This window comes from Gloeobacter violaceus PCC 7421 (genome assembly GCF_000011385.1).
In the GTDB taxonomy this organism is placed as follows: Bacteria; Cyanobacteriota; Cyanobacteriia; order Gloeobacterales; family Gloeobacteraceae; genus Gloeobacter; species Gloeobacter violaceus.
In genome coordinates this window covers 736320-792326 of sequence record NC_005125.1, presented here as the reverse complement: position 1 = coordinate 792326, position 56007 = coordinate 736320, and the positions used below count along the sequence as shown (strand labels likewise).

Genomic DNA, 56007 nt, shown 5'->3' with positions numbered 1-56007 from the left:
ATCCGACCACAGCAGCACCACGGCGGCGGTGAGCACCGGTACTCCCAACAGCGTGATCACCGAAGTGACCAGGGTATTCCAGATAAAGATCGGCATGCGGAAGAGGGTCATTCCCTCGGTGCGCATCGCCAGGATCGTGGCGATAAAGTTGACCGCCGCCAAAATCGAGGAGATCCCAAGGATGCCGACGCCGATACACCACAGCGACTGGCCGTAGTTGAAGAACGTCTGCTCACCCACCTGAATCGCCTGCAGGCTCAGGGGCGGATAGGACCACCAACCTGCCTGGGGCGGGCCGCTCGGGACCAGATAGCACGAGAGCAGCACCAGTCCCGCCGGGGGAATGAGCCAGAAGCTCGCAGCATTCAACCGCGGAAAAGCCATATCCCGTGCGCCGATCATCAGTGGCACCAAGTAGTTGCCGAGCCCGGCCGACATCGGGATGATCCACAAAAAAATCATGATCGTGGCGTGCAGGGTGAACAGGCCGTTGTAGGCGTCCTGGCTGACGACGTTCGACTCAGGTGTAGCCAGTTCCGCCCGGATAATCATCGCCTGCAACCCGCCTATCAGGTAGAAGGTAAAGGCGGTGACCAGATACTGGATGCCGATCACCTTGTGGTCGGTGTTGAAGGTGAAATAGCGCCGCCAATCGCCGGTCGCCCGGTTGGAAGCGGTCTGGGAAGCAGAAACATCGACCATGACTATTACGATCCTCTGTTGGGTTGCTGGAGGTGTTCGAGAAGCCGGGCCGTCTGGGGCGAGCGCACAGGCGTCAGCAAAGGCACAGGGTCAACGACGGTCGCCACAGCAGCGTCACGCTCCCCGGCGGCCACCTGGGTAGTGCGCCACTTCTCAAATTCGGCAGCCGTCTGCACATAGACGGTGGCCCGCATCGCCCCGTGGTAAGTGCCGCACAGTTGTGTACAATGCAGCACGTACTCGCCCACCCGGTCGGGCAAAAGCCGGATCTCCGTAGTCCGGCCCGGGATAATGTCCTGCTTGAGGCGAAATTCGGGCACCCAGAAGCCGTGAATGACGTCCTTGGCGGTCATCTTCAGCACCACGGGCCGGTTGACCGGCAGGTGCAACTCGGCGGTGGTGAGCCCGCCGCTCTGGGGGTAGGTAAATACCCAGGCCCACTGCACCGATTCAACCGCGACGGTGAGTTCGGTCTGCCCTTCCCGTTTGGGACCCAACTCGGGGGAGTCGGTCACCTGAGCCACTTCGCGCAACTGCGACTTCGGCCCCAGATGATGGCTTGCGCCGGTCTGGGGATTGCTGCGTATCAGTTTCAGGTACACGTCGTAACTGTAGACCCCCAGAAACGTCACCAGCACGATGGGCAGGATCGTCCAAAGAATCTCCAATTGCAGGCTGCCCTCGATGGGCGGGCCGTCGGAGTAGTCGTCCGGGGCGCGCTTAAAGGCGAAACCCGAATAAACCAGAAGTGCCACGATGGCCAGGGTGATCATCGTGCCGACGATCGCCATGAACCGAAAAAGCTGGTCTACCGACTTCGCCTCCGCCGAACCGGCCAGGGGCAGCAGCCAGTCGATGTTGCCGCCAATTAAAAAAGAGGCCAGGGTGATCACGACAACAGCGACGACGAGCAGCACCACTTTGAAGATCGTGGAGGCCCGTGGGAGCCGATCGAACCGGTTCATTCGCACACCCCCGTAACGCGACAACGCTCCGACGGATCGGCGGCCGGATTGCGCAGCAGTTGCACCGCCGTGTTGTGTACACCAAAGTCATTGGCCATCTGGGCACCCAGTTCTCCCTGCACGTACAAAAGACCGACGGCAATCACCCCGGTAAATACATATCCCCATTGCACTTGGCGCTCCTCGTGCTTGCGCCAAAAATAGCGCTGAAATCCACGCCAGACGCTCATCAGCACAATCACCGCCAGCATGGTCACCCCACCGACCGCGTGCAGCAATCGGGTCTGTTCAAGGGAGAAACCCCAGCGGCTCAGAATATTTGCTTCCGCCGGCGAAATTTCAATCAGCAAAGTCTCGAACATTCCAAAAGCCACGGTCACGAACGAAATCACCGCTGCCGCCACCAGGTTCCACCAGCCGATGTCGAACAAACTCGACCGGCCAATGGGCAAGGTCAGACCGAGGCGCTTGCGAAAATCGTAGAATGCCCCGGCCGCGTCGAAGAAAACGGCAATGATAAACAGTCCAATCGTAAAGTGCACAAAGGTCGGATGGAGAGGAACCAGATAAGGCAAATTGTTGAAATCCATTCCGGCATTCCGCGGGTTGTAGTTGTGGAATTACGGCTGGGTGCGGGCCGTCGTGGCTTCGACCACCGGTTTGACGTGGATACCGTAAGTCCACACCAGTTGTGTCCCAAGGAAAACTTGATAGAACACGGTGCCGACCACCAGCAGCGAGAGACCGAGGTAAGCAGGGTTGAGCCGATTGGGATCACGATAACGCGCCACACCCCTCCAGGCAGCCATGATCAAGATCAAGGCTCCCAGGGACCATCCGATAATTGTGTGCCAGGCTAGCACCGGTTGCATTGCATTGGATTGGTGCGCGAGTCCGGCTTCAATCTGACCGAAAATAATGGCGCCGATGACGGCGGCACAGGCGACTACCAGGTTGTACCACCCAACGTTGTGAAAGCTGGGTTTGCGACCAAAATAACCGATAAAGTCAAACAGCACCGAAGCGATTACCGTGGCTATCACAAAGTGCACAATGATAGGATGTATTGCGCTTCCGATGATCTCTGGGTAGGGTAGACCGTATTCGTTGAGCTTGATGTCAAACACAGGATTCTCCGACGATAAGTGCGCAGAGTGCTTGGAACAGTTGTTTCAACAAAACGAGACTCAAAGCTTTACTCCATCCATTGAGCCAATCTATTGAAATGAAAGCTTTATATTGACATTGTTTGTATTTGCCAACAATTGTTCTAAAAGCAGGAACCCATTAATGCGACTTGACCCTAGCAGGGGCTGAGAAACTTTGAAATCTATCTTTTGGTAGATCGCTCTGCAAAATTAAATCCAGTTGCTACTTCACGTTGTTGCAGAGCCCGTTGGCAAATTCCCGATTGTGTGGTGGAAAAGCCACACAAGATTTGATGATTTATTCCGACATTACTTACATTACTTATTTCCTTTGGCAGCGTTCAATCTTCGGGTATAGCGCTAAACGCCCGAAGTTACACCTTGCGAACTATGGGAGCCTTCACAAACAGGATCTACCGTTGGACAGTGAGCTATTTCGGGATCGTTCGCGTTCAATGTGAATCGACACCTACAGGCAGACCAGGATTGATCATAGGCGTCAGCGAGCGGTGTGTACGCAAATCGATGGAGACAAGCCGATGGCAACAAGCGATTCAGTGGGGTCTCGGGCAGGTTTGAGCGGTCCCGGCACCGAAGAGATGAACGTAGGCAGCACAGAAAGGCTGATTTCGATGATCAGCGGCAGTTTGGTGGCCTTCTACGGTCTATCGCGCAACAATCTGGGCGGCTTTGCCCTGGCGCTGCTGGGGGGAGGCCTGGTTTTGCGGGGCGTCACGGGCAAATCCATCGTCTACAAAGCGCTCGATATCGACACCGCGCACTCCGGGCGGGGCGACGGGCGCAACCTGCCGGACGAGCGCAACGTCCAAATCGCAAAGGCCGTGACTGTCAACCGCTCGCCGGAGGATCTTTACCGCTTTTGGCGCGACTTTGAGAATCTGCCTCGCTTTATGGGCCATTTGCAGTCGGTGCAGATCGTCGATGAGCGGCGTTCGCGGTGGGCTGTAAAGTCTCCGGGCGGTGGCACTGCTGAGTGGTTGGCAGAGATTGTCGAAGAAAAAGAAAACGAGCGGATAGCCTGGCGCTCGCTCGAAGGATCGGATGTTGCAAACGCCGGTTTGGTGCGGTTCAGCCCGGCTCCGGACGGTGGCACGCAGGTGCAGGTGACGATCACCTACGATCCACCTGCCGGAAAATTGGGAACGGTCCTAGCCTGGTTCGCCGGTGAGGAAACTTCGCAGCAGCTTTACGACGATCTGCGCCGCTTCAAACAACTTATGGAAGCGGGCGAGCTTATTTCCACCGACGGCCAACCCACCGGTCAGCGCTAATCCACCCATAGGAGCGATTATGAAAGCGGTTTGCTGGCACGGTGCGGGCGATGTGCGGGTTGAGACCGTCCCGGATCCGGCCATTCTTTATCCTCGCGACGCCATTATCAAAGTAACCTCCACGGCCATCTGCGGCTCGGATTTGCACCTCTATGACGGGGTGATCCCGACGATGCAAAAAGGCGACATTCTTGGCCACGAATTCATGGGCGAAGTGGTCGAAGTCGGGGCGGCCGTCAAGAACCTGCGCAAGGGCGATCGCGTGGTGGTGCCCTTCACCATCGCCTGCGGCCACTGCCACTTCTGCGAGCGGACGCTGTGGTCGCTGTGCGACAACTCCAACCCCAATGCCTGGATGGCCGAGAAAGTCTACGGATCTACCTCCGGTTCCGGGCTTTTTGGGTATTCGCACCTGTTCGGAGGCTACGCGGGCGGACAGGCGGAGTACGTGCGGGTTCCCTTCGCGGATACCGGACCGATGAAGGTACCCGAAAGCCTGACGGACGAGCAAGTGTTGTTCTTGACCGACATCTTTCCGACCGGTTATATGGCGGCGGAGAACTGCAACATCCAGCCGGGGGACACGGTGGCGGTCTGGGGTTGCGGGCCGGTTGGGCAGTTTGCGATTAAAAGTGCCTACATGCTCGGGGCGGACCGGGTGATCGGTATCGACCGCCATCCCAAGCGCCTCAAAATGGCCAAGGAGCAGGGGGGTGCCGAGGTGCTCAACCTCGACGAGGTAGAGGTGGGTGAGGCCCTTAAAGAAATGACCGGCGGTTGGGGGCCGAGCCACTGCATCGACGCGGTGGGTCTGGAAGCCCACGGCAGCGGCATCGAAGGGATTTACGACAACGTCATGAACGCCTTGAAGCTGGAGACCGACAAGCCCGCCGCCCTGCGCCAGGCAATCGTCGCCTGCCGCAAAGGCGGCACAGTCTCGATCCCCGGCGTCTACGGCGGCCTACTCGACAAGATGCCCATGGGGGCGGCGTTTGCCAAGGGGCTTACCTTCAAGATGGGCCAGACCCATGTCCACCGCTACTTGCAACCACTGTTGGAACGCATCGTGCAGGGCGAACTCGATCCGACTTTCGTGATCACCCACCGCCTCAAACTCGACGACGCACCGGAAGGCTACCGGACCTTCCGCGATCAAAAAGACGACTGTATCAAGGTTGTGCTCAAGCCTTGACTTGTGGCATCAAACCAGCAACTCGGCGCGGACGGCCGGCTTACACCGTCTAGCGCCGGCCGCCTCGTGTAGGCCGGTAAGCAATTGCTCTGTCTGTTCCCAGCCGATGCACGCATCGGTGATGCTCTGACCGTGGCGCAAGTTGCAGCCGTCGCCTAACTCCTGCCGCCCTTCGACTAGGTGACTTTCGATCATCAGGCCCATCATCCGCATATCCCCCTCGGCAATCCGTGCCGCCAACTGTTTGCAGACTTCCCCCTGGCGGCGGTGATCTTTGGAGCTGTTGGCGTGGCTGCAGTCGACCATCACCCGCTCCGGCAAGCCCGCCTCGCGCAACAACCGCCCTGCCTGCGCGAGATGTTCAGCCGAGTGGTTGGGGCCGTTTTTGCCGCCGCGCAACACGACATGGCAATCGGGATTGCCGCTGGTCAGCACGATAGCCGTGCGACCCTCGCGGGTGTGCGAAAGGAACTGATGGGCGTTGCGCGCCGAGAGCACCGCTTCGACGGCAACGGCGATGTCGCCGGAGGAGCCGTTTTTAAAACCCACCGGACAGGAAAGCGCCGAAGCCACTTGCCTGTGCACCTGACTTTCGACCGTGCGCGCCCCAATCGCCCCCCAACTGATCAGATCGACGATGTACTCGGGGGTGATCGGGTCGAGAAATTCGGTGGCCGCCGGCAGTCCGAGCCGGGCAATGTCGAGCAGCAACGCGCGGGCGGTGGTCAGTCCCTCACCGATACGACAGCTGCCGTCGAGGCCGGGATCGTTGATGAGTCCTTTCCAGCCGACCGTGGTGCGCGGTTTCTCGAAGTAAACGCGCATGGCGATGAGCAGTTCGTCCGCATAGCGGCGGGCGCACTCGGCCAGCCTCTGGGCGTACTCGCGCGCCGCATCGGCGTCGTGCACCGAACAGGGGCCGACCACCACCAACAGGCGTGAATCAAAGCCGCCCAATACAGCGCGAATCTGCGAGCGGCCCCGGCGCACTGTATTCTGGGCAGCCGCATCCAGAGGCAATTGCTCGCGCAGTTGCACTGGAGGAGGAATCTCACTCACCGAGACGATCCGCAAATCGTCGAGCGGCTCAAAGGCGAACTCGCCGACATCGCGAGAGCCGCCGGGCACTATCGTCCGCTGGTCCAAATCGGGCATGGCCGTGTGCTACCTGCTCTGGTTGACAACCTCCCAGATTGTGGCACCTCAAGCGGTAAATCGCGACGCTTTCTCGCCCGGATCTAGTTGTCGAACGGAGGAAACAACCCGTTGTAATCCACCTCAGCGACAAACCCATCCGATCGGAAGTGCATAGTCACATCCATACCCGCATCCGCCAGCCGCAACAGCGTTGCCCGCAGTTGCTGGACCAGCTCTTCTACAGTTGTCTGCTGCTGAATCAGTTCTTCTAAGGTCATAGATAGTACTCACATTTCACTAGAGCGTAGCTTAGCGTCGGTGGCCGGGGGTTCCGCGCTGCACCTCCGTCAAGCATTGACATCGTGGAAAGGAATGGAGGATCCTCAGTCAAGGTCGGGCCAAAGGCCGCGCAATGCAACCCAATTATGGAGGGGCTTTCAGCGATTGCTACCCAGTTTGGAGTAATCTTGAGCAGCCGATCCCGAGGTGGGCCGGGATAATTATACAGCAGCCCGAAATCCTGGCTAGCCCCCCAACCATTCCGCCGGTGTCCATCGTCTGGTGCCTACTGATCTCAGAAGCGGTCAATTTCCAGAATTAGCGTTCGCCACTTCTAAGGCGGGGTATCAGGCGCAATCTATAGAGAGACCGTTGTGGTTCAAGGGCATCGCAATTTTCTCACAGCCGGGTACTTCTCAGTCGACTTCGCCGACAAAGTCGGTGCAGCCGATCGCCTGTTCGGTGAGGGCAGCCTTGGGATTGACCGGGCATTTGAGTACCGTTTCCCCAGTAAAGTAGCGGCAGCGGGTACAGGGGATCGCATGGAAGCGTTGAACGCGCCGCAGGCCGCGGTTGGTGCCGCGCACCAGCTGCAACAGTCCATAAACGAGCGCCAGCCACAGCAGCACAGCGATCACGCCGCTGGGCGGCGGTCCGAACACAATGGGCATCGGCCACCGCAGAATAGTGTGTACCGCCGGTGGGATCGCCGACCGGGGTTTGTTCAGTGTAGGCCCTCGGCGCGTCGATCGATTGTGCCGGAGGGCGGATGAGCTGTTGGGTCTACCTGGTGCGCTGCCGCAACGGTGCGCTCTACTGCGGCCAGACGGCCGATCTCGAAGCGCGCCTGCGCCTGCACGCGAGCGGCAAAGGGGCACGCTCTGTACGCATGGCGGGTTTCGACCGCCTCGCCGCCAGCTGGCCGGTGGCCGATCGCAGCGCCGCTTTGCGCCTGGAGGCGGCTATCAAACGCCTTGACAAGGCGACCAAAGAAGCCCTCGTCCGCCAGCCCGAAAGGTTGGTCACCCTCGCCCCGCCCACCGGCCCAGGGCTCCAGCAATCAAACGAAATATTTCATCTGAATGGGGTAGGCGATGTAGCTGATTCTGGCTGTGCTAGTCTTTAGCACAAAGCTGCGAGCGCTGCGGTTGTCTGGAAGTTTACCGGATATCTCCCATCCATCCGATGTAAAAACGCAAATGCAATCTCACCTGTGTATTCTGGCTGTTCTTGGCCATTTCCTGCTGCTTGCTGTACCTGCCGCCGCCCAGACGCCTGCTTTGAGCGCTTCCGGGGGTGGGTTGCTTGCTGCGGCCGTCCGGGAGGACGAAAAATCCTTCGACGAGGTGGTGCGCGGCTACCGCGCCAGCCAGGGACTGTTCACGGTCTACACCAACCTCGAAGAGAACCGGGTGCTCATTGAAATCGCCCCGGAGCAGTTTGAGCGGTTGTTCTTGTGCAATGTCACTTTGGAAGCGGGCGACGGGTTGTACTTCGACTCGGGGGCAATGCTCGACAACTTTCCATTTATTTTCAAGCGCGTCGGCAAACGGATTCAACTGATTCACAAAAACGTCTACTACCGCGCCGAGACCGGCACCCCGATTGGCCGCGCCGTCGAGCGGGCGGTCTCCAGTTCGATTGTCGGTTCAGCCAAGATCGAGAGTCGACCGCACCCCGAGCGCAAAAGCGTTCTGGTGGATCTGTCGAGTTTTTTTGTGCAGGACTATGCGGGGGTGGCCAACGCCCTAGGCCGCCACAAGATCGACTTTGCATTCGATCGGAACGAGAGCTATCTGGGGCCGGTGAGCGCCTTCCCGCTCAACGTCGAGATCGAGGCGGTGCTGCACTTCAAGAACAATCGCCCGCGCGGGACCGACGGGCGGATCGCCGATGGGCGCAGCATGCAGCACCGCTACCGCTACAGCCTCTCGACATTGAATGAAAGCGGCGGGAGCTACCGGCCGAGGCCGGCCGACGACCGGGTGGGTCACTTTTTGACGCTGCACCAGGACTACACCGACCCGACCGCCGAGACCCCTTACGTTCGCTATATCAACCGCTGGCACCTCGAAAAGGCCGACCCGAGCGCGGCCCTCTCGCCCCCCAAACAGCCCATCGTCTTCTGGCTGGAGCGCACCGTGCCGCTGGAGTACCGCGAGGCGGTGCGCGAGGGGGTGCTCCTCTGGAACCGCGCCTTCGAGGGCATCGGCATCCAGGGCGCCCTCGAAGTGCGTCAGCAACCCGACGATGCCGAGTGGGATCCAGCCGACGTGCGCTACAACACCGTGCGCTGGATTGTCAATCCGGGGGGCGCCTACGCCGTCGGTCCCGCCCGCGCCAACCCTTTCACCGGCCAGATCTACGACGCCGATATCCGCATCAGCGCCGATCTGGTGCGCTACCTGGTGCGCGAGCGGGAGGATTATGTCGCCCCGCTGGCCGGTCCCGCCGCCCTCACGCCCCTGCTCACCCGCTTACCCGTTTCGCAGCTGTGCCAGTTTCAGGCGGGGCTTGCCTCGGAGGCGGCCTTCGGCTGGAGCGTGCTTGCGGCGCGCTTAGGAGGGCTCGATCCCAGCGCACGGGAAGCCAAAGCGTACATCCACGATGCCATTCGCGCCCTGGTCGCCCACGAAGTCGGTCACACCCTGGGTCTCAGGCACAATTTCCGCGCCAGCGCCGCCCACACCCACACCCACCTGCACGATCGCTCCCGCACCCAAAAAACTGGGGTATCCGCCTCAGTCATGGACTACAACCCGGTCAACCTTGCCCCGCGGGGCAAACCCCAGGGCGAATTCTGGAACAGCGGCCTGGGCGAGTACGACTACTGGGCGATCGCCTACGCCTATAAGCCCTTCGAAGCGACCGAAGAATCCGTGGGGCTCGCGCGCATCGCCGAGCGCAACCTACCCTACGGCACCGACGAGGACGCCTTCGGCTTCGACGCACGGGGCATCGACCCGGTGACCAGTCCCTTCGATCTCGGTTCCGACCCGATTCGCTTTTATCGCGAGCGCATCGAGATGGCGGGCGAGTTGCTCGCCACCGCCGAGCGCGGCTACCTGCGCAAGGGCGAGCGCTACCAGAAGATGCGCCGGCTCTTTTCCCAGGCGTTGCGCGCCCACGCCACCGCCGCCGCCTCGGTGCCCAAGTTCGTGGGCGGCCTCTACCACCGCCGCCACCACCGGGGCGACGCGGGCGACCAGTTGCCCTTCGAGCCGGTGAGTGCTGCCCGCCAGCACGAGGCACTCGCCTTTTTAGGCCGCTATATCTTTGGCGCCCGGGCTTTCGCCTTTTCGCCCAGCCTGCTCAATCAGCTGCCGCCGGAGCGCTTCGAGGACTTCAGCAACACGCCTTTTTACATCGCCCGCATCGACTATCCGGTGCACGATCAGGTGCTCGACATCCAAAAGCGCGCCCTGGGGCGGCTCTACCATCCGATCGCCCTGCAGCGGCTGGCGGATCTGCCGCTGCACTACCCAAAAGGCCAGCCGCGCTTCACCCTGGCCGATATGTTCAGCAACGTGCGCTCGGTCATCTGGGAAGAAGTCGCCCGCCACCAAAGCATCAGCAGCTTCCGGCGCAATCTTCAGCGTGCCCACCTCGCCCAACTGCTCGCCCTGGTCGGGCCGAATCCCCAGGCAGCGCTCTGGTCCGCCCTCGGGATTGCCGCGGCGAGCGGAGCGTCAGCCCCTCCCGAGGATGCCGCGAGCCTGGCGCGCGCCGATCTGACGGCCCTGCGCACCCAGATCCGCAGAGCGCTCGCAGCGGGCAAGCTCGACGCGCTCACCCGCGCCCATCTCGACGCATCCCTGGCCCGCATCACAGCACTGATTGAGCCCGGTTCAGGACGTTCGGGCGATTGATTCGGGTCATGGGGAACCAAATTGCCCTGCCGCTCGACTGCATACTGACTTTGGGCGCGGTCGGTCGGCCGTGCGAGTATTCCGTGAAAAGGTGCAGGTATCCATGTTTCGCCAACTGACGGGTCTTACGGGGCTGGCCATCATCGCTGTGCTGGCAGTGCCGGCACAGGCCGAGCCAAAATTTTCGTTTGCGACCACCCCCGGGCAGCTGCCGCGCGATGTGATTCCGACACGCTACGCGGTCGAGATCACCCCGGACCCCAAAAGTTTGACCACGATCGGCACCGAAGTGATCGACATCGAGGTGCGCAAGCCCACCCGCACCGTGGTGCTCAACGCCCTCAACCTCAAAGTCGACAAAGCCCGCCTCGACGGCCAACTACCCGGCACCGTCAAAATCGATCCGGCGAAGCAGACCGCCACCATCACCTTTGCCCGGCCGATTGCGACCGGTCCCCACAAACTTTCCCTGGCCTTTGTGGGCCAGGTGAACGCCCAGGCCGAGGGGCTCTACTACGTGCGCTACAAAACCGACAAAGGCGAGAAGCTGATGTTCGGCACCCAAATGGAGCCCACCGACGCGCGGCGGATGTTTCCGCTGTGGGACGAGCCGGTCTTCCGCACGCCCTTTGCCCTCACGGTCAATCTGCCCGAGAACTTCAAGGCGGTCTCCAACATGCCCGTGGCGAGCGAGAAGCGCCTGGGGGGCGGCCTCAAATCGATTGCCTTCGCCCCTACCCCGAAGATGCCCAGTTATCTGCTGGTGCTGTGCGCGGGTGAATTGGAATCCCTCGATGACCAGGCGTCGGGGGTCAAAATCGGCGTGGTCACCACCGAAGGCAAAAGCCAGAACGGCCGCTACGCCCAGGAGGCGCTTAAAAAGCTTCTGCCCTACTACAACGACTACTTCGGCGTGGGTTACGCCCTGCCCAAGCTCGACCAGATAGCCGTCCCCGGCGGATTTGGCGGCGCGATGGAAAACTGGGGCGGCATCACCTACAACGAAGCGATTTTGCTCTACGACCCGGCCCGCTCCTCCCAGAGCACCAAAGAAGCGATCTTCAACGTCGTCGCCCACGAAGTGGCGCACCAGTGGTTCGGCAACCTGGTGACGATGGCCTGGTGGGACAATCTCTGGCTCAACGAAGGCTTCGCCTCCTGGATGGACACCAAGGCCACCGACCACTTCAACCCCGAGTGGGAAGTCTGGCTGCGGGCGAACGCCGCCAAAAATGTCGCCATGCAGTCCGACGCCCGCTCCACCACCCATCCCATCCAGCAGCCGGTCACCGATCCGGCCCAGGCGGCGAGCGCCTTCGACGAGATCACCTATCAAAAGGGCGAAGCGTTCATCCGCATGCTCGAAGCCTACCTGGGCGAAGCCAAATTTCGTGACGGCATCCGCCGCTACATGAAGGCCCACACCCTCTCGAACACCACCACCGCCGATCTGTGGGCGGCGCTCGAAGAGGCTTCCGGCCAGCCGGTGCAGGCGATCGCCGCCGGCTGGACCGAGCAGCCGGGCTTTCCGGTGGTGACGGTGTCCTCGCGCTGCGAGGGGGGCAAGCAACGGCTCGCCCTCAGGCAGGACCGCTTCACCGTCAACGACCCGAACGCCAAGGCGCTGTTGTGGAAGGTGCCCATCACCTACGGCGAAGTGGGCAGCGACAAAGTGGAATCTTTTTTGCTCGCCGATAAGACGGCCACCACCACCGCCGAGGGTTGCGGAGCGCCAGTCAAGCTCAACCGGGGCGACACGGGCTACTACCGGGTGAAGTATGAGGGCGACCTGTTCAATCAGCTCAAGCAAAATTTCTCGCGCCTGCAGACGGCGGACCGGGTGAATTTGCTCAGCGACACCTGGGCATTGGTGCAGGCGAAGCAGGCGGGGGCGCGCGACTACCTGAGCCTGGCGGAGGCGGCCAAAGCGGATACCAACCTGGCGGTCTGGCAGCAGATCCTCGCCACCCTGGGTGAAATCGACCGGCTGCAAATCGGCCAGCCGGGCCGCGAGCCTTTCCAGACCTATGCCCGGGCGCTGTTGCAACCGGTCTACCAGCGCGTCGGTTGGGACGCCCAACCCGGCGAGCTCGAGACGACCGGCCTGCTCAGGAGCAGCGTGCTCGCTTCCCTGGGCAAGTTCAAAGACGAAGCCGTCGTCGCCGAGGCGCGCCGCCGCTTCGAAGCTTTTGTGCGCGCCCCCGAGTCGCTTGCCCCCAACCTGCGTCCGCCGGTGCTGAGCGTCGTGGGTCGTTACGCCGACCAGGCCACCTACGATCAGTTGCTTTCGCTGGCTCGCAAAACCCAGAGCACCGAAGAGAAGCGCAACTACTACGCGGCGCTGGCCGGGGCGCTCGACCCGAAACTCGCTCAGCAGACATTGGCGCTTTCGCTCAAGAGCGAGGAGGAGCCCAACCTGTCCACCAACCTGGTGCTGCAGGTGGCCGGCAGCGGCGAGCACCGGGAGATGGCCTGGGAGTTCGCCAAGCAAAACTATAAAGCCCTGCTCGACAAGCGTGCCTTTTTCAACCGCTACAAGTACCTGCCGGGACTGGTGGCCAACTTCACCGAGCCGGAGCGCGCCCAGGAATTCGAGGCGTTCGCCAAGGCCAACCTCCCGGCGGAGGCGCTGCCGGAGGTGAGCAAGGGTGCCGAGTTCGTCCGCGCTTCCGCCGGGATCAAGGAGCAACAGATGGGCGAAGTCGACAGCTGGGCCTGCAGCAGGACCAAAATCGAAGGCGGCAAAGGCACCCAGTTCTGCCTGGGGGTGAACTGAGGGGTCAGGTTTAAGACCGTAGGGCCGTTGCCTCCACCGCTTCGCTCCCCAATCCATTCGCAGCCCAACGACAAGCCGGCCCCATCGCCGCAGTCGACACGCGTCGTGCACGCACCGGAAAGATAAGCCCATCCCACCCGCCGACCCGCCCGCCCACCTCGCCATTGAGTCCGGGGGGTGTCGGGGGGCCGGCAGCCCCTCGACGCGGGGAGGAGGAGAGCGCGAGAGGGGAACCCGAAGGGGGTTCCGCCTCTCGCTCCACAGACTTTCGTGCCAAGCTAGTTGGCTACCAAAGTTTTCAGTCGGCTTGCCTGTCGCTGTCAGCTGCCAGGGCCATACCCCACAGCAGTTTGTGCAGGGCGATAAGCACGGTTGCGAACGGCCGTCGCACTGCTTTTTCCACAGCCTACGCAGTCCACTCGGCGCCGTCCGGGGTACGCCCCCTGCGCCAGTAGTAAATAAGCGCCAGGCTCACGACCTTGAGCAAGTAGTAAAGCCCCGCCACCACGGCAAAGCTGATCCCCATTACCAGTAGCGGCTCTTTGTCGATGAGATCGTTGAACAGGTCATCCACGATGGCGTCGGGCTGGGTGATGATGTCCCAGCTGTTGAAGCGCTGGAAGCGGCCCAGGTAGATGCCCACTGCACTGAGGGCGTGGATGGCCAGTTCAACCGGCAGAATGAACCGGGCCAAACCCTGCCGCCGCAGGTAGCGGCCCATCAGGACCAGCGACAGTACATAAGCTTCAAATCCCCCCAGGATAAATAACAAGTACTGGGGAATGAGCGCCAAAGTGATCACCCACGCGGAGTAACCTCGGCCGCGGATCTGCTCGATAAGGTGAATGACGTCGGTAAGAACATAGGGGGCGTTGGGCAAAAAGGCGAGCCAGACCGCCGCCACCCCCCACCATAGCGGTGAGCGCCGCCGCTTCGGATCGAACAGCCAGAAACTCAACGCCAGGGGCACCAGCGCCAGAAAGAGGTTCCATCCCATCCAGCGCAGGTTTCTGCTGAGGGCGGCCAGGGCTTCTGCGGCCCAGTAAAGCAATTGCTTCATGTCGATTGTGGAGCCGGAACGGGAGGCACGCTCGGCATCTTCTCAGCATACCGACAGCGGGCGGTTCCCAGACGTCGTCAACTAGGATCACGGCATCTCACGCGTCTCGATGAGCGCCCGCAATTGCTCCTCATCCAGGACGGCCACCTTCAGATCCTGGGCACGGGCGAGTTTGGAGCCGGCTTTTTCACCCGCCACCACGTAGCTGGTACGGCTGCTCACCGAACTGGTCACCTTGCCGCCGTGGCTCTCGATGAGGGCGGTGCACTCCTCGCGCGACAGCGTCGGCAGCGTACCGGTGATCACGAAGGTGAGCCCCGCCAGGGCACTGCTCTGGGCGGCCCGCCCGCCGCCGGCCAGCTGTAGACCGTGGGCTTTGAGCCGTTCGAGCAGTGCGCGGTTTTCTGCTTGCGCGAACCACTCGACCACCGAGCGGGCCAACTCCTCTCCAAAGCCGTAGAGCGAAGCGATAGCAGCCAGGTCGGCTCGGGCGAGAGCATCGGCGCTTGCGAAAGCGCGGGCCAACTCCACCGAGACGCTCGCACCGATGTGGCGCAGCCCCAGGCCATAGAGCACCCGGCTCCAGGGCTGGCGGTGCGAGCGGTCCAGTTGCTCGACAATCTTGGCGGCCGAACGGGCGCCCAGACGCTCCAGGCCCGCCAGTTGCTCTGCGCTCAGTTCGTACAGATCCGCCACCGTATGGACCAGGCCGAGGCTTACCAGCCTGGCGATGAGCTTGTCGCCGATGCCGTCGATTTCGAGGGCCGCGCACCAGTGGCCGAGCTTCCCCCGGATGAGCGCCGGGCACCGGGGGTTTGGACAGCGCACCGCCGCCTCGCCCGGGGCGCGCACTACCGCCGTGCCGCACTCCGGACAGGTCTGGGGAAAAACGTAGGGCACGGCTTCGGGCGGGCGCAATTCGCCGATCACCCGTACCACCTCCGGGATAATCTCGCCCGCCTTGCGAATAATTACGGTGTCTCCGACCCGCACATCGAGAGACTCGATACGATCCTGGTTGTGCAAGGTCGCCCGGCTGACCGTCGTCCCTGCCACCGCCACCGGCTGCAGTTCGGCCACCGGCGTGAGCGCCCCGGTGCGCCCGACCTGGACGGCAATCGCTTCGACGACGGTGCTTTTTTCTTCGGCAGGGTACTTGAAGGCAATCGCCCAGCGCGGAAATTTGCTGGTGAAACCCACCTCCCGCTGATGGTCAAAGGCATTGACTTTGACCACCACGCCGTCGGTGTCGTAGGGCAACTCGTGGCGGTGGTTCTCCCAGTGCTCACAAAACGTCCGCACCTCGGCCAGATCCCGGCACAGACTGCGGTGGGGGTTGACCCGAAAGCCGTGGCTTTCGAGTTCTGCGAGCGCTTCCCACTGGCTTTCGGCGCGGCCGTAGTGGGCGGTGTAGGCAAAAAAGCCCAGGCGGCGCGAGGCCACCACCCGCGAATCGAGTTGTCTGAGGGTGCCGGCGCAGGCGTTTCGCGGGTTGGCGAACAGTTTTTCACCGGCCGCCTGGCGCTCCTGGTTGATGCGCTCAAATTCGTCGCGGGGTATGAACGCCTCGCCGCGCACCTCCAGCACCGCCGGTACCTCGCCCCCCAGCAGCTTGAGAGGAATCGCCCGGATCGTGCGCAGGTTCTGGGTAATTTCTTCACCCTCGACGCCGTCGCCGCGGGTGGCGCCGCGCACCAGCACTCCGTCCTCGTAACTCAAGGCAGTGGCAGATCCGTCGATTTTCAGTTCGCAGATAAACTCCAGACCCGGGCCGATTGCACGCAGCAGCCTTTCGCCCCATTTTTCGAGTTCCGCCTGGCTGAAGGCGTTCTCGAGGGAGAACATCGGCACCCGGTGGGTGACACTCACAAAGGCCGAGGCGGGGCGCTCCCCGACGCGCCGGGTGGGTGAATCGGGGCTGACAAGCTCCGGATAACGGCTTTCGAGGTCGACCAGTTCGCGGTAGTGCTGGTCGTAGATGGCGTCGCTCACCTCGGGAGCATCCAGCACATAATAGGCGTAGCCCCACCGGTGCAAAAGCGCGCGCAACGTCCGGGTGTGCTCCTCGATCTCGGGGGGGACGGTTGTGGACATCAGGTTACCTCGCGCGGGCCTTTCCAGATTTTACGCGCCCGGGGTTGTGGGGAGCCTTCCCCGGATGTCGCGCTTAGAGATATCTTTTCGGTGTGCCTGGGAATGCTTTGGTTGGGAAGCATCGACCCCGAAGCGGGAATCGGTAAGATCAAAAGCATCGAGAGGCGAATTGTTATGCCCGAATTCACCACCACAGATCTTTCTCGTCCTACTGACTTTCCAGCGGAGATCGCCCTTCCTCCCGCCGATTTATGGAGCGACGAGCCTCCCATGGAAAGCGACCGGCACCGCAAGCAGATGGATCTGCTCATTCGCTCGCTCGAATCCGGGTGGCAGTCCCGGCAGGATTTTTATGCCACCGGCAATCTGACGATTTACTTCAGCCCACACCAGAGCAAATCGGAGGATTTTCGCGGTCCCGACTTTTTTGTGGTGCTGGGCACCGAGCGCCGGGACCGCCGAAGCTGGATTGTCTGGCACGAGGACGGCAAATACCCCAATGTGATCGTCGAGTTGCTGTCCGCTTCGACCGCCGCCGTTGATCGCGGTCTCAAAAAGCAGATCTACCAGGACACTTTTCGCACGCCCGATTATTTCTGGTTCGACCCGGAGGGCACTGAATTTCGAGGTTTTCATCTTGTCGACGGCCGGTATGAGGAACTTTCCCCCGACGAGCGCGGCCGGTTGTGGAGTCGGCAATTGGAGTTGTACCTGGGTGTCTATGAAGGTTGGCTACGCTTTTTTACACCGGACGGTCAACTGGTACTGCTGGCCGAGGAGCAAGAAAAACAACGGGCTGATCAAGAAGGGCAGCGGGCTGACGCTGCTCAGCAACGCGCCGAGCAACTTGCCTCCTACCTGCGCAGCCAGGGGGTCGATCCCGACCAGCTCTGATCCGGTCTGTCAATATTTCCTGTCAAAGGCACCGTTTCTTGGTGGAATCGAATATTCTGTCCGCTAAATGCGACTGGCGGAATTGAGGCATGTCCCCCCTTGCCCTGCGTGTCTCGCCCAATGGTGAAGCGTCGCGCTTCTGGATGTTGCTGGTTGGGGTCGACGGTTACCTCGACCCTGGCCTGGCGGATTTGCGTTACTGCGTGGCTGACTGCGAAGCGCTCGCCGGGGCTTTGCAGGCCGTCTGCTGTGAAACGATCTCCCCGATGCTGTTCGTCCACCACGACGGCACCGACGCCGGGGCAAGCCTTGAGCGGGTGCGCGCCAGCCTCCGGCAGATCGTCGATGCGGCCGGGGCCGAGGACACAGTACTGTTCTACTTCTCGGGCCACGGTCTGCTGCACCGTGGACAGGCGGTGCTTTGTCTGGCCAACACGCGCCTTGCGGATCTCGAAGGCACCGGGCTAAGGTTTGCGGAATTGATGGCTGGCTTTGAGCGCTGCCGGGCGGAGCGGCAGCTGGTCTGGCTCGACGCCTGCCACAGCGGCGGGATTGACCTGGGAGTCACCGAGGCACAAAGCGCCGATCCGACCGGCCCGCTGGTCGAGGCGCTGCGTCAGCGCGCTGCGCGCAGCCGCTGCTTTTACGCTTTACTCTCGTGTGATCGTCAGCAGGTCTCCTGGGCTTTCCCGGAGTTGGGCCACGGGGTATTCACCCACTTTTTGCTCAAGGGACTCGAAGGTGCGGCGGCGGACGCCCAGGGCCGCATCGAGGCGGACGCTCTCTACCGCTACGTCTACCACCGGACGCTGCGCTATGTAGACCGCCTCAACCAGCAGCAGCGGCTGATCAGCCAGCAGCGCCGCGGCGGCGCTCCGCTGCCTGAGTACCGCCTGCAGACTCCTCAAAAAATCGTCAATGTCGTCGGGGAACTGCTCATCGGCAGCATTCCCGGCCCAGCTCCAGGTGGGCCGGTGGGCCGGGCGTTGGTGGTGGACGGCTCCGTCGGCAGCGAGGCGGTGCTTGCTTTTGGGCGGTTGCTGCTCGGCGCCTCGGGCTACCGCGACCAGACGCAGTACTGGTCACCGGCGCACCAGGGACTTTCGCTACGCGAAGCGTTGTCCCGTGCCCTGGCCTACGACGCCTCGGTGCCTCCACTCCAGACGGTGCTGATTTATCTGCACGGGCGCATCGAAGCTTCCGCCGACGGCGAATCGTGGCTGGTCTTGCGCGAAGGAGTCCGCCTCAGCCGCTCCGCGCTGCGGTTGGAACTGCGCCGGGCAGCGGCAAGCCGTCAGATCGTGGTGCTCGATTGTCCGGGGGCTTGCGATCTCGACGATTGGGTAGGCGAACTGCGGCTCGAAGGCGACCAAAGCCAGTGTCTCATCGCCGCCGCCGCCCCCCTGTCCGATCCGGATCGCTTCACCCGAGTCCTGGTACACACGCTTGAGTCGAGCGGCGATGCGCGCTCGGGCCTTGCTGTCACCGAGTGGATCAAGCTTATCGATCGCGAGCTTGCCCCTGGAGGCATCCGGCTGCACCTGTGGCTTGCCGGCAGCCAGGGGGTGATCGAAGTCTTACCCGGTACAGCCGGACAGAGCCCCACCGCCGCCACAGTCGATCTGGGCGTTTCGCCCTACAAGGGCCTGCGCCCCTTTCAAGAGGCCGACAGTGCCTTTTTTTGCGGCCGGGACGCGCTAGTCGGCAAACTGGTGGCGGCGGTACGTTCCCAGCCTTTTGTGGCGGTGATCGGCGCTTCCGGCAGCGGCAAGTCCTCATTGGTCCAGGCCGGGCTGGTGGCCCAGTTGCGCCAGGGAAAACAGGTGCTTGGTAGCGAGGGCTGGTGGATCAAGACTCTGCTTCCGGGCAGCTATCCTTTCGCCGCCCTGGCCCGGCTTCTGTTCGAAGGCCGGACCGCAGAGGAAGACGAGATGGCGCTGGGGGTGGAAGACTTTGTGCGCCGACTGCGCGAGCGCCCAGAACCCATCGTCCTGCTGGTGGTCGATCAGTTCGAGGAATTGTTTACCCTGGCTGCCGCCGAGGAGCGCGACCGTTTTGTCGAACTGTTGGAAGGGGCGCTCCGTTACGCCCCGGACCGCTTCAAGCTGGTCATTACGCTTCGGGCCGACAGCATTACCCCCTGCCTGGAGTATCCAATCCTGGCCGCCGCCCTACAGCGTTCGAGCGTGCTGGTCCCTCCACGCCTCAGCCGCGAGGACTATCGCGCCGTCATCCTGGAGCCCGCATCCAAAGTTGGTTTACAGGTGGAAGCGGAACTAGTGGAGATACTACTCGACGAACTGAACCACTCCGCAGGGGAGCTGCCCCTGTTGGAGTTTGTATTAGAGCAGTTGTGGAAACAGCGCTCCGGGCCGTTACTCACCCGCCGGGCTTACGAGGGGGATATCGGCGGGCTAAGAGGAGCACTTGAACGCAAAGCCGATGAAGTTTACGAATCGCTCAAAGAACTGGATGCACGCGAGTGCGCCCGCTGGTTAATGTTGAATCTCGTGCAATTGGGGGAGGGCACCGAGGACAGCCGCCGCCACCTGCCCCGCAATCGTCTAATCAGCCGCCGCTATTCTTCCAAACTGGTGGAGAGGGTGTTGAACGCCTTTCTCAAAGCCAAATTGTTGGTGGTCGATGCGGCCGAAGAAGAGGAGTCCGGTTCCTCGACAGCGACGGTAGAAGTGGCTCATGAAGTGCTCATCCGCAGTTGGGGAAGGCTGCGCGAGTGGCTGGCCGACAACCGTTCCCGCCTGCGCACCCAGCGACAGATTGAACAAGCCGCAGACCACTGGCAGAGTAAAAATCGTGAAACCGATTACTTGCTGCGCGGCAGTGATCTAACTGAAGCTGAGCAACTATTTTTGCGCGATGAGGACATGCTCTCCCCAAAGGAAACGGCCTTTATTGAAATTAGTCTGCAACTTCGAGCTCAACAACTGCAACTCGAGCGCAAGCGCACCCACCAACTGCGTCGCCTTGCAGGTGTTTTGGCCCTGCTTGCCGTCGTCGCCATGGGTTTCGGGATCACAGCCTACTGGCAATCGTTGAAGTCACAAGAGCGCGAAATTGATGCATTAATAAACTCTGCTCAGTTGCGGTTTGCAAATCACCAGCACCTGGAGGCACTCGTTGAGCTCATGAGAGCGCAAAGCTTGGTGCAGCAAACTTGGACTAGTTCTCTGCAGCTTCGAGAGAAAACTCGTATTGCCCTGCAGCAATCCGTGTATAGCAACCGTCAAATAAATCGTTTGGAAGGGCATAGTGACTTTATCAGTCAGGTCAGCTTCAGCTCCAGCAGAAAGCTGATGGCATCTGCAAGTTGGGATAGAACTATCCGATTGTGGCAGCTTGACGGAATGCCAATCAAAATTTTGAAGGGCCATGCGAACAACATCACAAGCATTTGCTTCAGCCCAGATGGAGAGTTTATGGCTTCAGCAGATGATCGGGGAAGCATTTATTTATGGACATCTAAAGGCGAGTTACGCACAGTCATTCGAGGACACAATGCAACTATTTGGAGTCTACGCTTCAGTCCCGACAGTAAACTGCTCGCTTCGGCTTCTCAAGATAAAACCGTTCGTCTATGGAATCGTAACGGGAAGATTCTCAGAACACTTATGGGACATCAGGATGAAGTGATGAGTGTCGATTTTAGCCCGGACGGCCAAACATTGGCATCCGCAAGTTGGGACGGAACGGTCCGCATGTGGGGCATTCAAGGTAACCTGATAAGTATCCTGAAAGAGCATAAAGACGGTATTTGGAGCGTCGCTTTCAGCCCAGATGGCCAACGCCTTGCTTCCGCAGGCCAGGATAAAACCTTGCGCTTATGGAATGTTCATGGGCAGCTACTGCACACTCTTTCGGACAACACCACTCCTTTTCTAAGTGTTCGCTTTAGTCCCGATGGATCCATCCTCGCTTCCGGTAGTGTCGACAAGACCGTTCGTCTCTGGAGTCGGGAGGGAGTTTTGCTCTCCAGTCTGCACGGACATACAGGCCGGGTCAACAGCTTGGACTTTAGCGCGGATGGTAGAATCCTAGCCTCCGCCAGTGACGACAAGACACTGCTGCTTTGGAGACTGTATGGTCCACCCCTTACCGCTTTCCGGGGCCATGGGCAATGGGTGAGCTGTGTAGGTTTCAGCCCTGATAGTCAGGCGTTTGCAACGGCGGGGGGAGACGGCACTCTGGATCTATGGGATCGCCAGGGCAGACTTGAGAATAGAGTCATTCCTCCTGCAACTATCTTTGCACTGGCCTACAGCCCTGACGGCACGATCATCGCCTCAGGAGGCAATGATCGTGCTGTACGTTTATGGACTCGGCACGGATCCTATTTAAGCCAATTCGACAAGCAAGGGGCAGCTGTTACTAGCCTGAGCTTTAGCCCCAATGGAAACCTAATTGCCGCTGGAGGACCTGACGGCTTGGTTTGGTTATGGGGCCACAAAGGTAAATTATTTAAAAAAATTTCTACTGGTCACGCTGAGTTAGCTGTAGTGCGGTTCGGCCCGCGAGGACTATTTCTGGCAACGGCCGGTGGAGTGGATAGAACAATTCGCATCTGGAGCCAGACGGGTACACTGCTCCGCACTTTGCGTGGGCACCCTGATCTGATCACCGACCTTACTTTCAGTCCTGACAACCAGGTATTGGTGAGCGCCAGCCGCGACGGTACACTTCGTTACTGGACAATCGCAGGACAGCTTCTCAAGACTATTAATGCCCACAGTAACCGTGTCACAAGTATCGATTTCAGCGCAGATGGCAAAACTGTTGCTTCCGCCGGCGCTGATGGAACCGTTCGACTTTGGGGTCCGGTAGGTGAATCTGTGGCTGTGCTTTACGGACACAAAGATAGTGTCGGAGCCGTTCGCTTCAGCCCGGACAGCAAAATCCTTCTATCCGGCGCTGCGGATGGTAGTGTCTTTCTGTGGCAAGCCTGGCGAACTGAGGCGAACTGGCTACTGAATGAAAGTTGTAAGCAATTGCAAAGCTATCTTCGCAGCAATATTACAGCTCAAAGCTTCATTCAAGATCTCTGCTCAGTATCTATTCATCGCATTAATTCAGATGCTCAAACTCCATAATCCTCTTTTTCACATCTTCATCGATTCTCCTTATGCCAGAGGAAAGACATCCATACCGAAGACGGTCTCTAGGCATAACTGTCTGACCATATCCTTGTGGGATCACAGCAATGCCGCGGGGAATAGGTTCCTTTTTAAAATAGGTTACAATGGAGGCGAATCCTAAGAGTGACCAACACTCAAAGGGTGGGGGTATTTGAGAAAGAGGGTCGGAACTTCCGGTAACACCGATTGCGGAGCTCTCTTCGATGTAAACCTTATTGCCGTGTATGTCCGAGCAGTCCGGACGCTTAGCGGCAGCAGGGAATACAGCTTTCAACGCTGAGTAAAAAGTATTGATAGGTTCCTTCAATATTAAATTATCGTGCAATCTCTCAATCTCTGGCACAACTAATCTTTTAGAAACTATATCTTCAACAAAATTAAGTAGATCATCGATTGGAATTTCTCGCGAACAATAAGTTTCAATTTTTGAGAGGTCGAAATTTCCTCCTTCCTCCACAAGATAGCACAAACGCTCAGATGTATTTATTTCTTTAGCAATGATTAAAGTGGGATTCGGGTAATCTGTGGGGCGCCCAAAGCACACTACTGCTCCCGGACCAACCTTAATAATAAAAGATGGGTGTTCGGGAAATCTCGTCAACTTAATAAAGCCCTGACGAGTAAAACAAACCGTTTTATCGATTTCAATTGATTGATGAATTTCAGCAGGGTGGCAGTTGCTATTTCCATTTGAACCTGTGCAGTCATTCTTGGGAACAAAGTCTTCATTGAAGCCCTCCGCATTAAAGACCGGAGCTTGCTTGCCAATTGGAGTATATATTTTTGTGATTTTCCATTCGGGTAAAGAGCCAACGGAATTGTCAGCAGTACTAAAGGTAAACCGTGTCATTTCGACTCTCCTTTAAACACTAGTGTTTACAATCCAGCACGGTGTTGACCGGAGGATCTGTAACTAAATACCTGCTGGCAGGCACTTTATGCAGCCCAGGAGAGAATGTCGATTTTTTGACCCAGAGGGCAGTGATTTTGCTAAGTATGGCAAGGCGCTTTCTTTCCGGGATGCCGGCGCAGAGAGCCCTAAAACTGTAGAATCTCCCGTTGGAAATGTTTGGGAGCTGTTTCAATTTCCCAGACAATTCCTTCTCCTTCTTCGAGTGTCAAGTCTATCGCTAGTTCTTCAACTGCGGTATGTGCATGTACTTCGTTATTTTCAAAGCTCTGCAGATTCTCAGTCAAAAGCCGCAACGTCGTGCCAGCCGGCAAGCGGCTGTTCCAGAGTGTAGTGCGCAGGCAGAAGCGCCAGACGCCAGGGGTAATCTGCTCAATACATAGTTCGCAGGTCTTGTCTGCGATCGAGAGGACGCGAGTGAAAAACACCAGATTAGATCCAGCACTCCTAGCTTCGGCGCCAATGGGGTTTGAGACCGACCAACCAGCTTCGCGCGCCAATTCTGATACGCCGTTTTTAATCCACTCTAGAACCGACCATTGAGGCGGTAGGCCCTGGCGGCGGGCGTAGAGTTCCTGGCACCAGCCGTCGTAGGAAACCAGGGCGGCCCACTGCTCAAAGGGGACTTCCAGGCGAGGTTCGGAAATTTCAGGGTTACCCAGCCGTTCGATGAGTGCGCGGGCTTGGGGTACAGTCAGTCCAGGCAACTCGGACTGAGAAGCGCGAGTAGGTTCTGTAAGGAGGAGTTCTCCGGTAGTGATTGCCCAGAGGCCACCGAGCCCAGTCTGAATGAACGTTTCGTCCAGGTAATAGGTGCGATCGCGCGGGTCGAAGCGGCCCAGGGTTTTGATTTGCCGGTGGGTCGTCCAACCCGATACCCGCAGCCACTGGCCTGCGAGGTCGAAATGGACCAGCAGGTAATAGTCTGCCGCCCAGGCCGGGATGTCGAGCCATTCCTGAGGGATGTGCACAGGAGCAGTCCCGTCGGCCTCGTCGAGACAGATCACCCAACGCTTGCCGTTCGCTGTCAAGGCCGTACCGCCGACGAGATCCCAGAAGGCCGACAGGGCCATGGGCGCGGGCCAGACCGCCGCGTGGGGATCGATATCCTCGCGGATCCAGGGCAGCAGTACCGCGAGGGCCAGGCGATTGCGAAATGCCCGCCAGTGGGAAACCGGATGGGTAACATTGGCGCACTCGCGCCAGGCCCGCTCCTGGTCCGCTTCGGAAATTTCCAGACACAGGGCAGTCGGATCGTCGAACAGCAGAGGGCTGTTTTCTTGGGTCATTCGGAGGCACTCTCCTGTTGCCAGCAGCGGGTTTGACCGTAGTGCTCGCACAACCACTCGTCCACTACCGCTTCTAATCTTTTTAATACCTCACAGGTGAGGGAAATATTCAATTTTTCCTGACTCCATTTTGCAAGGGCGACCACCAACTCCCCCCGGCAGCGCGTGAGTTGTCTGGACACTGTTCCTTGATCTTTGCCGATTTGCTGGGCGATTTGCTTCTGGCCCAGCTCCTCCCCATGGTAAAGGTCGAGCAGGCGACGCTTGGGAGGGTCGAGCCCGTCGAGGGCAAGGCACAGCACCCGGTTGATCGCTTCTGCATACTCGCGCTCCTCCTGGCGCTGCACCGCGTCGAAGGCCGATTCGGTGGGAATGGCGAGCGGCTCGGCGGTTCCCTCCAGATCCGTCCGAGGAGCGTCGATGGACACAAAGCGCGGACGGTAGGCGCGCAGCGCCTCGGCACACAGGCGCATCCATCGGGCGATATCGGCCGCTTCGGCAGCCGGGCTCGACGGCGGCAGGTGCAGCGGGCGTTGGCGGTTAAAATCCTGGGCAATCAAATCCCAGGTGGCGGCGTCCGGGCCGCTCAGGCGGCGGGTGCGCGACGCATCGGCAGGAACATACAGGCGCTGGTAACTCAGCCAGGCCAGCACGTAGCGATCAATTTCCGCATCCGGGTGGTTGGCGTGGCGCAGGGCGGTGCCGAGCGACTCGCGTCCGGTGTGGCGCAAAAGTGACCAATCGCTGCTGCAGTTGGCCGAACTCAACTCGCGCCGGTTCAATTCGTGACGGATCGTGTTTTTGAAACTGTTGAATGCGTAGCTGTCGAGCCCAAAGCCCAGTTCGACGTTGAACTTGGTGAGGATGACATCGACTTTGACAATTCCCGCCTGAAACAAATCCGTCAGCTGCGAGCGGGTTGCCGGCCGACTTTCGCAGACTTTCCAGGCCGCCCAGTAGCACGATTCTTGCAGGTAGGCGATTAGATGCAGGCGCGTCAGTCCCGGGCAAGGCTGCCGCTGCCACTGGGAAAGCAAAGCGCGCGCGAGGCCGTCGGCACCCGCGCGCTTCGTCAAGTCCTCGGCCAGCAGTATTTGGGCACTGCGGCGCAACCGGTGGTCCGGCACCCACAAAGCGGCGGTTTCCGGAGAAATGTCTAAAAAAGTTGAAAATACGCTCAGAACGTCTTGCCTTTTCGGGGGATGCGATGGCGGCATGGACCTTCGACTGCGAGGTAAGGGCTTGAGTGACACTTTACTGGAAAATGGTTGATCCATTTCACAAATTCAAGCTCTGTCAAATTCGCCGACAGGGGATCGCTTTGTATCGAGGATCTCTCCACCGCAGTGTGTTGTTCCCCTGACAAATGGGGCGAAAAGCAGCGCGCTCAACTGCTTGCACGCGGACGCCCCGATGGCCTGCGGTAGCGTTTTGGTGTATTGATAGTACTATTGCAGTGAAATGCCTTTGGATTGGTCCCGATGGTCAACATCAGCCTGCGCGACATACCCGACGATGTCTACGAGCAGATCAAACAGATGGCCGGTCGCGAGCGCCGCTCGATCAACCAACAAATCCTGGTGTTGCTGGAGCAAGCCACCCGCCGGCATCGTCGACCAGCCGCCGGTGTGCTGGAACAAATCGATCGTCAGCGCGAAGCGATTTTCGCCCGCGTTGGCTTGTTGCCTGATTCCACTGAAGATATCGCTGAAGATCGAGAGCGCTGATGTGGCTGGTCGTCGACAGCAGCACCGTGGTGAAGTGGTTTTTCCCGGAGGTTCTGACCGAGCAGGCTCTGGCCATTCGCCGGGCCTGGGAAAGCTCGGATGTAGAACTGATCGCACCGACACTCCTGCTGACTGAAGTCGGCAACGTCATCTGGAAGAAGCAACGCAACGCATTTGTGACCTATGAAGAAGGAGCACAGATTGTCTGCGATCTGCTGGTGCTTGAGCTGCCTCTGGTGGAGGCGCAGAACTTGTTGCCAAGAGCCTATCAACTGGCTGCCATTTTTCAGCGGACAGTGTACGATGCGCTCTACCTGGCTCTGGCAGAACAGTTGGAAGCGGAGTTTGTGACCGCCGATCTGCGCCTGTACAATGCGGTCTATCCAATTTTGAAGTTCGTGCGGTATCTGGGTAACTATTCGTAGCGCTGAAGCTTGCTTCAGAATGGGGATTACCTAAGAGGTCCAGGAAACCCATGGATTACAAATCGGCGGGGGTGGATGTCGAGGCGGGGTACGAATTTGTCGCCCGCATCCGGGGAGCGGTGGAGCGCACCCGTAGGCCGGAGCAACTGGGTGGGTTGGGCGGCTTCGGGGGACTTTTCGCTCTACCCGCGGGCTACCGCGAGCCGGTGTTGGTGGCGGGCACCGACGGGGTGGGCACCAAGCTCAAACTCGCCTTCGCCCTCGATCGCCACGACACGATCGGCATCGACTGTGTGGCGATGTGCGTCAACGACGTGCTCGCCCAGGGGGCGGAGCCGCTGTTTTTTCTCGATTACCTGGCTACGGGCAAACTTTCTCCGGCACAGCTTGCCGGGGTGGTCGAAGGGATCGCAGCGGGCTGCCTGGAGGCCGGCTGCACGCTGTTGGGCGGTGAGACGGCGGAGATGCCCGGATTTTACGCGGCGGGCGAGTACGACGTGGCCGGATTCTGCGTCGGGATCGTCGAGAGAAGCCAAATCATCGACGGCAATCGCGTGCAGGTGGGAGATGCGTTGTTGGGACTCTCTAGCAGCGGCGTGCACAGCAACGGTTTCAGCCTGGTGCGGCGAATCGTCGAGCTGGCGGGACTGGACTGGCACCACAGACCCGAGGATTTCCCAGCATCATTGGGTGAAGTGCTGCTCACCCCCACCCGCATTTACGTTAAACCGGTGCGCGCCGCCCTGGAAGCCGGTTTTGACATTCGGGGAATTGCCCACATCACCGGGGGCGGGCTCATCGAGAACGTTCCGCGCGCCCTGGGCGGGCTCGGTGCCTGCCTGGAGCGAAACAGCTGGCCGGTGCCGCCCGTTTTTACCTGGCTTGAGCGCACCGGCGGTGTCGGCCGACAGGACATGGATCAGACTTTCAATCTCGGATTGGGCCTTGTCCTTGCCTGTCCGACAGAACAGGCGGATGCGCTTCAAGCCTATCTGGCCAAGCAGGGCGAACAGGTATTGCGTATAGGTGCCGTCGTCGAAGCCGCCGGGGTGCGCTTTGCCTGAGCTGGTTAGTGCGCCCAGTCGGGCTTGATCGCCTTGCGGCTATTGAGGAAGCGGTCGATGGCCATCGCCGCGATGCAGCCGTCCCCCGCCGCCACCACCGCCTGCTTAAAGGGCGTGTTGCGAATGTCGCCGATGCCCCAGACGCCGGGTACCGAAGTCTGCATCATTTCATCTACCCAGACGCCGCCGTCGGGTTTCATTTCGACCTGGCCCGCCACGAAGTCGGTGATCGGCTTCGAGCCTTGCAGGTAGACAAACACCCCTTCCGCCAGCAACTCCTGGCTATCGGATTCGCCCGGATGGCGCACCTCGACGGCGGTCACCCCCGCCTCCTCGCCCTTGATGCGAATCAGGCGCGTCTTCTCCCAGAGCTTGACCGACGGGTGGGCCAGCAGCTCGTCGGCGTGGCCGTCCAGAGTGTGGGGGTCTTTGGGGGTGATCCAGTGCACCGTCGAAGCAAATTTGGTGAGCACCTGGGCCTCTTCGACGGCCTCGGGGTTGAGGCCGACCACCACCACCTCGCGGTTGCGGTAAAAGGCCCCGTCGCAGGTGGCGCAGTAGCTCACCCCCCGCCCCAGGTACTCCGCCTCGCCGGGAATCGACGCGATGCGGCCCATCGCCCCGGTGGCGAGCACCAGGGCACGACCGGTGAAGATCCCTTCTGGGGTATAGACTTTTTTGACCGGTTCGCTGAGGTCGAGGCCGTAGACCTGGGCGCGCCGGTAAACAGTTCCGAATTCGACGGCCTGATCGCGCATCACTTCAAGCAGGTGATCGCCGCTCATCTCCCCGGGCACCCCGGGGTAATTGGCAATCTTGTGGGTGATGGCAAGGGCGCCGGCCGCCGGGTTCTTGTCCAGAATGACCGTCTTGAGTTCGGAGCGGGCAGTGTACAGCGCACACGTACAACCGGCCGGACCACCGCCTACGATTACCACGTCAAAATCGAACTGTTCCATCGCCGCTCCCTCCCGACTGGCCTGTTGGCCTACCCCTCAGGTTAGTTCTCAAATGGATCGCAGTCAAAATGCGTACTTGCCTGTGCCGAGAAGCCACAGGCGATCAGCCGGTTCCCCAGCGTTCGAGGGCACGGCGCAGTTCGCCGATGCGAATCGGTTTGCTGATAAAGCCGTCCATGCCGGCGCGCAGGCAGGCCTGCTCGTCCTGCAGGGTCGCCCCGGCCGTCAGGGCGATGATCCGGGGCCGCTCGGCGGCGGCGAACTCGCTTGCGATGCGCCGGGTAGCTTCCAGCCCGTCGATCATGGGCATCTGCACATCCATCAGCACCAGATCGTAGCGCTGGCGGCGCAGGGCGCGCAGCACTTCCTCGCCGTCGGTGGCGACATTCGCCCGATAGCCCAGCCGCCGCAGCAGCTGCAGGGCCACTTTCTGGTTCAGGGGGTTGTCCTCGGCCAGCAAGATGCGCAGAGGCAGCGGCTTTGACCAGGAGGCTTCCACCGGTGGGGCAGGTGCCGGGGCATCCGTTGCCGCCGCCGCCACGATCGTAAAGGAGAAAGTCGAACCCCGGCCGGGTTCGCTCTCCACCCAGATGCGCCCGTCCATCAGCTCCGCAAGGCGCTTGCAGATCGCCAGTCCCAGACCGGTACCGCCGTAGCGGCGGGTGGTCGAGGCGTCCACCTGGCTGAAGGGTTTGAAAAGACGGTCCATCCGCTCAGCCGGGATGCCGATGCCGGTGTCGCGGACGGCAAAGTGCAACTCCCACTTTTGGGGCGGCTCTGCGGCCGGTCGAGCGGCTGTCACGTTCACCGACACCGCACCGCTGGTGGTGAATTTGACGGCATTGCCGATCAAGTTCACCAGAATCTGCCGCAGCCGGGCCGCGTCGCCGACCACCGCCTGCGGCACCTGCCCATGGAGGGTGCAGCAGAGCTGCAGGTGTTTTTGCGTGGCCTCGGGCCTCAGCAAATCGACGCAGCCGGCAAGCAAAGCGTGCAGATCGAAGCGCTTGGTCTCCAGTTCGATGCACCCCGATTCGGCCTTCGAAAAATCGAGAATGTCGTTGATGATCGTCAGCAGCGTCTCGCCGCTGGCACGGATGGTCTCGATGGAGTCGCGCTGCCGGTGGGTGAGCCCCCCGTCCGCGAGCAACACATCCGCAAGCCCGATCACGCCGTTCATGGGCGTGCGGATTTCGTGACTCATCGTGGCCAGAAATTCGTTCTTGGTGCGGCTTGCGGCCTCCGCCGCCTGTCGTGCCCGCGCCAGGGCGGCGTTTTGCTCGGCAAGCAGCAAACTCTGGGCTTTTTCTTGCTCCAGAAGCTTCGCCTGGTTGAGGGCGATACCCACCTGGGCGGCCACGGCCTCCAGCAGAGCAATCTCCTCCGGGGTCCAGCGGCGAAAGCGGTCGCGCTGTTGGACGGTGATCACCCCGTTCGGTTTGCCCTGGTAGGACGTGCGCACCGCCAACAGCGACTTGAGGCCGACGCTGCGGCACAGCTCGTGGACCGGGGCCAATTGCGGATCGGCGTAGACATCGGGCGAGCAGACCGCCCGATCGCACTCGAGTACCCGCTGGGCGTGGGGGTCGCCCGCCACCGGCACGCTGCCGTGGTGCACCGGTGGGTATCCCGCTTCCAGATACTCCGCGGCAAAGTGCAACTCGGGCTTGGGGGTGGGCGAATAGACCAGTATGCGCACGCAGTTGACCCCCAACGCCTGACCCACCTGATCGACCGTGGCCTGAAAAATCTGACGGCTCTCGAGGCTGGAGCGAATCTGTTCGCAGATGCGCTGCAACAGCAGCGTGCGCTGCAACTGCTCCTGCAAAGCCGCTTCGCTGGTTCTGAGAGCTTCTTGCGCCAATTTGCGCACCGTCACATCGCGCTGGATGCCAAAGTGACCGGTGATGCGCCCCTGCTCGTCGTACAGGCAGCTATAATCGCCCTCTACCCACATCGGCGAACCGTCGAAGCGGCGCTCGTCGGTCTCGACGTGCAACTTGCCCCGGTCGAAAAATTCCCGCCAGAGGCGTCGGCCAAGCTCCAGGTCGTGGGCAAACAGATCCGCGGGTGTCCGCCCGAGAAGTTGCTCGCCGCTGGCGCGGTACTGAGCAAGCAGCGCGTCGTTGACCCGGGTGAGCCGCTGGTGGGCAAAGACATAATCGAGCGTGCGCTCCTTATCGACGGTGGCGTCCCAGCGCACCGGCCGGTCGAGCATCATAAAAAAGAAGCCATCCAGAGACTGGGAAAAAAACAGATCCAATCGTTGCTCGCTGCGCCGAAGCGCAGCGCGGGCCACCCCGGTTTCGCGCCGCTGCTGAGCCTGGTGCAATGCCCGCTCCACCGTGAGTACCAGCAGGTGCAGATCCGCCCCGTTGAGATAGCCGCCCTCCGGCGTCGAAGGAGCATCGCCAATCCAGACCAGGGGCAGTTCGCAGCAGTTGTGGACCGTGAGCGAGCGCAGGAGCAACAACGCATCGATTTCCCCCGGCCCGTCCGCCGCCAGGATCATCTCAGGCCGCTCGGACATGAGCGCCTGGTGCAGCGACGCAGTTCCGGCGGCCCACCGCAGGGCCAGGTCGTAGCCTCCCGACAGGAGCGTTTTTTCGAGAGCGTGGACCAGCGGCCCGTTCGCCGCAACAACCAATACACGCAGGGAAAAACCGACAGCCATGCTATCTAGAACACGAGCGGAACAGACGTTGGATCTGGAGACGGCAGCGGGGAAGAGACTGTCTATCGACTCCTCAGCTTACCCTGCAATGCGGGTGCCGGCCGGAGAAGCACACCGTCAAGCAGTGATTTATCCCCCCAGGATGCCGCGGGAGTGCAACTGGCGGCGCAGAGCGTCAGTGTCGGTGAACAAGATGGCGTCCATGCCCGCCTGGAGGGCACCCTCGACGTTGGCGGGCCGGTCGTCGATGAGCAGATGCTGCGCAGCACCGGTACTTGCCATCAAAGCCCGGTACGCCCCCGGACTGGGTTTGCGGTGGCCTGTGTCGCAGGAGACGCAGTAGCCCTCGAAGAAGCGGTCCAGTTGCAGCAGTTCGCGCGCCTGCAAAACCCAGTTGCTGTAATTGGAGAGCACCCAGAGCTTTTGGTCGTTCGCTTTGAGAGTGGCCAACAACGTTTCGATGCCGTCCACAAACCGGTAGGCAGAGAAAAATATTTGCTTAAATTCTTCCGGAGAGAATAACTTCAAGCCCGTGTCCTCCCGGTAGAAGCGCGCCAGAAAGCTCATTTCGTCGGTCAGCCCCGTCTCGAACTCGAGCCAGCTGGTGGGGTGTTTGACTTGAATGAGCTCGTCGAGGCTGGTGCCCAGATAAACCGGCACCTCCCGGTAGAACGGATCGACAATCACCGTATCCATCAAGTCGAAGACCAGCACCGGCATTGACAAGACAGCACTCCCGGACAATACCGACGATTGTATCGATCAGGAGGGGCTGGATTCTAGAGTGCGGCGACAGCCGGGGTGAGCGGGCAGTCGTTCCTTGGCTTACCGGCTGAGCACGTCCCTGCGCACGTAAGGTTTCAGGGCTTCGGGCACGCGCACTGTGCCGTCGCGGTTCTGGTAATTTTCGAGAATGGCGGCGAAGGTACGCCCGACGGCCAATCCCGAGCCGTTGAGGGTGTGGACGAACTCGGTGCCTTTTTTGTCGGGCGCTTTGAAGCGCAGATTGGCGCGGCGGGCCTGAAAATCTTCGAAGTTCGAGCAGGAGGAAATTTCGCGGTAGCGGTTCTGGCTGGGTAGCCACACCTCCAGATCGAAGCAACGGGCGGCGCCAAAGCCCAGATCCCCGGTACACAGCTCGATGACCCGGTAGGGCAGTTCCAGTTGCTGCAGCACATCCTCGGCGTCGGCCACCAGTTTTTCGTGCTCGGTGGGCGAATGCTCCGGGCGGCAGAATTTGACCAGTTCGACTTTGTGAAACTGATGCAGGCGAATAAGTCCCCGGGTGTCGCGGCCGTAGCTGCCCGCCTCGCGCCGGAAGCAGGGGGTAAAGGCGCAGTGGTGAATGGGCAACTGCATGTCTGTCAGGATTTCGTCTCGGTAGAGGTTGGTGACCGGCACCTCCGCCGTTGGAATCAGCCACAGATCGTCGTCCCGGCAGCGGAAGCTGTCCTCGGCAAATTTGGGCAACTGTCCGGTCCCAGTCATCGAAGCGGTGTTGACCAGGTATGGAGGCAGAATTTCGATATAGCCGTGGGCGCGGTGGCGATCGAGCATAAAAGCGATCAAAGCGCGCTCCAGCAGCGCCCCGTCGCCCATCAGGGTCACAAAGCGGGCCTGGGCCACCAGGGTTGCCCGCGCGAAATTCATCAGTCCCAACCGTTCGCCCAGATCCCAGTGGGCCGCCGGCTCAAAATCGAAGATAGGGGGGGTGCCCCAGAAGCGCATCTCGCGGTTGTCGTTTTCGTCTTTGCCGATCGGTACCTCGGGGCGGGGCACGTTGGGCAAAGTCGGCAACAGTGCCGCGAAGCGCTCGGCAAGCTCGCGCTCTTGATCCTGCAGTAGGGCGAGGGTGGCTTTGAGATCGATTCCCCGCTGCTTGAGGGCGAGCACCTCGGGGTCGCCGACGGCAGTACCCCGGCGCAGCCGTTCGCCCACCTGCTTGCCAATCTGGTTGCCCTCGGCCTGGGCGCGGTTGAATGCGGTCTGGCTGGCCCGCCGCTGGGAATCCAGGGCCACCAGTTGTTCAATCACTTCGGTAAAGTCGCCGCCGCGGGTGTTGAGCCGTTCGATGAGCTTGGCGGGATCGTCGCGCAACAGTTTGGGGTCGAGCACCGCGCAGATCCGTCTAGTAGAGCAGCTCGAAGCGGCCGGTGGTCTTCAGCCAGTTCTGCGCTTCGATGTAGTTGTCGGGAGCGAGGCGCACCGCGCGGATCCAGGCGGCGGCGGCTTTGGCGTAGTGCTCCTCCGCCTGCTCGGGCTGCCCCTCTTCTTCGACCTTGGCGCCGCGAAAATGGTGGATGACCGCAATGTTGTTGAGGGCCTGCGGCAGGCGCGGGTTTTCTTCGAGGGCCTTGTCGTAGTAGTCCAGTGCCACGTCGTGGGCACCGTTGGCGGCGTGGATGAGCCCGATGTTGTAGTGAATAAACGAGCGGTCGTAGGCGTCCTCTTCGAGCTTGAGCGCTTCGTTGTAATATTCGAGCGCCTCGGCATAGTCGCCGTCGGCCTGGGCCGCCATCCCGTCGCGGTAGTAGGCGAACGCCTCTTTGGCCTGACGCTTGACCGGCATCATCTGCAAGATCATGTCGGCCATGACCGTAAAGCTCTTGTCGATAAAGTTGTCGTTGCGCTGATTTCTGGGCATCGCGGGTCGCTTGAACGGCTTGCCTTCAAGATAGCACCCGCCGCCGACCGCTATGCAGTCCGGGATAGCGGGCCGGTGCTCGGCAAACACCCAATCGATGTCCGCTTTTTGACATCCAGATCCAGTGCACGGGTCCGGCACTGCGGCAACTTTAACGTCCGCGGTACGTGGTGTGGGTATACCGTCGGCCAAGCGGATTTGTGTGTTGAATGATACACGGTAAGCGAAAACGTTGCCTGTACTGTCTATAGCTATTCGCTTCCTGGAGATACCGTTATGAGAAACCTCTGGTGGATGGGACTGGGACTCGCGGCTTCGCTGGTGATCCAAGCCCCGGCTTTGCGCGCCCAGGTGAATTTTGCCCCGGCCCGCAACATTCCGGTGGGGCTGTACCCGGGGACCGCTTTGACGGGCGATCTCGATGGCGACGGCGATCTCGATGTAGTAGCAGCCACCCAGGATTCCGACGACGTCTCGATTCTCATCAACAACGGCGACGCGACTTTTGCCCCGGCCCGCTTCGTGCCGGTGGGCGATTCACCGGAGACCATCGCCGTGGGCGATCTGGACGGCGACGGCGATCTGGATATCGCCGCGGCCAATCGCCTCTCCGACGACTTGACGATCCTCAAAAACAACGGCAGCGCCATTTTTACCGCTTCGCAGGTCGTGAGCTTGCGCGAGGATCCGTTTTTTATGGTGACAGGCGACTTTGACGATGACGGCGATCTGGACCTCGCCATCGCCAACCGCTTCGACGACAGCGTCACCATTTTGCCCAACAACGGCAGCGCCAACTTCACAGTCGGTAGTGAATTTGGCGTTGGAGACGGCCCGTTTGGCCTCACCCGCGGGGATTTCGACGGCGACGGCGATCTGGACCTAGCCACCTCCAACCGCTTCTCGAACGACGTATCGGTACTTTTCAACAATGGGGCGGCAAGCTTCACCCTCAACCAGACGATCGCCACCGGCGAGGGGGCCAGAGCCCTGACTCCCGCCGACCTCGACGGTGACGGCGACCTGGATCTGGCGGTGGCCAACCGCTTTGCCACCAACCTCTCCGTACTCAAGAACGCCGGGAACGGCACCTTCGCCGTCAGCCAGACCGTGACGGTCGATGTCAACCCGCGCGCGGTTGTCGCGGGCGATCTCGACGGCGACGGCGACCTGGACGTGGCGACGGCCAATCAGGAATCTGGAACCGTCTCGGTGCTCCTCAACAACGGCAACGCCGTGCTGAGCCCGGCGGTCAACTTCGCCGTCGGTAGCGAGCCGCGCTCGATCACTGCCGGGGATCTCGACGGCGACGGCGACCTGGAGTTGCTCACCGCCAACAGCGACTCCGACAACGTCTCGGTGCTGATCAACACCGAGGTGGCCCTACCGACCATCGCCGGCTTTAGCCCCACCTCCGGTCCAGTGGGCACGCTCGTCACGATCACCGGCACCAACTTCACCGGCGCGAGCGCCGTGACTTTTGGCGGAGCGGGCGCCCGCTCCTTTGCGGTGCTCTCCGCCACCCAGATCCAGGTGCGCGTACCCCGGGGGGCGACCACCGGCAAGATCGTGGTCACCACCCCGGCGGGCAATGCCACCAGTGCGGGCAACTTTACGGTTACCCCCCGGCCGGGGCGCCAGCCGGTTCGACCGGCTGGGCGAAGGTAAGCAGATAGCCGTTGGGGTCGAGCATCAAAAATTCGCGCATGCCGTAAAAAGTTGTGTTCGGTTCGCGCACAACCGAGACTTGCGTGCGCAATTTCTCGTAGAGTGCATCGATATCTTCGACTTCGATGTAGAGGTTGAGCGTCCCGCCCGCCTGTCGGCCTTCGATGGGCAGCGGGTCTTCCTCCAGGCTCCCGAAGGACTGGAACATCAGCTCGACGCCGCCTGCCTGCACCAGCCCCCAGGCGAAGGGGGCCTGCTCGGGAAGCGTCATCAGGCGCTTGAAGCCAAGCACCGTCTCGTAAAAATCGAGCGCGCGGCCCACGTCCTCGACAAACAGGTTGGGACTCAGTTTTTTGAACATGGCATTGACCTCATAAAGGCGTAAAAGTACGAGATCTCACACGCCGGTAGCGGCTACCGGTAGTGCTATGGGTAGCTGCTTGGCCGCGTCGATGTATTTGCGCCACTCCTCGGTGGTGCCGACCCGCTCGAAGCGCGGGCGCAGGTCGCCTTTGGTCTCGCTGAGCAAGTAGCCCAGGGCGCGCTTTGCCTTGGAGAGGCTTTCGATCTTCTCGAAGTGCTCGACAAACAACGCCTCAACGCCCGGACGACGCAGCAGATCCTCGCTGAGCCAGTGGAGTTGCTTCTCGCTCAGGTGGGGGGATTCTTTGGCGACGGTACTGGGAGAAGCCCCCCCTTCCGGCCGACCGCTAAAAGCGGCAAGCATCTGGGCACGCACCGCCGCGGGCTCGCTGAAGCGGCGCTTGGCGCTGTCGTAATCGCCCCAGACTTTGGGCAGGGTGTAGAGAAATCGGCCGAGGCCGAATTTGACCGCCGCCCGCTTGAAGGCGTCGGAGTAGGCGGCCTTGGCATCTTCGCCCAGGCCCACGTCGCACTTGGTCACCGGGCGGGCGCCCTCGCCCGGCGGGTGGACGCTCAGGCGGCACTCCACCACCCACTCCGACGGCCCCGCCTGCAACAACTGATAAGTATCCGACCAGCTTTGCGGACCGCACACATCGTCGAGGCGCTGGGCGACATCGCGCGCTTCGAGGTAAGCCACGGCCATCGCCCGGCTCTGGTCGCTGCTGAGGGCCTGGGCCTTGATCTGCACCTTGTCGATCAACGGTTCGACCAAAGCAAGACTGGCAATTTCGCGTTCCATAGGATCACGCTGTGTTCACTTGTCCATATTGTAGCGCATTGTGGACCTTTGTACAACCTGGCGATGGATCGCGACGTCGGGGGGACATGCCAGAATAAGGGCGTCGAATCAAAGAGTGTTTTATGCCTTTTGGTCTCGGTCTGCCGGAAATTCTGGTGATTGGCGTGATTGCCCTGTTGATTTTTGGCCCCAAGAAGCTGCCGGAGATGGGGAGCGCTCTGGGCAAGGCGATCCGCGGCTTCAAAAGCGGCGTGAGCGACGAACCGGCCCCACAGCAGAGCGCCTCCAAAGAAACCGCCCCCAATCCTCCCCAGAGCCTGCCCTCGGGCAAGGACTCGTAGAGGCGCTATTCGTAGACCCAGCTTCCGAGGGTGGCCTGCCATTCGAGCAATTCTGCGGGGGCAAACCAGAGGGCGATTTCGCGCTCGGCCGATTCGAGGCTGTCGGAGCCATGGATGATATTGCGGCCGATGTCGATGCCGTAGTCGCCCCGGATAGTGCCCAGGGGAGAATTGAGCGGGTTGGTGACACCCATCATCGCCCGGGCCGTCGCCACCACCCCTTTGCCTTCGAGCACCACCGCCACCACCGGCGAGGACGTGATAAACGCCACCAGCCCCCCAAAAAAGGGGCGTTCTTTGTGTTCGGCGTAGTGTTTTTGGGCCAAGGCTTCGCTCACCTGCATCAATTTGAGGCCGACCAGTTTAAAACCGCGCCGCTCGAAGCGCTGCAAAATTTCTCCCACCAGACCGCGCTGGACACCGTCGGGTTTGATGGCAATGAATGTCCGTTCCACTTGGGCTCTCCGATGTGTAATAGGCCAAGGGCCATTTTAGGGGTTTGACCGGTCTGTCGAGGCGGCGATCCTGACTCGAAGAACGGGTATAGAGCTGAAGTTCGGGTGAACACTTGCGCCTGTGCCCGGACAATGCCAAACTGTGGACAGGTGTTCATCGTACAACCATGATTACGCTCCGCCAGAAAGAATTTCTGCAGCAACTGATCGAAACCTACGGCTCGACGCCGCTGCCCCCAATTCGCACCCTCGCCCAAGAGCTTGACCAGCACCGCACCACGGTCTACCGCTGGTTGCAGTTGCTCGAACAGATGGGTTATCTCAAGGCCCAGGGCAATCGCTACTACATCGACCCCGACCTGTTGGGAATTCCACTCCTCGAAAACCGGGTTCCTGCCGGTTCGCCGGTGACCGTCGAAGAGGACTTGCTCAACAGCCGCATGTCCCTCGACGAATACCTGGTCGAAGAGCGCACCGGCACTTTTTTGCTGCGGGTCAAGGGCGACTCGATGATAGAAGCGGGCATCTTCGAGGGCGACATCGTCGTGGTCAACCAGAACCGGCGGGCGGCCGACGGCGATGTGGTCATCGCCCGGGTCGACGGCGAGATGACCCTCAAAACCTTGCGCCGCCGCAACCAGCAGACCTGGCTGGAGCCCGCCAACAGCCGCTACTCCCCCATCCACCCGGCCAGCGGCCTGGAGGTGTTGGGGGTAGTCGTCGGCCTGGTGCGCAAGTACTAAGGCTCCTCCGGCTCCTCCGATTCGACCCTCGGGGCCCCTTCGATGGCTCCGAGGGGATGTTGTGTGGGCAAGCCCGCCGGGCGCGGGAATACCCTGAGCCCCGGGCCGGTTTTGCGAATCACGACGCAGTGGCGCACCGCCCGGCTCACCGGCAGCTCGAAGGCGTCCACTTCGACAATCTCCCCGCCCAGCGCCCGGCAGGCCCGGGCCAGTTCCACCTCCTCCTGCACCTCCCAGTTGCCCCGGTAAAGCACCGCCGCACCGCCCAGCTTGACAAACGGCAGAGCGTACTCCGCACAAACGTTGGCCTGGGCCACGGCCCTGAGCACCGCCAGATCGTAACTTTCGCGGTGCTCGCGCCGATGGGCCAGATCCTCGGCCCGACCGGTGAGGGCCTGGGCGTTGGTGAGTCCCAGAGCCTGGATGGTTGAGAGCACAAAGGCAATTTTTTTGCGCACCGAATCGACGAGCACCACGTACCAGTCGGGGTGGGCGATCGCGATAGGCAGCCCTGGAAAGCCGGCGCCGGTGCCGATGTCGATGAGGCTCGGTTCTTTTTGATCTTGAAATGCGGCGAGCCCGCGCAGGGAGTCGAACAGGTGCTTCTCCCAGAATTCCTCGCGCCCTGTGATGCGGGTGAGGTTGAGCCGGGTGTTGCCCGCGAGCACCAGTGCGTAGAGCCGCTCGAAGCTGCGGGCTTGGAGCGTATCCGGCTGCCAGCCCAGATCCTGCCAGAGCGCCCCGGAGTCCATGGGGTATTACTTGGTTCCCGCGTCGGCGGTTTTTATCTGGAAGCCGCGCTGGGCAGTCTGGGGGGTGCAACCTGCTCCCTTGACCGTGTCGGAGGCGATGCGCAGTTGCTCCGGGGTCAGCCGCGGCGCCAGCCGCGCCTCCGACATGATCGAATCGGCAGTGCCTCCCGCGCTGGGTAGGCCCAGACTGCGGCCCAACAGCTGCATCGCATTGAGGCTGAGTTGCTCAGAACTGAGATCTGCGCCCGCTCTATTTTTAGGCCGAGACGCGCGGTGCCGGTGGTGAGGGCTTCGTTGACGGTGTAGCTGCCGATGAAGCTGGTCTTGTCGTTGCGCGCCATCGTTGGATCGCTCGACGCTTCGATCAGCAAGTCCGCCTTGGCGCGATCGTCTACGATGCTAAAAATTTCTTTCTCGCCGACACTGTCGCGCAGTAACCCGGTGAGGTTGGTGATGGCCGATTTGACGGCGGGTTGCTGCTCGGCGGGCAGATCGATGAACGTCGCCACCGGGTAGCACCTGGGGGTGGGCAGGGTCTTGGCGGCCACTTTGAGGTTGAAGCGCACCTCGACATAGAAGGGCGCCACGTTCGGCGGTACCGTCGGGAACGGCTGGGCGCGGCCGATGGCGTCGAGCACCGCTTCTTCGGCCGCCTTGGAAGGAGGAGCATCTCCCAGGGTCTTGACCTCGCGTTTGCTCACCTTGCCGTCGCGGTCGACCCGCACGAGCACTTGCAGACGGGTGTCGCTGTCGATATCGGGCGGCTGCCAGTACTCCAACACCCGGTCGCGCACTTTGACTTGATAAGCCTTCAATTCGGGGTTGGAAGCCGCCTTCGGCTCCTGGGCCAAGAGCGGCGGCGCCAAAGGACCCGCAAGCGACAAAGCAAGCATCGAACAAAAGAGCAACCGGACCATAGAGAGCATCCAATGCGGCAAAAGCTGCTCTAGGGTATCACCCACCATCAGGCGAAGGCCACATCGTCCGGGGGAAGATCCTGCCAGCGGCTCGGCCCGGCCGCCCTGAGCGCCTCGGCCAGATCGACATCGCCCGTGTAGAGGGCCCGGCCGATAATCACTCCTTGCAATCCGCGCGGCTCCAGCGCCAGCAGGTAGAGCACATCCGCCAGGGTGCCCACGCCGCCGGAGGCGATGATCGGCACTTTGACCGCGTCGGTGAGCCGCTGCAGCTCCACCAGGTTCGGACCGGTGAGGGTACCGTCTTTGAGGATGTCGGTGTAGACGATGGCGCTGACGCCGAGCTTTTCCATCTCGCCGGCCAGTTCGGTCACCTCCACTTCCGAGGTTTCCCGCCAGCCGCGCACCGCCACCTGCCCGCCGCGCGCGTCGAGGCCGACGGCGATTCTGCCGCCGAAGCGCTCGCAGCACTCGCGGATAAGCGCCGGATTTTCGACCGCGGCGGTGCCCAGGATCACCCGGTCCACACCGCGATCGAGCACGGCACTGACCGCCTCGATGCTGCGCAGGCCACCCCCGAACTGTACCGGGCAGGGCACCTGGGTGACGATCGCTTCGAGGGCGTCGAGGTGCACGGGCATCCCCTGGCGCGCACCGTCCAGGTCGACCACGTGCAGCCGCGGCGCCCCCAGTTTCGCCCAGTTGCAGGCAACGGCCACCGGGTCCTCCCCGTAGGTCTCAGCAAGCTGGTAGTTGCCCTGGTAGAGGCGCACGCAGCGGCCGTCGAGTATGTCAATCGCAGGAATAATATCCATGGCTCACATTATTGGCCGTTGCCCCGGCCCGCAGCAATCCCCGAAAACTAATGTTAAATGGGAGCGATGCGCAACCGGCTGGGCTGGATTTTTTCTATGGTAAGGCGGCAAGGGTGGCCGCTTCCGGCCTGCTGCTGGGCTCTGGCCGCTGCTCCCGCCTTTTGCCAGACCGCCCAGGTGCCCTTTGAGAGCACCGCCGGGCTGATCGTCGTCCAGGCGCGCATCAATCAAGGGCCTCCCGCCGCCTTTATCGTCGACACCGGTGCGAGCGTCAGTCTGCTCAGCGACCGCTTCGTGCGCGAGCGCCGGCTGCCGGTGCGCGCTCAGCGGGTGCAACTGTCGGGGATCGGCTCGGCGCGTTCCCAGAGCGCCGCCACCATGGACCTCGACACCATTCAGATCGGTCCGGTCGTCGCCCGCCGTCAGGCGGCCATCGTTCAGAATCTGGGCACCTTCGAGGCCATCCTCAAGCGTCCCCTGGCGGGAGTGCTGGGTTACACATTCTTGAAACATTACCGCCTGACTATCGATTACGACCGGCGCTCGCTCTGGCTCGAACAGGGACCGGTGCCGACGGAACCCAACTAGCCGCTACCCGGACAGTTCCCGGGCGCGGCGGGTGGCGGCCTGGACCGCCTCGATAAACGCCCCGCGCACCGAGCGTCCCTCCAGTTGCTCGATGCCGGCGATGGTGGTGCCGCCGGGGCTGGTGACGCGGTCTTTGAGCACCGCCGGGTGCAGCTTCTCCTGGATCAACAACTCCGCGCTGCCGCGCAAGGTGGCAAGCACCAGCTGGCTGGCGGTGGCCCGCGGCAGACCGGCGGCCACGCCGCCGTCGATGAGCGCCTCGACCACGAGCGCCAGATAACCGGGACCGGAGCCCGACAAGCCCGTCACCGCGTCCATGGCGGATTCGGGCACCTCGACCACTTCACCCACGCAGGCGAAGAGCGTGCGCGCGACGGCAAACTGCTCCGGGGTGACGCGCTCCGAGCGGCTGAGGGCAGTGATTCCGGAGCGCACCAGCGCCGGGGTGTTGGGCATCGCCCGCACGACAGCCCGCCCGGTAAAGGCCGCCTGCAGGCGGGCCAGCGGAACGCCCGCCAGGATCGACACCACCAGTTCGGAGCGCACATGGGCGGCAACCTGGTTGCTCACCACGGCAAAAGCCTGGGGCTTGACAGCCAAAAGCAGCGTCGGGGCAGCGGCGGGAACCAGATTGTCGGTGACGGCCACCACGCCGTAGCGGCGATGGAGCCACTCGCCGCGCTCGGCCACCGGGTCGCTCACGGCAATTTCCGAAGGTGCATAAACCGCGCCGGCGATCAGGCCGGCGATCAAAGCCTCGGCCATCGCACCGCCGCCGACAATGCCTAAGTTCATGGGCAAGGGGGACGCGAGTGCCCGCTTATTCTAGCCCTGGGCGCGGCGGGGGGCTTCCGGGTTGAGCCGGAAGTTGCCGCCGAAGGCCTGGTTGGCCTGACGCAGCTGCGAAGGCATTTCGGTGCTGATCATGACGCTGCTGGGCGTAAACAGGAAGATCCCGTCGCCGACGCGCTCCTGATGGCCGTCGATGGCGAAGGTGGCCCCGGCCACAAAATCGACGCTGCGCTGGGCCTGGTCGCTGTCCATCAAGGTCAGATTCAGGATGACCGACTTGCGATCGCGCAGGTGCTGGACGATCTGGGGGGCCTCCTCGAACGAGCGCGGCTCGATGACGAGCACCTCGTTGACACCGCTGTTGGGCATGCCGATCACGTTGCCCGCACGCACCCGCTTGCGCGCCGGTCCGCTGCCCATCGGGGCAGCGTCGGACGCCTGGGCGGCGGCGGTGGGAGTAGCGGCAGCGGCGGTCCCGGCGGTGGCCCTGCGCGCTTCCTCGCGCTTATTTTCTTCGCGATACACCTGCTCGTACTCTTCGCCGTCCTCCTCGTACTCAAGGGGATCGCCGAAGCCGACGAAGTCCTTGACCTTCGACCAGAAGCTACTCATCACCATTCCTCCGTAGCGGTAGACGTGAACCGAACAGGACTTGACCGAGGCGTACCATCGTCGCCCCGGCCGCGATCGCCTGCGGATAGTCGCCGGACATGCCCATGGACAATTCCTCCATGCGGATATGCTGCCAACCGGCTTCCCCGGCGCGGCGGCCGAGGTCGCGGGCGAGGGCTGCAACCTGGCCAAAGAGCGTCCGGTTGCCCTGCTCGCCGAGTCCCAACGGCGCAATCGCCGTCAACCCCCGGATATCGAGCTGCGGCAAAGCGGCAAGCCGCGGCAGGGCCGCCTCCAGTTCGGCCTGCGACCAACCCGATTTGGTCGGATCGGCGGCAAGCTTGACCTGCAGGAGCAGCCGCGGTCGGCGACCGACGCTGTCCATCAGCGACGCCAGCCGCTCGGCGAGCGGAAGGCTGTCGACGGAGTGGATCCAGTCGAATACTTCCAGGGCCGGACGGGCTTTGTTGCGCTGCAGACTGCCAATCAAGTGCCAGGACACTCCTTGAAGGTCCGTCAATTGCGGAATTTTTTGTTGGACTTCCTGAATTCGGCTTTCACCAAAATCCCGAAGGCCACAATCGTAAGCTTCACGAATGCGCTCGACGGGCACCTGCTTGGTCACAGCCACCAGCCGCACCGCGGCGGGCAGTTGCCCCCGAAGCCATTCGATCCGCTCAGCAACTCCCACAATGTTCAGGCGAAACTAACATGGTCGGTTCGATAAACTCCCGTAAAACGAGAATTTGGGTCAGTCAAACTGTACCAAAAAAAAATCGAATAGTGGTGGGTTTGAGGAAAAAAACTCTACATCTGGGGGGCCGACCTCAGAAAAGCGGCTATTTGCCCGCTGAAACACCACATATCTGGACTGGCCATCGCATCGATGCGGGTCGATCCGCGGCCCGTCAATCTGAGGGCAACCCCAAAAAGGCAAGGGTCGAGCGCAAAATGCGCCCGGTCGCGTGGCCGTCGCCGAAGGGGTTGACCGCCCGGGCCATCTGCCCATAGAGGGCATCGTCGGTGAGCAGAGCGTGGGCGGCCCGGGCGATGGCGGTGCGGTCGGTGCCGACTTTGAGGGCTACCCCCGCCTCGATCGCCTCGGGCCGCTCGGTGGTCTCGCGCAGCACCAGCACGGGTTTGCCGAAGGCGGGCGCCTCCTCCTGCAGTCCGCCCGAGTCGGTGAGGACCAGGGTGGAGCGCTGCAGGGCACCCACCAGCTGCGGGTAGTCGAACGGTTCGTCCAAAAAGGCGCGCGGGTGCGCACCGAGGATGCCCTGGAGCGGTTCGCGCACGGTCGGATTTTTGTGCAAAGGCAGCACCAGGGCGGTGTCCGGGTGCGCTTCGAGAATATCGATCAGGGCGTGGGCGATGTTTTCGAGCGGTTGGCCCCAGTTCTCGCGGCGGTGGGCGGTGACCAGCATCACCCGCGACTTTTCCCAGTCGAGGCCCGCCACCGGGCACTCGGGCTTGCGGCTGGCGATGGTGTGCAGCGCGTCGATCACGGTGTTGCCGGTGAGATAGACGTGATCGAGGATGCCTTCGCGCTTGAGGTTCTCCGCCGCGCGCATCGTCGGGGCAAAGTGCAGGGCTGCCAGGCGCGAGGTGAGGCGGCGGTTCATCTCCTCGGGGTACGGGTCGTCTGCGACCCCTGTGCGCAGGCCCGCTTCGACGTGGCCCAGGGCAATTTTTTGGTAGAAGGCGGCGAGGGCGGCGGCGAAGGTGGTCGTGGTGTCTCCCTGCACCAGCACCAGGTCGGGGCGTTCGTCGGTGAGGACGGCTTCGAGGCCCACCAGCGCCCGACAGGTAATGTCGGCCAGGCTCTGGCGCGGCGTCATAATCTGCAAGTCGGCGTCCGCCTCGATCCCGAACCAAGCCAGGGTCTGGTAGAGCATCTCCCGGTGTTGGCCGGTGAGGATCACCCGGGTGTGCAGGTGCGGACAGTTTCGAAAGCCCAGGATCACCGGGGCCAGTTTCACCGCCTCCGGCCGGGTTCCCAGGACAATGGCAACTTTGCTCATGGCGACAGTGTAACCCTCCAGGCGGGCACCTTCCCTCGTTCGATCCAGGTATTGCACCTATGCGCCGTTGTAAGCTGATTGAAGCTTTGTGAGCGGCCCCGACGGCGCTTCCCAATTAAGATATAGCGATGCCTCAGTCGATTTCTGTTGTCGTTCCTGTCTTCAACGAACAAGAAAATCTGCCGCAGCTGTACCGGCGGCTTACGGCGGTGCTGAGCGGCCTGGGCGGCTCCTACGAAATTATTTTTGTCGACGATGCGAGCAGCGACCGCACGCCCCACCTCGTCCGCCAGTTCATCCAGGCCGATCCGCGCGTGCGGCTTTTGAGTTTTTCGCGCAACTTCGGCCACCAGGTGGCGGTCACCGCCGGGCTCAACTTCACCGGCGGCGAAGCGGTCGTGATCATGGACGGCGACCTGCAAGATCCGCCCGAACTGCTGCCGCGACTGTTGGACCAATGGCGAGCGGGCTTCAAAGTGGTCTTTGCCAGGCGCACCCAGCGCGGCCGGGAACCTGCTTCCAAGCGATTGTTCGCCTTTCTGTACTACCGCCTTTTGCAGCGGCTGGCGGAGGTGCAGATGCCGGTGGACAGCGGCGATTTTTGCCTGCTCGACCGCCAGATCGTGGACCTGCTCAACGCGATGCCCGAGCGCAACCGCTACTTGCGGGGCCTGCGCTCGTGGGTGGGTTTTGACCAGGCGGAGGTGACCTTCGAGCGGCCCGCGCGCCTCGCGGGCGAACCCAAGTACACCTTCACCAAGTCCCTCGCCCTCGCCCTCGATGGGTTGGTCTCCTTCTCGCGACTGCCGTTGCGCCTGGCCACCTGGCTCGGATTTTTCACGGGTTTTCTGGCCCTGATCATGGTGGGTCTGGTCATCTACTGGCGCTTTTTTACGGCCTCTCCCCTCAACGGCTTCGGCGCTCTCGCGGCGGCGGTATTTTTTATCGGGGCGGTGCAGCTCATTACCGTCGGCATCCTGGGCGAGTACGTGGGCCGCATCTACGAAGAGATCAAAAACCGGCCGCTCTATATCCTCAAGGACGCCCAGGGGTTCGAGCGCCCGGTACCGGGGCGGGTGGGCAATGCCCCCAGCAGCAATGGGCCGTGAAGCTTTCCATGTCGTGCTGGTGGATCCGGAGATCCCTCCCAACACCGGCAATGTGGCGCGCACCTGTGCCGCCACCGGCACCAGCCTGCATCTGGTAGGGACTTTGGGCTTTCAACTGAGCGACAAATACCTCAAGCGTGCCGGGCTCGACTACTGGGAACACGTCGATTTGCATTACCATCCGGATCTGGGCGCGTTGCTGGAACAGCAATCCGCGCAGCGCTTCGTGCTCACCAGTGCCCGCCGGGGAGTGTGCCTGTGGGACTTTGCTTTTCAGCCCGGCGACTGGCTGGTCTTTGGCTCCGAGAGCCGCGGCCTGCCCGAGGGTCTACTGTCAGACGAACGCCATCCGGTGGTGACCATTCCCCTCGCCGAACCGGCGGTACGCAGTTTGAATCTCTCCAACGCCGTGGCTGTGGTCCTTTTTGAATCGCTTCGCCAGTTGGACCCGCCTTCAAGCTAAAGCCTATTCACCCTTGGCTGCAGAGAAAAGTATCTTTCCCTTTTTAGATCCAACCCACCGCCAGTGCCAGGGTTCGTAGCCGACACCCACGGCGTTGCCTGGCGGGTAAGAAAGTTCGAACCCGAAGCGGGCGGCGTTGCGGCTGAGCCAGCGAAAGGCGGGGGTGTTTTCAAAAGTGGTCTCCAGATGCGTTTTCGGATAGAGCGCATCGCCCAGATCCATGGCGTAGCCCGTGTGGTGCTCGCTGAAGCCGGGAGGGGCAACCAATTTGAGCGCGGCGGCTAGGGATCCCTTTCTGGCTATCTGTTTGGCGAAAATCCTCGCTTGCCTGGTGCGGTCGCGAAAACCGGAGATCAAAATGAGCCTCACACCCGCTTTAGCGGCGGCAGCCCGCATCCGGGTGAACGCCCACGCGGCTTCGTTGCTCAGATATTCTTTGCGTCCGCGAATAGTACTGTGGCTTGCCACCAAACGCAAATCGCGACGAGCTGCTTCTTCGTACGGCGGATAGGCGATGCTGGGGGCCGTTTTGTCCGGTTGGGCGCGCTTGGGGGTGGGCGGGGGCTGAGGCTCGGGTGGGAGTAAAAGCGGCGGAGTTTCCAGTTGCGGTTCGGGTTGGGACAGCGGTTCGGGAGCGGGCAACAAATCCACCGGGGGCAATTCGACTTCGGACTGGGTGGGCAAGGTTTCAGGCGAGGTCGACACAGGCACAGCCAGAATCGGCGGCTCCGGCTGCGCTTGGGACGGACTTGGCGCCAAAAGCCCCAAGACGGCTTGAAAGGCGACTATCGCAGCTTTCAGGTGAAACTGGCGGCACCGTTTGCGCGCAGGACCGCCGCACGCATCGGTGTGTCCCGTGGCTGTGGCAACCCGCTGAATCACCCGGCTCAACCCCAGAATCTGTATGCGGCTTTATCCGGTCTGCTCGATGGCCGTTTTACCGGGGCCAGTTTTTGTAAAAGCCAGTACAAATCCGTCCTCGCCGGGTAGCGTGCCGCGCTCCCGGCGCTGCTGCAGGGCCCGGTCGATGAGCTTGGCGACCAGCCAGGAAACCGAGCGCTCCTCCGCTTCCGCCCACTGCTCCAGTTCTTTTTTCAGCTCGGTGGGGACGTAGGCCACCACCCGGTCGAGATCCGTCTTGCCGCCCATACCGCCGTCCGATCGTGACTTGCTTGCCTTTGCACACATTGTACGGATCGGCGCGGCCTACGGCGTGCTATGCTGTGCTGGCACAGCATAGCATAGCAGTGACACAGGAGGTACTATTGTGAACGGTCTAGGCTCTCGTCTATCCGGCGCGCCCTGGTTGCGTCCCGATGCCCATCGGGGGATCGTGCTGCTTTCCGGGCGCGAGATCGAGAAGATGCGCCGGGCGGGACAGCTTGCAGCCCAGTTGCTCGCACATCTGGAGCCGATGGTGCACCCCGGTATCCACACTCTTGCCATTAACAACGAGGCGGAGCGCTGGACGCTGAAGTAGCCCCCGACGGCTGGACGGTATTGACCAAAGACCGCAAGCTCTCTGCCCAGTGGGAGCACACAGTGCTGGTTACCGAAACGGGTGTGGAAATTTTGACCGTCGCTTAAATCCTGCGCATTTTCATTTGCCGAACCCAGTCACGGAAGGAGCGGACCGCTGCGGTTTCGCCGCTTTGGGGGCTCAATGCCAAAAAGCGTGGGATCTCGGAGGTGAGTACCGGTGCAAAAGTAGGGCTGTTCTCGACAAGGGCATATTCGCCCGCTTCCAACCGGAAGATGCGCAGGCTTTCACCGTCGTAGCGCCAAAATTCGGGGACTTCCATCGCCGCGTAGAGTTTTAATTTATCGACGGCTGAGCGGGAATACTCGACTTCAACGACCAGATCCGGCGGCGGATCGAGGGGAAGTTCGATTCTCGATTTGCTGCGCACCCGGGACTCGTTGGCGATGTAGAAGCCGCTATCCGGCTCGGCTCCCTGCTCCAGGTCGTCGCGCTTGCAGGTCATCGAACCGGAACTTTTGACATTCAGCTCCAACTCTTCCACGAGGATGTCGATGAATTTTTCGAGGAGGCGCTTGCTGTTTTCGTGAGCCATCAGCGGCGACATGATTTCCAGCGTCCCTCGGGCATAGGTCAGGCGTATAGAGCGGTTGTCACCCAGTTCTTCAAGCAGCGCCTCGAATAGCTGCCAACTGACCTTGTGCAACAAGATGCGCTGTTCGCCCGCGACGGGCGCCACGATAGCCGTCATTGATTTTTCCAGAACGAGAACAGCTGGATTTGAGCAGACCATAGCTTTTCTGAGCACTCTCTTCAAGCTCCTCTTGCCTGAACCTTGGTGCTGGGACCACAGGCGCACTGCCCCTCGGCTGTTGCCCTACACTCGAAGCAGGTTGCGCCGCGTTGCGACCCGTTCGGCAAAGAGGCCCAGAAAATGACCCTCAGCGAGTACCAGGCGACCTGGAAAAAACGCCCCGAAAAGCACGCCGCCTTGCCCACCGACCTCAAAAAGCACGTCCTGCGCACCCCCCAGGTGCGCGTGCAGGTCGAGGACGACCGCACCGGCATGGACACCGAGACACTCAAGCGCGCCTTTCTGGACAATCTGTACTACATCCAGGCCAAGGATCTGCAGAACGCCACGCCCTACGACCTCTACATGGCCCTCTCCTGGACAGTGCGCGACCGGCTGTTGCAGCGGTGGATCCACACCCAGGAGACGTATCTCAAGCAGGACGTGCGCTCGGTGTGCTACTTCTCAGCGGAATATCTGCCGGGTCGCCAACTCGGTAACGCCTTGGTCAACGTCGGTCTCTACGAACCGGCGCGCACGTTTTTGCGCGAACTCGGCTTCGAGCTTGTCGACCTGATGGAGCAGGAGAACGAACCGGGATTGGGCAACGGCGGACTCGGGCGTCTGGCCGCCTGCTTTATGGATTCGCTTGCCACCCTCGGTGTACCCGCCATCGGCTACGGCATCCGCTACGAATTCGGCATCTTCGCCCAGACTATCCAGGGCGGCTGGCAGTTCGAGCAGCCCGACCGCTGGCTGCGCTACGGCAACCCCTGGGAAATCCCCCGGCCCGAGTACCTGGTGGAGGTCAAGTTCGGCGGCCACACCGAAGCCTACACCGATCCCCAGGGGCGCTACCGGGTCAGTTGGGTGCACGAGCGCTCGGTCCTGGGTACCCCCTACGACACCCCGGTTCCGGGCTACCGCACCAACACCGTCAACACCCTGCGCCTCTGGAGCGCCCGAGCCACCGAGGATTTTGATTTCCAGGTGTTCAACTCGGGGGATTTTGCCCGGGCGGTGGCGGGCAAGACGTACTCAGAAAACATCACCAAAGTGCTCTACCCAAACGACAACACCTACCAGGGCAAGGAATTGCGCCTGGAGCAGCAATATTTTTTTGTCAGCTGTTCGCTGCAGGACATCCTGCGGCGCTACTGGGATCACCATGTGGACCTCGACAGCTTTACAGACAAGGTGACCATCCAGATCAACGACACCCACCCGGCCATCGGCATCGCCGAGTTGATGCGGCTATTGGTCGACGAGTACTTGATCGAGTGGGACAGAGCCTGGCAGATCACCCAGAAAGTCTTTGCCTACACCAACCACACGCTGCTCAGTGAAGCGCTCGAACGCTGGCCGGTGTCGCTGTTCGGGCGGCTGTTGCCCCGGCATCTAGAAATCATCTACGAGATCAACGAACGCTTCTTGCACCTGGCGCGCTCGCGCTTCGGCAACGACGAGGCCCGCATCGCCCGCCTGTCGCTGATTCAAGAAGGCTCCGAAAAGTACGTGCGCATGGCCAATCTTGCCTGCGTGGGCAGCCACGCCATCAACGGTGTCGCCAAACTGCACACCGAACTGTTGGAGCAGGATGTGCTGGCCGATTTCTACGCCCTCACCCCCGAAAAATTTTCCAACAAGACCAACGGCGTCACCCCCCGGCGCTTCGTGCTGCTGTCCAATCCGAAGCTGGCGCTGCTCTACACCGAGCGGCTCGGCCAGGAGTGGATCCGCGATCTCGCCTTACTGCGCAAACTCGAAGACCACCTGCACGACGCCGATTTTCGCGCCTCCTGGAAACAAATCAAAGCCGACAACAAACACGATCTGGCCGAATACATCCTCCATTTCAACGGCATCGAGGTCGCCCCCGATTCGCTCTTCGACATCCAGGTCAAGCGCGTCCACGAGTACAAGCGCCAGTTGTTGATGCTCCTGTATGTCATCACTCTCTACCACCGCCTCAAGCAAAATCCGGCTATGGCCCTGCAGCCGCGCACGTTCATCTTTGCGGGCAAGGCGGCGCCGGGCTACACGATGGCCAAGCTCATCATCAAATGCATTCATTCTGTCGCCGCCATCATCAACGCCGACCCGGACGTGGGCGGGCGGCTCAAAGTCGTATTTCTCGCCAACTTCAACGTCTCGCTCGCCCAGCGAATCTATCCGGCCGCCGATCTGTCCGAGCAAATTTCGACCGCGGGCAAGGAGGCAAGCGGCACCGGCAACATGAAATTCGCCATGGGCGGGGCGCTCACCATCGGCACCCTGGATGGCGCCAATATCGAGATTCGCGAGCAAGTCGGGCCTGAGAACTTTTTCTTGTTCGGGCTCACCGCCCAGCAGGTCTACGCGCTCAAGGCACGCGGCTACCACCCAAACGATTACTACCAGACCAACACCGAACTGCGGAGCGTCATCGATCTGGTGGCCTCGGGGCATTTTTCCCCCGGCCGGCCGGATCTGTTCAGGCCCCTGGTCGATGCCCTGATGGCCCGCGACGAATACTTGCTGTTTGCCGACTACCAGGTCTACCTCGACTGCCAGCAACAGGTAGACGCTGCCTTCGCCGACTCCGAGCGCTGGACGACCATGTCGATCCTCAATGCCGTGCGCATGGGCTATTTTTCCTCCGACCGCAGCATGGGCGAGTACTGCCGCGACATTTGGAAAACCGGACCGGTTGCTGTCGAACTAAACGGATAGTCCGCGCTAGAATTGATCGCACCGGACGACCCGGATTCGAGACAGAAAACAGCACTGTCTATACCGCATCGAAATAAACTCGTCCTTGAATCCGAATCGCCCGCCAGTGGTGCCGGGGATAGGAACGGACTGTGCGTATAATCTCTGCCTCAGGTTATGGAGGTAGTGATGGAGAATTTTGATTTTGTCGTACTCGGAGCGGGACTGGGAGGACTCTCGGCGGCAGCCTGCCTTACCCGCCAGGGACACCGCGTCGCCGTCCTCGAACAACACTATCTGCCCGGCGGCTGTTGTCATACGTTTGACTACGGAGACTACCGCTTTTGTGCCGATGTGCACTATGTCTCCCAGTGCGCCCCGGAGCAGACCATCGGTCAGTTTCTGCGCCACATCGACCGGCAAATCGAATTTAATTCCCTCGATCCCGAGTGCATCGACCGGGTGGTGACACCGGAGGCCGACTTTGCCATTCCCCTCGGTTGGGAGCGATTGCGCGAGCGGCTCATCGCGACTTTCCCCGAGGAGACCGTCGCCATCCGTCGCTACTGCGATGCGATCAGCGGGTTGCACGAGGAGATGCGCGCACTGCTGCGCGAAGTCAACTGGTTCGATCAAAAATGGTCCGACTGGTTAAAGTTGCCCAAATACTGGAATTTATTCGCCAGGCGCCACTGGACGCTGCAGGATCTTTACGACGAAGTGGGTCTCTCGCCAAAGTTGCAGGCGATCCTGGCGGGCCAGAGCGGCGATTACGCCCTGCCGCCGGCGGAGATAGCCCTTTATACCCATACCTCACTAGTACGCGACTACGCCGAAGGCGCCTATTACCCCCGGCACCACTTCAAGCACTTCGTCGATACGATCGCATCGGCGATTGTCGAGGGCGGCGGGGCGGTGCACTACCGAACACCCGTCGAGCAGATCCACATCAAAGATCACCGCGTGGACGGGATAGTGGCCGCCGGGAAGCTCTACCGGGCCGCCGCCTACATCAGCGATCTCGATCCGAAGCTCACGGTGGGGTTGATGGACGATCCCACCGCCCTGAGCGAACGGGAGCGGCAGCGGCTGACCGGCTACGAGTACTCGGCGAGTGCCTTCAATGTCTATCTGGGTCTGGATAAAACCTTCGACCCAAGCCGCTACGGCATCGGCAACTGGAATATCTGGTACTACCCGGACGGGGATCTCAACGGCGCCTACCGCCGCCAACTCACAGACGACCTTGAGCGGCCCTGGATCTTCCTATCCTGTCCGACGCTCAAATCGAACGAACCGGGCATGGCCCCGGCGGGCAACCATGTGCTGGAAATTGCCACCGTCTGCGCCTACGCGCCATTTAAGCAACTGCGCGAGACTAAGCCCGAGGCGTACAAAGCGCGCAAGCGCGAGGTCTACCGGCAGGTGATGGAAAGCACCCGCGACTTGATCCCCGACATCGACAAATACGTGCGGATGAAAATTTTCGGCACGCCCACCACCAGCGAGTTCTATCTCGGCCAACCCGAGGGCAACATCTACGGCGCCAAGCTCATCCCCAGCCAGGTGGGCCTGCACCGCCTGGGTTACCGCACGGAGTTGCCGAATTTGTTTCTAGTCGGAGCCAGCGCCGGCTACCCGAGCGTGCCGGGGGTGATCGGCAACGGCATGGACGTAGCACAACTGCTCACCGGCCAACCTATCCGAAGCCGACCGGGCTCCGCCCGGCCACTGGTGCGTAGTTAGAGAGGTATCGGGTGTTAGGTGTCCCGGCCGGCAGCACCCTTCATGGGCAACAGCTTCCGTTCTGGCACCCGGCACCTTGATGCGTCAGCATCTCAAAACCAGGAGCAGCCCAACGACCAGCCAGCCCTTTCGCCGCAGTCGACACGCGTCGTGCACGCACTGGAAAAATAAACCCATCCCACCCACAAACTCTCGTTCCTGGCCGTGCCGCTAAGTCCGGGGGGTGTCGGGGGGCTGGCAGCCCCTCGACGCGGGGAGGAGGAGAGCGCGAGAGGGGAACCCGAAGGGGGTTCCACCTCTCGCTCCACAGACTGTCGTGCAAAACCAACCGCCAAATATCAGGCGTCAGGCGCGCTGCAGAGTATAGCCAAGCCGCAGCAGCCGGCTCAAAATCGGATAATCGGCGTTCTCGTTGCTGAGGCCCGGTCCCCACCGATCCGGGTGAATGAGCCGCTTGCGCTCCAGTTCGAGGCGATTGAGCATCATCGCCGCCTCCTGCAGGCACTCCTGATACAGGTGCGGAAACATCTGAGCGACGTGGACTTTGTTGCAGCGGTCGATCACGTAGAGACGCTGCTGCTCCCAGCGGAGATTTTTGACGGGCAAACCCGTCGCCCGAAGCGTGTCGTTGCGGGTGCTGCGGTGCTGATTTGGCACGGGAAGGTTCCTCAACTCTGGCGGTAGGTTGCTTGCATACACGGATGCCACAGATCAAGCCGGCAAGCCAATCGCCGACTCGACATCCGCACAAAGGGCGCCCGGTGGACGCTTAATAGTTGCTGTAGACAAACCTTTAAGTGGCGACGGCTGAAGGCACAACGCCCCGGGCATCCTGCTACATCCAGGTGAATAGACACTTGAGTAAATAATTATTTCTGCATTCTAACCTCCCGGCCGAAGTTGGGGATCTGCCCCCGGGTGCCGGACAGCTAGCATAGGACCGTTGCGCAAACCCGGCAGGCCATGACGATTCGAGCAGCACTTCCCCGAGCACTGGCAGCACATCCGACGGGGCTACATCACAAAGTTGCAGGACAGTGACACCCATGAACACCGCCCAAAAAATTGCGGCGATCCTCAAAAGCCGGCTTCACGCCTCGGTGGTCGAAATCGAGGATCAGAGCGATCGCCACGCCGGACACGCCGGGGCGGCCGGGGGCGGTGGGCACTACAACGTGCTCATCGTCTCGGAGCGCTTCGGCGGTTTGCCTGCGATCCGCCGCCACCGGCTGGTCTACGAAGCGCTCGCCGCCGAGATGGGAAGCGCAATTCACGCCCTGTCGCTCAGGGCGCTCGCCCCCGACGAGTGGCAGGCTTCTGCAGACCGGCCTCAATAGGCAAGGGTTTGTCCTCATCCTCCGCACCGGTAACCACCAGCACCGAGCAGGGGGCGTGGTGCAGAACGTAGTTGCTGATGCTGCCTAGAAGCATCTCGCTGATGCCGCGCCGTCCCCGCCGCCCGGTAACGATCAAATCGGCGCTCCAGGCGCGGGCCAACTGGCAGATCTGCGGGCCGGGGCTGCCGGCGCTCTGGCTAAATTCGGCAATGACCCCGACGGCGGCGGCCCGCTCGGCGAACATCTGGAGCATCGCCCGCCCCAACTGCTCGTAGCGCTCCCACTCCCGGCGATAAAACGCCAGGGTCTCGTCGTCGAAACTGAGCGGATGGAAGTCGGTGATCGCCGGAACGACCAGGCCGGGGCTGTTGTCTTCGTCCCCCGACAGCACGTGCATCAGCATCAGCGACCCTCCGCCGAGGCGGGCGAGGGCAAAGGCTTTCTCGAAGACCAGTTCGTTGCTGGAAGACTGATCTAGGGCGACGAGGATTTTTGTGAACATGGTGCCCTCAGTGAATCAGGACTGCCGGACTCTCGAAGCGGACCGCCTCCAGGTCGCACTCGCCGGTGCGCACCCGCACCGCCTGGGTGACAGGCAGCACAAAGATTTTGCCGTCGCCGACGCTGCCGGTGCGTGCCGCCTGTACGATTCGCTCGACAACCGTCTCGGTGAATTCGTCAGGTACGACGATTTCGAGTTTGAGCTTGGCAAGAAACTGCGCGGCGCTCCCGAATCCCCGAAAGATCACCGAATGGCCGCGCTGCCGGCCGAAGCCTTCAACCCGGCTGACGGTCATGCCCTGCACACCGATGGCCGCCAGGGCCTGCTCGACGGCGTCGAGCCTGGAAGGTTGGATGATCGCTTCGATTTTGTTCATGGCGGTGCGTTCCTCAGGATGAGCGGCTGCAGGTGCATTCAGGCTAGACCTTGCCGGTGAAAAACTCGGGAATCCCTCTATTCAGCAGCCGCTCAATTCAGCAGCCGCGGACACTCAAGTAGAAATCATCCTGGGGAAGATAGGTCGCCTCGATGCAGCCGCTGTCGCCGAGTCGGCCGCGCAGGATCCGGGTGCACTGCGCGCAATGGCCGTGCCAGACGGTGCCGTCGCGGTGCCAGGCGATAGGCGAACCGCAGTGGAGACAGCCGATCGAGCAGACCGGTCGGCTGTCGGCAGCGTGGGCAATTTTCCTGACGGTGTGGAGGGTTGGGGTAGTCATCTGAGGCTCCGCTGAAAATAGAACTTAGAGGTGTTCGCGCCCCTTGAGGGC

General features: G+C 61.4%; 55 protein-coding genes and 2 pseudogenes (2 of these 57 running past the window's edge). 21 read left to right on the top strand and 36 right to left on the bottom strand.

The features are described 5' to 3' along the window. The 4 genes in view from ctaD to GLL_RS03840 are tightly spaced (at most 30 nt apart) and all read right to left on the bottom strand, a layout consistent with a single transcriptional unit that may run on beyond the window. Positions 1-702, bottom strand: partial view of a cytochrome c oxidase subunit I gene (gene ctaD, locus GLL_RS03855; RefSeq protein ID WP_011140742.1) — the beginning only. The gene continues 963 nt to the left of window position 1, outside the view; the window shows 702 of its 1665 coding nt (coding positions 1-702); it begins with the start codon at positions 700-702; the stop codon falls past the left edge of the window. Positions 703-707: 5 nt separating this feature from the next. Beyond that, positions 708-1667 carry a cytochrome c oxidase subunit II gene (locus GLL_RS03850; protein WP_011140741.1) on the bottom strand — a complete coding sequence of 320 codons (960 nt, stop codon included), beginning with the start codon at positions 1665-1667 and terminating at the stop codon, positions 708-710. Continuing rightward, complete coding sequence (locus GLL_RS03845) at positions 1664-2257, bottom strand: DUF2231 domain-containing protein (protein ID WP_011140740.1); 594 nt, start codon at positions 2255-2257, stop codon at positions 1664-1666. Before GLL_RS03845 ends, GLL_RS03850 begins: the two co-directional genes overlap by 4 nt. Before the next feature lie 30 nt (positions 2258-2287). Then, positions 2288-2794: a DUF2231 domain-containing protein gene (locus GLL_RS03840; protein ID WP_011140739.1), complete on the bottom strand. Its 507-nt coding sequence runs from the start codon at positions 2792-2794 to the stop codon at positions 2288-2290. Between the two features lie 560 nt (positions 2795-3354). On the opposite strand from GLL_RS03840, the gene GLL_RS03835 reads away from it, so the two are divergent. Continuing rightward, complete coding sequence (locus tag GLL_RS03835) at positions 3355-4107, top strand: SRPBCC family protein (RefSeq protein WP_197530111.1); 753 nt, start codon at positions 3355-3357, stop codon at positions 4105-4107. Positions 4108-4126: 19 nt separating this feature from the next. Further along, positions 4127-5299, top strand: a complete 1173-nt coding sequence (locus GLL_RS03830; protein ID WP_011140737.1) for a zinc-dependent alcohol dehydrogenase — start codon at positions 4127-4129, stop codon at positions 5297-5299. A 9-nt stretch (positions 5300-5308) separates the two neighbouring features. On the opposite strand, the gene GLL_RS03825 is transcribed toward GLL_RS03830, so the two are convergent. From GLL_RS03825 to GLL_RS03815, 3 genes are all read right to left on the bottom strand, one after another. Continuing rightward, positions 5309-6454 carry a 3-deoxy-7-phosphoheptulonate synthase gene (locus GLL_RS03825; RefSeq protein ID WP_164928592.1) on the bottom strand — a complete coding sequence of 382 codons (1146 nt, stop codon included), beginning with the start codon at positions 6452-6454 and terminating at the stop codon, positions 5309-5311. An 83-nt stretch (positions 6455-6537) separates the two neighbouring features. After that, positions 6538-6714, bottom strand: coding sequence for a hypothetical protein (locus GLL_RS03820; RefSeq protein ID WP_011140735.1), 177 nt, complete (start codon positions 6712-6714; stop codon positions 6538-6540). Positions 6715-7131: 417 nt separating this feature from the next. Next, positions 7132-7386 (bottom strand): hypothetical protein, encoded by a 255-nt coding sequence (locus GLL_RS03815; RefSeq protein ID WP_164928591.1) that lies wholly within the window; start codon positions 7384-7386, stop codon positions 7132-7134. 98 nt (positions 7387-7484) lie between these two features. Here GLL_RS03815 and GLL_RS03810 point away from each other — a divergent pair, with 98 nt between their 5' ends. From GLL_RS03810 to GLL_RS03800, 3 genes are all read left to right on the top strand, one after another. Beyond that, positions 7485-7841 (top strand): GIY-YIG nuclease family protein, encoded by a 357-nt coding sequence (locus GLL_RS03810; protein ID WP_011140733.1) that lies wholly within the window; start codon positions 7485-7487, stop codon positions 7839-7841. A gap of 73 nt (positions 7842-7914) precedes the next feature. After that, positions 7915-10584: a zinc-dependent metalloprotease gene (locus GLL_RS03805; protein WP_164928590.1), complete on the top strand. Its 2670-nt coding sequence runs from the start codon at positions 7915-7917 to the stop codon at positions 10582-10584. 103 nt (positions 10585-10687) lie between these two features. Then, the gene (locus GLL_RS03800) at positions 10688-13360 is read left to right on the top strand and encodes a M1 family metallopeptidase (RefSeq protein ID WP_164928589.1); all 2673 of its coding nucleotides are present in this window, start codon (positions 10688-10690) and stop codon (positions 13358-13360) included. Positions 13361-13766: 406 nt separating this feature from the next. Here GLL_RS03800 and GLL_RS03795 read toward each other — a convergent pair whose 3' ends face one another. Beyond that, complete coding sequence (locus GLL_RS03795) at positions 13767-14420, bottom strand: DUF1361 domain-containing protein (protein ID WP_011140730.1); 654 nt, start codon at positions 14418-14420, stop codon at positions 13767-13769. Positions 14421-14507: 87 nt separating this feature from the next. Beyond that, positions 14508-16514 carry an NAD-dependent DNA ligase LigA gene (gene ligA, locus GLL_RS03790; RefSeq protein WP_011140729.1) on the bottom strand — a complete coding sequence of 669 codons (2007 nt, stop codon included), beginning with the start codon at positions 16512-16514 and terminating at the stop codon, positions 14508-14510. A 174-nt stretch (positions 16515-16688) separates the two neighbouring features. On the opposite strand from ligA, the gene GLL_RS03785 reads away from it, so the two are divergent. Next, positions 16689-17408 (top strand): Uma2 family endonuclease, encoded by a 720-nt coding sequence (locus GLL_RS03785; RefSeq protein ID WP_011140728.1) that lies wholly within the window; start codon positions 16689-16691, stop codon positions 17406-17408. A gap of 89 nt (positions 17409-17497) precedes the next feature. After that, positions 17498-22513, top strand: coding sequence for a caspase family protein (locus GLL_RS03780; protein WP_011140727.1), 5016 nt, complete (start codon positions 17498-17500; stop codon positions 22511-22513). On the opposite strand, the gene GLL_RS03775 is transcribed toward GLL_RS03780, so the two are convergent. From GLL_RS03775 to GLL_RS03765, 3 genes are all read right to left on the bottom strand, one after another. After that, entirely contained in the window at positions 22488-23408 is a 921-nt protein-coding gene (locus tag GLL_RS03775) for a hypothetical protein (RefSeq protein ID WP_164928588.1), read from the bottom strand. The genes GLL_RS03780 and GLL_RS03775 overlap by 26 nt on opposite strands. 188 nt (positions 23409-23596) lie before the next feature. After that, positions 23597-24757 carry a DUF1822 family protein gene (locus tag GLL_RS03770; protein ID WP_011140726.1) on the bottom strand — a complete coding sequence of 387 codons (1161 nt, stop codon included), beginning with the start codon at positions 24755-24757 and terminating at the stop codon, positions 23597-23599. Further along, positions 24754-25884: a sigma-70 family RNA polymerase sigma factor gene (locus GLL_RS03765; RefSeq protein WP_164928587.1), complete on the bottom strand. Its 1131-nt coding sequence runs from the start codon at positions 25882-25884 to the stop codon at positions 24754-24756. The genes GLL_RS03770 and GLL_RS03765 overlap by 4 nt, the downstream gene beginning before the upstream one ends. A 354-nt stretch (positions 25885-26238) precedes the next feature. Between GLL_RS03765 and GLL_RS03760 the strand changes: the two genes are divergently transcribed. From GLL_RS03760 to purM, 3 genes are read left to right on the top strand one after another with little or no spacing between them, the layout of a single operon-like run. Next, entirely contained in the window at positions 26239-26484 is a 246-nt protein-coding gene (locus GLL_RS03760; RefSeq protein ID WP_011140724.1) for a FitA-like ribbon-helix-helix domain-containing protein, read from the top strand. Beyond that, on the top strand, positions 26484-26909 hold the full coding sequence (locus GLL_RS03755; protein ID WP_011140723.1) for a type II toxin-antitoxin system VapC family toxin: 426 nt from the start codon (positions 26484-26486) through the stop codon (positions 26907-26909). The genes GLL_RS03760 and GLL_RS03755 overlap by 1 nt, the downstream gene beginning before the upstream one ends. 50 nt (positions 26910-26959) lie before the next feature. Continuing rightward, positions 26960-27973 carry a phosphoribosylformylglycinamidine cyclo-ligase gene (gene purM / locus GLL_RS03750; protein WP_011140722.1) on the top strand — a complete coding sequence of 338 codons (1014 nt, stop codon included), beginning with the start codon at positions 26960-26962 and terminating at the stop codon, positions 27971-27973. A 5-nt stretch (positions 27974-27978) separates the two neighbouring features. Here the strand turns inward: purM and GLL_RS03745 are convergent, their stop codons facing one another. From GLL_RS03745 to GLL_RS03725, 5 genes are all read right to left on the bottom strand, one after another. After that, positions 27979-28932, bottom strand: coding sequence for an NAD(P)/FAD-dependent oxidoreductase (locus GLL_RS03745; protein WP_011140721.1), 954 nt, complete (start codon positions 28930-28932; stop codon positions 27979-27981). Between the two features lie 103 nt (positions 28933-29035). After that, entirely contained in the window at positions 29036-31579 is a 2544-nt protein-coding gene (locus GLL_RS03740; protein WP_164928586.1) for an ATP-binding protein, read from the bottom strand. Between the two features lie 156 nt (positions 31580-31735). After that, positions 31736-32326 (bottom strand): HAD-IA family hydrolase, encoded by a 591-nt coding sequence (locus GLL_RS03735; RefSeq protein ID WP_011140719.1) that lies wholly within the window; start codon positions 32324-32326, stop codon positions 31736-31738. A gap of 105 nt (positions 32327-32431) precedes the next feature. Continuing rightward, the gene (serS, locus tag GLL_RS03730) at positions 32432-33721 is read right to left on the bottom strand and encodes a serine--tRNA ligase (protein ID WP_011140718.1); all 1290 of its coding nucleotides are present in this window, start codon (positions 33719-33721) and stop codon (positions 32432-32434) included. A gap of 13 nt (positions 33722-33734) precedes the next feature. Beyond that, positions 33735-34250 (bottom strand): photosystem I assembly protein Ycf3, encoded by a 516-nt coding sequence (locus GLL_RS03725; protein WP_011140717.1) that lies wholly within the window; start codon positions 34248-34250, stop codon positions 33735-33737. Positions 34251-34526: 276 nt separating this feature from the next. On the opposite strand from GLL_RS03725, the gene GLL_RS03720 reads away from it, so the two are divergent. Then, positions 34527-35918: an FG-GAP-like repeat-containing protein gene (locus GLL_RS03720; RefSeq protein WP_011140716.1), complete on the top strand. Its 1392-nt coding sequence runs from the start codon at positions 34527-34529 to the stop codon at positions 35916-35918. Here the strand turns inward: GLL_RS03720 and GLL_RS03715 are convergent. Both GLL_RS03715 and GLL_RS03710 read right to left on the bottom strand, forming a co-directional pair. Continuing rightward, on the bottom strand, positions 35869-36279 hold the full coding sequence (locus GLL_RS03715) for a bleomycin resistance protein (protein WP_011140715.1): 411 nt from the start codon (positions 36277-36279) through the stop codon (positions 35869-35871). The genes GLL_RS03720 and GLL_RS03715 overlap by 50 nt on opposite strands. A 36-nt stretch (positions 36280-36315) precedes the next feature. Then, a complete protein-coding gene (locus GLL_RS03710; RefSeq protein WP_011140714.1) occupies positions 36316-37083 on the bottom strand; it encodes a Rad52/Rad22 family DNA repair protein in 768 nt (255 codons plus the stop codon). Between the two features lie 122 nt (positions 37084-37205). Here GLL_RS03710 and tatA point away from each other — a divergent pair, with 122 nt between their 5' ends. Beyond that, positions 37206-37424, top strand: a complete 219-nt coding sequence (tatA, locus tag GLL_RS03705) for a twin-arginine translocase TatA/TatE family subunit (protein ID WP_011140713.1) — start codon at positions 37206-37208, stop codon at positions 37422-37424. Positions 37425-37429: 5 nt separating this feature from the next. Here tatA and ndk read toward each other — a convergent pair whose 3' ends face one another. Then, positions 37430-37879, bottom strand: coding sequence for a nucleoside-diphosphate kinase (ndk, locus tag GLL_RS03700; protein WP_011140712.1), 450 nt, complete (start codon positions 37877-37879; stop codon positions 37430-37432). 167 nt (positions 37880-38046) lie between these two features. On the opposite strand from ndk, the gene lexA reads away from it, so the two are divergent. Beyond that, positions 38047-38622 (top strand): transcriptional repressor LexA, encoded by a 576-nt coding sequence (gene lexA, locus GLL_RS03695; protein WP_011140711.1) that lies wholly within the window; start codon positions 38047-38049, stop codon positions 38620-38622. Here lexA and rsmG read toward each other — a convergent pair. Genes rsmG through hisA form a run of 4 tightly spaced genes read right to left on the bottom strand, consistent with a single transcriptional unit; the run spans position 38619 to position 41106 of the window. Further along, positions 38619-39374, bottom strand: a complete 756-nt coding sequence (gene rsmG, locus GLL_RS03690; protein WP_011140710.1) for a 16S rRNA (guanine(527)-N(7))-methyltransferase RsmG — start codon at positions 39372-39374, stop codon at positions 38619-38621. The two genes, lexA and rsmG, sit on opposite strands and share 4 nt — an antisense overlap. 6 nt (positions 39375-39380) lie before the next feature. Beyond that, entirely contained in the window at positions 39381-39521 is a 141-nt protein-coding gene (locus GLL_RS03685) for a hypothetical protein (RefSeq protein WP_164928584.1), read from the bottom strand. Next, positions 39491-40300 (bottom strand): energy transducer TonB, encoded by an 810-nt coding sequence (locus GLL_RS03680; protein ID WP_164928583.1) that lies wholly within the window; start codon positions 40298-40300, stop codon positions 39491-39493. The genes GLL_RS03685 and GLL_RS03680 overlap by 31 nt, the downstream gene beginning before the upstream one ends. A 38-nt stretch (positions 40301-40338) precedes the next feature. Continuing rightward, a complete protein-coding gene (gene hisA / locus GLL_RS03675) occupies positions 40339-41106 on the bottom strand; it encodes a 1-(5-phosphoribosyl)-5-[(5-phosphoribosylamino)methylideneamino]imidazole-4-carboxamide isomerase (RefSeq protein WP_011140708.1) in 768 nt (255 codons plus the stop codon). A 96-nt stretch (positions 41107-41202) separates the two neighbouring features. Between hisA and GLL_RS03670 the strand changes: the two genes are divergently transcribed. Then, positions 41203-41694 carry a retropepsin-like aspartic protease gene (locus GLL_RS03670; RefSeq protein WP_164928582.1) on the top strand — a complete coding sequence of 164 codons (492 nt, stop codon included), beginning with the start codon at positions 41203-41205 and terminating at the stop codon, positions 41692-41694. A 3-nt stretch (positions 41695-41697) separates the two neighbouring features. Here the strand turns inward: GLL_RS03670 and proC are convergent, their stop codons facing one another. The 4 genes from proC to wecB form a co-directional block, all read right to left on the bottom strand. Further along, on the bottom strand, positions 41698-42489 hold the full coding sequence (proC, locus tag GLL_RS03665; RefSeq protein ID WP_011140706.1) for a pyrroline-5-carboxylate reductase: 792 nt from the start codon (positions 42487-42489) through the stop codon (positions 41698-41700). 30 nt (positions 42490-42519) lie between these two features. Then, positions 42520-43098 carry a cell division protein SepF gene (locus GLL_RS03660; protein WP_164928580.1) on the bottom strand — a complete coding sequence of 193 codons (579 nt, stop codon included), beginning with the start codon at positions 43096-43098 and terminating at the stop codon, positions 42520-42522. Further along, a complete protein-coding gene (locus GLL_RS03655; RefSeq protein ID WP_011140704.1) occupies positions 43091-43789 on the bottom strand; it encodes a YggS family pyridoxal phosphate-dependent enzyme in 699 nt (232 codons plus the stop codon). The genes GLL_RS03660 and GLL_RS03655 overlap by 8 nt, the downstream gene beginning before the upstream one ends. A gap of 217 nt (positions 43790-44006) precedes the next feature. Further along, the gene (wecB, locus tag GLL_RS03650; RefSeq protein WP_164928579.1) at positions 44007-45119 is read right to left on the bottom strand and encodes a non-hydrolyzing UDP-N-acetylglucosamine 2-epimerase; all 1113 of its coding nucleotides are present in this window, start codon (positions 45117-45119) and stop codon (positions 44007-44009) included. Between the two features lie 128 nt (positions 45120-45247). Between wecB and GLL_RS03645 the strand changes: the two genes are divergently transcribed. Together GLL_RS03645 and GLL_RS03640 are read left to right on the top strand one after the other, a co-directional pair. After that, entirely contained in the window at positions 45248-46228 is a 981-nt protein-coding gene (locus GLL_RS03645) for a glycosyltransferase family 2 protein (protein ID WP_011140702.1), read from the top strand. Then, positions 46203-46691, top strand: coding sequence for a tRNA (cytidine(34)-2'-O)-methyltransferase (locus GLL_RS03640; protein WP_011140701.1), 489 nt, complete (start codon positions 46203-46205; stop codon positions 46689-46691). Before GLL_RS03645 ends, GLL_RS03640 begins: the two co-directional genes overlap by 26 nt. Before the next feature lie 3 nt (positions 46692-46694). On the opposite strand, the gene GLL_RS03635 is transcribed toward GLL_RS03640, so the two are convergent. Then, complete coding sequence (locus tag GLL_RS03635; RefSeq protein ID WP_164928578.1) at positions 46695-47450, bottom strand: M15 family metallopeptidase; 756 nt, start codon at positions 47448-47450, stop codon at positions 46695-46697. A gap of 153 nt (positions 47451-47603) precedes the next feature. Further along, entirely contained in the window at positions 47604-47840 is a 237-nt protein-coding gene (locus GLL_RS03630; RefSeq protein WP_164928577.1) for a ribbon-helix-helix domain-containing protein, read from the bottom strand. 214 nt (positions 47841-48054) lie between these two features. Here GLL_RS03630 and GLL_RS23620 point away from each other — a divergent pair. Both GLL_RS23620 and GLL_RS23615 read left to right on the top strand, forming a co-directional pair. After that, a pseudogene (locus GLL_RS23620) lies at positions 48055-48162 on the top strand (type I methionyl aminopeptidase); the annotation flags it as partial. A gap of 8 nt (positions 48163-48170) precedes the next feature. Continuing rightward, positions 48171-48278: pseudogene (locus GLL_RS23615) on the top strand (type I methionyl aminopeptidase); the annotation flags it as partial. Here the strand turns inward: GLL_RS23615 and GLL_RS03620 are convergent. Beyond that, a complete protein-coding gene (locus tag GLL_RS03620; RefSeq protein ID WP_011140697.1) occupies positions 48275-48964 on the bottom strand; it encodes a Uma2 family endonuclease in 690 nt (229 codons plus the stop codon). The pseudogene GLL_RS23615 and the gene GLL_RS03620 sit on opposite strands and share 4 nt — an antisense overlap. 141 nt (positions 48965-49105) lie before the next feature. On the opposite strand from GLL_RS03620, the gene GLL_RS03615 reads away from it, so the two are divergent. After that, complete coding sequence (locus GLL_RS03615; RefSeq protein WP_011140696.1) at positions 49106-51676, top strand: glycogen/starch/alpha-glucan phosphorylase; 2571 nt, start codon at positions 49106-49108, stop codon at positions 51674-51676. Between the two features lie 168 nt (positions 51677-51844). Next, positions 51845-53401: a phytoene desaturase family protein gene (locus GLL_RS03610; RefSeq protein WP_011140695.1), complete on the top strand. Its 1557-nt coding sequence runs from the start codon at positions 51845-51847 to the stop codon at positions 53399-53401. A gap of 345 nt (positions 53402-53746) precedes the next feature. Here GLL_RS03610 and GLL_RS03605 read toward each other — a convergent pair whose 3' ends face one another. Continuing rightward, positions 53747-54058 carry a hypothetical protein gene (locus GLL_RS03605; RefSeq protein ID WP_164928576.1) on the bottom strand — a complete coding sequence of 104 codons (312 nt, stop codon included), beginning with the start codon at positions 54056-54058 and terminating at the stop codon, positions 53747-53749. Positions 54059-54447: 389 nt separating this feature from the next. On the opposite strand from GLL_RS03605, the gene GLL_RS03600 reads away from it, so the two are divergent. After that, entirely contained in the window at positions 54448-54738 is a 291-nt protein-coding gene (locus GLL_RS03600; protein ID WP_164928575.1) for a BolA family protein, read from the top strand. On the opposite strand, the gene GLL_RS03595 is transcribed toward GLL_RS03600, so the two are convergent. From GLL_RS03595 to GLL_RS03580, 4 genes are all read right to left on the bottom strand, one after another. Then, positions 54686-55240 carry a universal stress protein gene (locus GLL_RS03595; protein ID WP_011140692.1) on the bottom strand — a complete coding sequence of 185 codons (555 nt, stop codon included), beginning with the start codon at positions 55238-55240 and terminating at the stop codon, positions 54686-54688. The two genes, GLL_RS03600 and GLL_RS03595, sit on opposite strands and share 53 nt — an antisense overlap. A gap of 7 nt (positions 55241-55247) precedes the next feature. Next, entirely contained in the window at positions 55248-55616 is a 369-nt protein-coding gene (locus tag GLL_RS03590) for a P-II family nitrogen regulator (protein ID WP_011140691.1), read from the bottom strand. 97 nt (positions 55617-55713) lie between these two features. Then, a complete protein-coding gene (locus GLL_RS03585) occupies positions 55714-55956 on the bottom strand; it encodes a hypothetical protein (protein WP_011140690.1) in 243 nt (80 codons plus the stop codon). Positions 55957-55980: 24 nt separating this feature from the next. Next, a protein-coding gene (locus GLL_RS03580; RefSeq protein ID WP_011140689.1) for a glycogen/starch/alpha-glucan phosphorylase crosses the window boundary here: on the bottom strand, positions 55981-56007 show its 3' end. It continues 2499 nt past the right edge of the window; the window shows 27 of its 2526 coding nt (coding positions 2500-2526); its start codon lies off the right edge, out of view — the gene reads right to left on this strand; the stop codon is at positions 55981-55983.

Bases quoted from the DNA above. Each gene is read 5' to 3' on its own strand.
- GLL_RS03630 (WP_164928577.1), bottom strand. From the start codon at position 47,840: ATGGGCGGCAAGACGGATCTCGACCGGGTGGTGGCCTACGTCCCCACC.
- GLL_RS03640 (WP_011140701.1), top strand. From the start codon at position 46,203: ATGCCCCCAGCAGCAATGGGCCGTGAAGCTTTCCATGTCGTGCTGGTG.
- GLL_RS03820 (WP_011140735.1), bottom strand. From the start codon at position 6,714: ATGACCTTAGAAGAACTGATTCAGCAGCAGACAACTGTAGAAGAGCTG.
- GLL_RS03595 (WP_011140692.1), bottom strand. From the start codon at position 55,240: ATGTTCACAAAAATCCTCGTCGCCCTAGATCAGTCTTCCAGCAACGAA.
- GLL_RS03815 (WP_164928591.1), bottom strand. From the start codon at position 7,386: ATGCCCATTGTGTTCGGACCGCCGCCCAGCGGCGTGATCGCTGTGCTG.
- GLL_RS03680 (WP_164928583.1), bottom strand. From the start codon at position 40,300: ATGCTCTCTATGGTCCGGTTGCTCTTTTGTTCGATGCTTGCTTTGTCG.
- GLL_RS03715 (WP_011140715.1), bottom strand. From the start codon at position 36,279: ATGTTCAAAAAACTGAGTCCCAACCTGTTTGTCGAGGACGTGGGCCGC.
- GLL_RS03845 (WP_011140740.1), bottom strand. From the start codon at position 2,257: ATGGATTTCAACAATTTGCCTTATCTGGTTCCTCTCCATCCGACCTTT.
- purM (WP_011140722.1), top strand. From the start codon at position 26,960: ATGGATTACAAATCGGCGGGGGTGGATGTCGAGGCGGGGTACGAATTT.
- GLL_RS03780 (WP_011140727.1), top strand. From the start codon at position 17,498: ATGTCCCCCCTTGCCCTGCGTGTCTCGCCCAATGGTGAAGCGTCGCGC.
- GLL_RS03610 (WP_011140695.1), top strand. From the start codon at position 51,845: ATGGAGAATTTTGATTTTGTCGTACTCGGAGCGGGACTGGGAGGACTC.
- rsmG (WP_011140710.1), bottom strand. From the start codon at position 39,374: ATGGACTCCGGGGCGCTCTGGCAGGATCTGGGCTGGCAGCCGGATACG.
- GLL_RS03645 (WP_011140702.1), top strand. From the start codon at position 45,248: ATGCCTCAGTCGATTTCTGTTGTCGTTCCTGTCTTCAACGAACAAGAA.
- hisA (WP_011140708.1), bottom strand. From the start codon at position 41,106: ATGGATATTATTCCTGCGATTGACATACTCGACGGCCGCTGCGTGCGC.
- GLL_RS03825 (WP_164928592.1), bottom strand. From the start codon at position 6,454: ATGCCCGATTTGGACCAGCGGACGATAGTGCCCGGCGGCTCTCGCGAT.
- GLL_RS03720 (WP_011140716.1), top strand. From the start codon at position 34,527: ATGAGAAACCTCTGGTGGATGGGACTGGGACTCGCGGCTTCGCTGGTG.
- GLL_RS03615 (WP_011140696.1), top strand. From the start codon at position 49,106: ATGACCCTCAGCGAGTACCAGGCGACCTGGAAAAAACGCCCCGAAAAG.
- GLL_RS03830 (WP_011140737.1), top strand. From the start codon at position 4,127: ATGAAAGCGGTTTGCTGGCACGGTGCGGGCGATGTGCGGGTTGAGACC.
- GLL_RS03670 (WP_164928582.1), top strand. From the start codon at position 41,203: ATGGTAAGGCGGCAAGGGTGGCCGCTTCCGGCCTGCTGCTGGGCTCTG.
- lexA (WP_011140711.1), top strand. From the start codon at position 38,047: ATGATTACGCTCCGCCAGAAAGAATTTCTGCAGCAACTGATCGAAACC.
- GLL_RS03755 (WP_011140723.1), top strand. From the start codon at position 26,484: ATGTGGCTGGTCGTCGACAGCAGCACCGTGGTGAAGTGGTTTTTCCCG.
- GLL_RS03785 (WP_011140728.1), top strand. From the start codon at position 16,689: ATGCCCGAATTCACCACCACAGATCTTTCTCGTCCTACTGACTTTCCA.
- GLL_RS03585 (WP_011140690.1), bottom strand. From the start codon at position 55,956: ATGACTACCCCAACCCTCCACACCGTCAGGAAAATTGCCCACGCTGCC.
- GLL_RS03805 (WP_164928590.1), top strand. From the start codon at position 7,915: ATGCAATCTCACCTGTGTATTCTGGCTGTTCTTGGCCATTTCCTGCTG.
- wecB (WP_164928579.1), bottom strand. From the start codon at position 45,119: ATGAGCAAAGTTGCCATTGTCCTGGGAACCCGGCCGGAGGCGGTGAAA.
- proC (WP_011140706.1), bottom strand. From the start codon at position 42,489: ATGAACTTAGGCATTGTCGGCGGCGGTGCGATGGCCGAGGCTTTGATC.
- ligA (WP_011140729.1), bottom strand. From the start codon at position 16,514: ATGTCCACAACCGTCCCCCCCGAGATCGAGGAGCACACCCGGACGTTG.
- GLL_RS03760 (WP_011140724.1), top strand. From the start codon at position 26,239: ATGGTCAACATCAGCCTGCGCGACATACCCGACGATGTCTACGAGCAG.
- GLL_RS03800 (WP_164928589.1), top strand. From the start codon at position 10,688: ATGTTTCGCCAACTGACGGGTCTTACGGGGCTGGCCATCATCGCTGTG.
- GLL_RS03850 (WP_011140741.1), bottom strand. From the start codon at position 1,667: ATGAACCGGTTCGATCGGCTCCCACGGGCCTCCACGATCTTCAAAGTG.
- GLL_RS03745 (WP_011140721.1), bottom strand. From the start codon at position 28,932: ATGGAACAGTTCGATTTTGACGTGGTAATCGTAGGCGGTGGTCCGGCC.
- GLL_RS03835 (WP_197530111.1), top strand. From the start codon at position 3,355: ATGGCAACAAGCGATTCAGTGGGGTCTCGGGCAGGTTTGAGCGGTCCC.
- GLL_RS03660 (WP_164928580.1), bottom strand. From the start codon at position 43,098: ATGAGTAGCTTCTGGTCGAAGGTCAAGGACTTCGTCGGCTTCGGCGAT.
- GLL_RS03620 (WP_011140697.1), bottom strand. From the start codon at position 48,964: ATGGTCTGCTCAAATCCAGCTGTTCTCGTTCTGGAAAAATCAATGACG.
- GLL_RS03685 (WP_164928584.1), bottom strand. From the start codon at position 39,521: ATGTCGGAGGCGCGGCTGGCGCCGCGGCTGACCCCGGAGCAACTGCGC.
- GLL_RS03810 (WP_011140733.1), top strand. From the start codon at position 7,485: ATGAGCTGTTGGGTCTACCTGGTGCGCTGCCGCAACGGTGCGCTCTAC.
- GLL_RS03735 (WP_011140719.1), bottom strand. From the start codon at position 32,326: ATGCCGGTGCTGGTCTTCGACTTGATGGATACGGTGATTGTCGATCCG.
- GLL_RS03710 (WP_011140714.1), bottom strand. From the start codon at position 37,083: ATGGAACGCGAAATTGCCAGTCTTGCTTTGGTCGAACCGTTGATCGAC.
- GLL_RS03600 (WP_164928575.1), top strand. From the start codon at position 54,448: ATGAACACCGCCCAAAAAATTGCGGCGATCCTCAAAAGCCGGCTTCAC.
- GLL_RS03770 (WP_011140726.1), bottom strand. From the start codon at position 24,757: ATGACCCAAGAAAACAGCCCTCTGCTGTTCGACGATCCGACTGCCCTG.
- tatA (WP_011140713.1), top strand. From the start codon at position 37,206: ATGCCTTTTGGTCTCGGTCTGCCGGAAATTCTGGTGATTGGCGTGATT.
- GLL_RS03775 (WP_164928588.1), bottom strand. From the start codon at position 23,408: ATGACACGGTTTACCTTTAGTACTGCTGACAATTCCGTTGGCTCTTTA.
- GLL_RS03795 (WP_011140730.1), bottom strand. From the start codon at position 14,420: ATGAAGCAATTGCTTTACTGGGCCGCAGAAGCCCTGGCCGCCCTCAGC.
- GLL_RS03590 (WP_011140691.1), bottom strand. From the start codon at position 55,616: ATGAACAAAATCGAAGCGATCATCCAACCTTCCAGGCTCGACGCCGTC.
- GLL_RS03725 (WP_011140717.1), bottom strand. From the start codon at position 34,250: ATGCCCAGAAATCAGCGCAACGACAACTTTATCGACAAGAGCTTTACG.